The sequence below is a fragment of the Acaryochloris sp. IP29b_bin.148 genome, from assembly GCF_028285565.1.
In the GTDB taxonomy this organism is placed as follows: Bacteria; Cyanobacteriota; Cyanobacteriia; order Thermosynechococcales; family Thermosynechococcaceae; genus Acaryochloris.
Genome location: NZ_JANQOY010000212.1, coordinates 1 through 43920, shown reverse-complemented (window position 1 = coordinate 43920; position 43920 = coordinate 1). Strand labels below are relative to the sequence as shown.

Genomic DNA, 43920 nt, shown 5'->3' with positions numbered 1-43920 from the left:
GCCTTGGTCATACATGGGCAAGCCTGGATCAAACACTTGATTCTCAGACAAGGTATTGATGCCGACCCAAAACATGATGATGGCCATCTGCAAAATATGGGCAGCCAGCCATTTGCCCTGTACAGAGGGATCAATCAGTCGGCTATTGCCTTGATACCAAGGAAACTCAGATTTATTGATATTGAGTTGCATTGTTCTATTCAAAAAAATGATTAATATTGGTTGGGCTTTGCAGTCAGAAAAGTTTGATGGGCAGCAGTTCTGACTACAAAACCTTGAGAATTTGTTGTTCGCGCAGCTTATATGTGCACGGATTGAGAAAAATAATTCACGACAAGGCCAGCAGGAGATATTGTGGGCTTTGCCACCTGCCGATGCTGGCTAATTGAACTATTTATTCTTAAGGGCATGGAGCCTTTCGCCACGAATACTGTGCCATAGACCCCCAAAGACCATCCAGTTCAACCCGAGAATGAGCTGGATGGCAGCGGCCCCAGACCTGTCAACACCGTAGAACTCAGGGGCAAAGGCGATATCGCAATACTGGGTAAAAATGGCAGAGCTGACGGCAATAAAACCCACGGACGCCACACTGTAAGACAGAATCGCTTCGCTATTGCAAATGCCAGCACGCACCACCCCGCCATTGGGGAAAGAAAAGATCAGCCGATTGTTGAAAAAGGCCGTGGGCTTCTTATTAATGATATGAAAGGCTGCCCCGGCAATATCAACAATGGCCACGAGGAAATGTCCCCCGACCAGGTCTTCCATATTGTCGACGGCGGCCATCCCCAAGGGGGTCCATCCGCCATTGGCAAATCCGAATAAGTAACCCAGTAAGGTAATCGGATTCAGGTTAGGGATAATTTGGCGCACTTCACCCACTAAGGGATCGTACAGTCCATTGCCGAAGGCCGCGTTGCATGCAAATAGTAGGCAAGCCACCCCTAAACAAAGGAGATGATGACCTAAAATAGAGGAGGTGGATTCAAAGTCATCCCAGTCATAATCGAATTGAGCAGCCCAGCTACCTTCAGGGTAATCTCCTAGTTTCGCCTCTCCCGCAATGGTATGGAATAGTCCACCCGCACAGCAGAATGCCGCCACAAAGAAGTGGAGGACGCCAATCACAAAATAGGGATACGTACTCAGAATCTCTCCGCCTGAACCCACGGCAATCCCTAAACCTGCCAGGTGAGGCATAAAGACCATCCCTTGCTCAGATAGTGGTATGCCGGGTTGAAAACGAGCGGCTTCTTGAATAATAAAAGCGCCGGGAACACAGCTCATCAAAGCGGCATGGCATAAGTGGGCACCCAGAAGCGTGCCAGAAAAATCGGTGTTGCGGACATTGCCAGCCCACCATTCTGCTTCATAACCACTCAGGCTTGCTGTACCCGCAGTCAGTTCAGACCTGTCCATGGGGTCGCGTCTTGTTAAAGATGCTGTCATAAATTAAATCCTCGATATGGCAATTAGTTACTAAAAATCAGAAAGTTTGTGTGAGTATTGAACACCTCTACCTGAAGTTCTCTACCAAAGTCAGTAGTTGAGCATGGAAGCAGAACAAGGGATAGCTGAGAATTGTCAATCAGCGTTACGGTGATTCATCCAAGCTTTTGCAAGCTGGGTGGATATGTTCGAATTGCAAAAGGTTTCTTCGGGCCAATCGTAAGTCCAGGAGAAAAACTGACTTCTGCACTAGCTACGGTGATATCTGCGATTAGATATCGGGAGACAACTACTCGAAATATTTAAGGACATTGCGGAAGTCAAAGCCCATTCCTCTCAAGGCATGGAAAAGATGACCTTGGAGGCAGAAGAATGCCCAATAAAAATGGAAATTACAAATCCAAAAACGAGAGGTATGCATGCCGTTGACCGTGTCAATGATATCGGCGAAGTAAGGTGAAAAAACAAACCTCAGCTCTAGGACAGGACCAAAGAATTCAGGTGGGAAAGTAATTTCGTTGACGGCGGTAAAGTAACAGGCAATAAAGCCTAAGAAGGCCAGTCCACCTAAGGCATAGGCCAGAATGGCGTCTGCATTTTTGCGATAGAGCCGATCCGTATAGGGCCAGGGTTTAACCAAGATATGGAAAACACCACCCATTGTATAGAGAAAGCCGACAAAGAGATGGCCCATTTGTACATCTTCGAGGTTATCGACAAAGAAAGGATTGAAGCCCGGAACAGCCCATCCATATTTGAATAGTCTGACAATATTAAATTCAGGGACGACTGCTCTCACTTCTCCAATACTGGGATCATAAAAGCCATGAGTGGCTCCCCAGCCCGTAAATAAAAAGGTTCCTAACCCTAAAAAGATCAGATGATGTCCTAGAATTCGGCCCTGGGCTTCAAAATCATCCCACTCGAAATGAAATCGCCTGATACCAGGAAACTCGCTATCAGCGAAATTCTTCGGCCCGGTCACGATATGGTACAAAGCCCCAGCTGCAAATACAGCTGCTGCAAATAGGTGAATCATACCAATCGCGAAGTAGATATAGGTGTCTACGATGACCCCGCCAGACCCTACCCCAAACCCTTCACGCGCTAACTGCGGTAGACAAACAAAGTTTTGGCTGTACAGCGGTAGATCAGGATCGTAGCGAGAGAGTTCATAGATAGTAAACGTTCCTGCAAAGAAGCACATCGACGCGATTTGGCCGATATGTGCAGCCAGGAATTGGGCGCTAAATCCTGTGTAACGAGCGTTTCCTGCATACCAAGGGTAGTTCACCTTTGGCTGTCCATAGGTTTGCATAAGGATTGTTCTCCAGACTAACCTTGCATATTCTATTGAGACTAATTCTCAATTTATCAGGACTTGTGTTTTGTGAAAATGCAAGCTGTAAAAAGTCAAAGAAAAGGCATCACAACTAAATATTTATTTATATATATAAGAATAATAATATTTAGAGCCTATCTATATCTCCCCATTAGAAGAGTGACCAAAAAGGCGATCTGGTGTTATATTTCCTTTAAAATAAGGATTTTCAGTATTTTCACTAACCCTAAATGTGAACTCATCAGTCTTTGTGATTTGACAGGAGCTAGTGAAAAACAATGTAAGACATAAAGAAATATAAAAATACTCTGCTCTCAATTTCCACAAAATTGCTTGTGGGCTGAGGCAAATTATCTTTAAATATTCTCAATATAAAAATCATCAATCGACTATTTATAATTTTATTGAGAAGGATCGCCTCCTGATTGTGATCATCACTTGTCTTAACGCTGCTGCTCTAAAACAGATAGCTGAGTCGCTTTAATTAATAGGTATGGATTGGAAGGGCGATGCCACCCTTTGCTGACAATGCCACTTAAATCTGAAGAGTTGCCCATACTGTGGTGAGATGGCCCAATCTGGAATGGTGATCCTCCTGTTAGATGCGGTTATCCACGGGATGCGGTGCGATCGCACCCTCTACTGACACCTCAGTTCTACAGATAAGAAATATTTTTATTTGGTTTAATGCCTAGGATAGATATCTCGGCACGCGACGTACCGACACCCTTCACCCCTATCTCTCATACATCACAGGCTAATCATTGATCTAGCTCTCAGCTCAGCCTATGGCCAGAAAAGCTGGGCACGACAGGATTGCCTTTGAATGCTTTGGATGGGTTAAGGTTGGGGATTTTCCCTATTATCAGACATGTAGATTGAAAAACTAAATATCATTCTCAACAAAAATGTAGTAATTTAGTTGAGAAATAGTCTCAATATTTTATCAAGGCCAGTAAAATCACCATCTTAGAGATCCGCTAAATCATCACTGACTGTAGCGCTTGGTCAGCAACGAGAGGTGGAACGCCTGCCTGGTCTTGAGATGGCCTATTTTATGCAAGCCTATGGACCACTAAATTGTGAGCACTTCTGATGCACTCTGGTTATGTGTTAACCCTCGTTTAAAACGATTGGATTGGAATCTATGCCAACACCTTAAACAACACGCTAACGTGAAATTTTGGAGCTACCACCAAACAGCAGATGAACCGTGCTCCATTCAAACCGCCTTATCATTACTCCATCATTATATTCAGCTAAAATCAGACCCCATTCACTTATTAGGGCACGGTCTCAGCGGAGCGCTAGGGCTGTTATACGCTCGCCAAAACCCTCAAGCGATTCGGTCGTTAACCCTCCTCTCCGTTGGGGCGAATCCATCGATAGGTTGGCATGCTCATTACTACAAAATGAGGGACCTTTTACCCTGTAGCCGAGAGGCCATTTTATTTCAGATGGCAACGATGCTCTTTGGACCGATGGGTAACGACCAAACCATAGAATTAGCATCACTGTTAGCCACCATACTAGATACTGAATTAGCGCCACATTCCTTAGCCCATCAGAATGGGTTGCCCTCTGGAGGAGTAGAACCTCCCTTACTGGTTTGCCATGGGGAGTACGATGCCGTCATTGATCCCTATACTCATGCTCGGTGGCAGCCGTATCTGAAGCCGGGCGATCGTCTTTGGAGTTGCCCGCAAGGACGGCATTTTTTCCATCATGACCATTCGCATCGAACAAGCCAGATCGTTTTGGCGTTTTGGCAACAGGTCTCATCAATGCCTTCTGTATCCCTATCTTCTGCCCATCAACAACAACTGATGACATTGCTATGTGAGGAAATGAATCATTCTGCCCTACTGTCTGGAGACTAAAGACCTTGGATACCTACGAGTTTGATGTGGTGATTATTGGGGGTGGTCCCGCAGGTTGTACCTGTGCCCTCTATACATCACGAGCCAATTTCAAGACCGCTATTTTAGATAAGAACCCTGCGGTGGGTGCTTTAGCAATTACGCATAAAATTGCCAACTATCCTGGCGTTGCAGGCGATATCAGTGGCGAGGAACTCCTGACGGTGATGAGAGAGCAAGCCATTGAATTTGGGACGCACTATCAGCAAGCCCAAGTCTTTGGTTTGGATATTAGCGGTGCCCAGAAAAAGGTTTACACCCCAGAGGGGACATTTGTGGGTCGGGCAATTGTCTTAGCAACGGGGGCAATGGGACGTAAGGCATCTTTTGAAGGAGAGGCTGAATTTTTAGGTCGGGGGGTGAGCTACTGCGCCACCTGCGATGCAGCCTTTTATCAAGATCGCCCGGTTGCAGTTGTAGGGCTAAACCGGGAAGCCATAGAAGAAGCCCAAGTTCTCACTAAATTTTCGTCTATGGTGCACTGGCTGACCGTAAAGACCCCTCCGGCAGAAGATGCCCATGCTCAAGATTTATTGAGTTCACCCAACGTAAAACATTGGAGTCGATCCAGGCTGCTGTCGATTCAGGGTAGCGACATGGGAGTCACAGGTGTTCAAGTCAAAGTCAGAGATCAAGACGATCCGCTATCACTAGAAGTGGATGGGGTATTTGTCTATCAGAATGGCTCTAAACCCATTACTGATTTTGTGGAGAACCAGGTTCAGTTTAATGCCGATGGCGGGGTTAAGGTTGATGAACTGATGGCAACCAGTGTAGATGGTGTTTGGGCCATCGGAGATATTCGTAATACTCCCTTTAAGCAAGCCGTTGTTGCCGCTGGGGATGGCTGTATTGCCGCGATGGCCATTGATCGCTTTCTCAATAGCCGCAAGCTGTTTAAGCCAGACTGGGATCATTCCTAACTCAACTTGCCAAATAGCATTGATACTTATATCCCTTCTGGATAGCGGCAATAGAACCACTAGGCACAGCCCTTGGCACTTTAGCTGCCCTTGGCCAGCATCACCGCCCCAAAGCTGAGAGCAATTAGAAATACCAGCAGAATCGGAAGAGCAACAAGTATGCCGTCTCGATTAAAGCGGAGGGACTGGTTCTGAGACTTCATCAACAAAACCATACCCCCCATACCCATCATGATCCAGATAAACCCAAATCCCAGAAACAGCACAAAAATGGAATCCGACATGATGCATTGTAAGGAATAGTGGCTAACTATCTAAGAGGATACAGCTATGATCGCCAAACCAGACCGAGTCGTTATTTAATCAATGCCCTTTAACCCAAAAGTTTGAAGTTTCGGGTGACACAAGGCGGATCGAGCGAAGAAGTAGAGTAAACGTTACTCAATAGCAAGAACAGCCGTACTTGAAGCTAGGCTAGGCTCTGATGGCAGAGAATCAGAGGTGGGTAATCCTTCTAACTCTCGGGAGCGTTGTGTTTTAATCATGGCAATTTGACTCGTGAGTAGAAAGCTAACAAAGCTCGAAATTACAATGACTGGCAGCATTGCCGTCCCTGACAACACACTGAGAATAATGCTAGTGCTCACGGGGGTCTTCGTCACCGCCACATTCACAGCAGCCATTAAGCAGACCATGCCTACTGTGGGATGTACCTGAGGCACCATCAGGGAAATCGCCAGACCGACATTGGCACCGATAAAGAAGAGTGGAAAAATAAATCCACCTAAAAAGCCAGAATGGAGAGTGACACTAATCGCAAACATTTTGGCCACTGCGATCATTAGCAAAAAGCTAATCCCTAAAGTTGCACCTGTTTCAATCACCGTATGAATCTGTTCTTCGCTGAAAAATAGCGTTTGAGGAAAGGCCAGAGCAATAAGACCAATGGTTAGCCCACCCAAAGTGGCTAAGGGAATTCGATAATGCTCAAGGGGGGCAAGCACATGGCCCACTAACCGAAATACCCCAATAAATAAGACTGCGACACCTGCCCCGATGATGCCTAAAATTAGCCCTTCCAGCAAATTGGTGGGGGTGAGGGGAGGAACCGTTTCGAAATGATAAAAGCCACCAATCGTCATCCCAGTATTGATGCGGAAGACTGCAAACGAAAAAATGGCAGAAACGACGGCTGGAGCGATGGCTTCGTAATATTCCAGACCTTTGCGATGGGGAATTTCCAGGGCGAATAGGGCTGCGCCAATAGGCGCACCGAAAAAAGCGCCCAAGGCCGCACTCATGCCACAAAAAGTGAGTACGCGAACTGATGTTGTGGTGAGCTGTAATTTTTCTCCTAGCCAGCTGCCAAAGCTGCCGTTGACCTGCACTAACGGTGCTTCAGGACCAGCACTACCTCCTGAGGTAATGGCTACTAAGGAGGCAATAATCATGGCTGGCGTTTTGCGGATATCAATTTTGCCTGGGCTGTGGATTTTATCGACGACTTGAGCCATTTCGCCAGGCAGCCCCATAAAGAACAGCACTAACCCGACGCAAAAACCACCAATGGTGGAGGCAATCCAAACATAATGTTTCTCAGGCAGCCAACTTGGGAAATAAGGCACTACCTGTTCTGGCAAAGTATGCCAGACGTTATGCATCAGCGTTTCTAAAACAAAATAATAAGCTGTGGCGACGAGTCCTCCAAAGACACCAATCAAAGCCGCACACATCACCAATTGTGAATAGGTGAGGTCGCGCTTTTCCGCCTTTACAGAATTTGATAAGGGAACCGACAACGGCTGTTGTTCCTCTGGCCCACTGGCTAACGTCTGCGTCATTAATCCTCAACCTCCATTGATTGGTAGTCTTCAACTACCCAAACAATTGCTTTCAATGCTTTTTGAAGGTTATGGAAGATTTATCTTCACTTTCGTATCTCTAGACACTGATACAGTGATGTTCCCGCAAGAACGACATGTGTTTAATGCAATATCTACATGTTGTCGACTTGCTTGCCATTACCGTCCTCTGCACCCCATCCACAAGAACGAGTGATGGGATAAATTCTCCCCTGGGCATTATGGGGATGGGTCTTCTTGCTGATTGAAAAAATGCTGGCCCCAGAACAACACTCTTACCCTCGCCATTCCCCTTGATATATGACTTATCAAAGCCGTCCATCCTCCCGTAGTGCAATCATCATAACGACTCTTGAAGGTGTACCGGGCCGAACCATCACCCAGCATTTTGGGTTGGTTCAAGGCAGTACGATCCGCGCCAAGCATATCGGCCGAGATATCGCTGCTGGTTTTAAGAATCTCGTGGGTGGCGAATTGCATGGATATACCGAATTGCTGCAAGAGGCGCGCCAAGAAGCCACTGATCGAATGTTGCAGCAGGCAGCTCAAATGGGTGCTAATGCCGTTGTGAATGTTCGTTATTCCACCTCCTCTGTTGCCCAAGGCGCAGCCGAATTGTTTGCCTATGGAACTGCCGTCAGGGTGGACTAACGATGCTTGAACTATTGGTTATTTTCGGCTTGTTGGCCCTGGGGTATGTAGCAGGATCCATTATTGAGCAGAATCATTATGCCAGCATTAAGGTGCGCGAGCGCCGCACCCAAAGCGTGCCGGTTTACAACATTGGGGCAAAGTATCCTTTACCTGAGGCTAAAGGAGCAAAGCTCTTTGTGGGAAGCGTTGTTATTTCCTCCGATTATTACAAAGCATTTTTAGCCCAGTTCAGCAAACTGATCGGCGGGCAAATTTTTGCCTATGAGAGTCTGCTCGATCGAGGACGACGGGAAGCTTTACTACGGATGAAAGAGGATGCGATTCGGTGGGGCGCTAAAAAAGTGGTCAATGTGCGTTTAGAAACAGCGACCATTGGCAATAGCCATGGGGATGCGGGCATTCTCTCCATTGAAGTGATTGCCTACGGTACGGGGCTACGATAAAGCCATAGTCCACCCTGTTAGGCTGCAATTGACGGCAGAGATAGCGGCAATCAACAGCTTTATTTTGCTAAACGAGAGGAATGGCGAAGTCTGACCGTATAATAGTTCTACAGAAATCGACAATAGCACCTCCAACCTCTCCTATATGTTTTCTCTCAGTGGCTACGAATATCTTTTGGGATTCTTACTCCTGTGTAGTTTAGTCCCAGCTTTAGCACTCAGTGCCTCCAAAGTGTTGCGTCCTAGTAATCAAGGAGCGGTTCGGCGTACGACCTATGAATCAGGAATGGAACCTGTAGGGGGCGCTTGGATCCAATTCAATATTCGCTACTACATGTTTGCCCTGGTCTTTGTCATCTTCGATGTAGAAACCGTCTTTCTCTACCCGTGGGCAGTCGCGTTCCACAAATTGGGGATCTTAGCTTTTATCGAAGCCCTAATTTTTATTGCCATCTTGATTGTGGGTTTGGTTTACGCTTGGCGCAAAGGTGCATTGGAATGGTCTTAGCGAAAATTTAATCAGCATTCCATTGACTTCGGTTTTATTATCCCCTCTCTAAAATTCTCTCTATTACACACATAAAGGAGTAAACGGTGGCTGAGTCCTCTCCAGACCCCAAGCAAGACGAACAATCCGTGGCAGAAGAGCAAACGGCCCCCATTGTAGAAGCTGGCCCCGTTGCCAAAAAGCTTTCTCAAGTAGGATTTTCCCTTGAGCCCTTAGGGGTAGATCATTTAGGGGTGGAAATGATTAAAGTTGAGGCCGATCAGCTAGTTGCCGTAGCAACCGCTCTCAATGATGAGGGATACACCTATTTGCAATGCCAAGGCGGGTATGATTCCGGTCCCGGCCAGGATTTAGTGAGTATGTATCATGTTCTCAAACTGAGTGATGATGCGGATCGCCCACCAGAAGTGAGAATCAAGGTTTTTCTGCCCCGCGAGAACCCTCGCGTTCCTTCTCTATATTGGCTGTGGAAAGCATCCGATTGGCAGGAACGGGAAACCTATGACATGTATGGCATTATCTACGAAGGCCATCCTAACCTTACCCGCATCCTGATGCCCGAAGATTGGGTGGGTTGGCCCCTACGCAAAGACTATATCAGTCCAGACTTCTATGAACTTCAAGATGCTTATTAAGCTTAATCGCTAAGCAGCCATGTCACGCAAGGAGCTAGGCTAGCTTATATTGGCTCTGGTTAGTTATCTCGACGACCTGCAATAAAATCCTCAGTCATTTCATAGGCTTCTTGGTCGGTGAATTGCTGAGGAGGGTGCTTCATAAAGAAGGCAGAAGGTGAGTGCAAAATTCCGCCTTTCTTGGCTTGCAGGGCCATTTTGCAGCAGCGGATGGCGTCAATGGACACTCCAGCTGAGTTAGGAGAGTCTTCTACGGACAAGCGCAGTTCCAAGTTCATGGGAACATCACCGAATAGCTTGCCTTCCATCCGAATAAAACAGACTTTGTTATCTTGCTGCCAAGAGACATAATCGCTCGGACCGACATGGATATCGTGGTCCTCTAGGCGATCACCCAACACCGCTTGGACAGCCTCGGTTTTGGATTCTTTCTTAGAAGCCAGACGGCTGCGGTTGAGCATATTGAGAAAATCGGTATTCCCCCCAGTATTCAGTTGGTAGGTCCGCTCCAACTTCACCCCCCGCTTTTTGAAGAGATCAGATAGCGTACGGTGGGTAATCGTGGCACCGAGTTGGGCTTTGATATCATCTCCAACAATCGGCAGCTTATTTTGTTTGAATTTCTCGGCCCACAAGGGATTGCTAGCAATAAAGACAGGAATACAATTGACGAATCCGACCCCAGCATCAATCGCACATTCAGCGTAAAAGCTGGTGGCTTCTTCTGAGCCCACAGGTAAATAGTTCACCAAAATTTCGGCACCTGAATCCTTGAGCGTTTTGACCACATCCGCTTTAGTGGGTTCTGCTTCCTGGCTCAGAACAAAGGTGTACTCAGGCTTATGATGACTCATATGGTCAGAGAAGCCATCCAAGATCTTGCCCATCGAGACTTTAACGCCAGTGGTTGGAATCTCTGAGCAAAAAACGGTCGTACAGTTGGGGGGCGCAAAAATGGCTGCTGACAAATCCTGGCCCACTTTTCGCTGATCAACATCAAACGCTGCAACCACTTCAATATCGTGGGGTTTAAACCCACCGATATCCCAATGCATAATGCCAATTGCTTCTTCGGGACTTTTAGTTTTGTAATACTCAATGCCTTGAATCAGGGAGCTTGCACAGTTGCCAATCCCGATGACTGCTATCTTGATTTTTTCCACTAAAACATATCTCCTTCGCAGAATTGAGGGTTTTGGAGCAACCTAGTGCATTAACCGAATGACAGCGGCGTAATGGAATGGGTTTCTCTGGAAGAATTGGGTTGTGTTTAATCCGATACGTTCTCGTGCAATACCCTGCATAGCCCCGATCACCACAATCCCTAAATCTCAACAACGTTCTGGTGAAACTGTTCAAGATCCTATTGCAAGTCCCCCAGATAAATAAGAATGACAAGAGGCAAAAACAATTGTTCCATCAGAGGTTGACCTTAAACCTAAGGACAATAGCTCCATTGGTGTTGATGCTTGAGTCTCAGTCCAACATGCAAAGGAGGAAGATTTAATCTAGTTCACCTAGCAAGTGTGGGAATAACGGTCTAGCGTAACCCCTGTACTTCACTAGAAGATATTAACTTAGCTTTCACCATCCGTTAACCCGAGTTAACCAAAAACCTATGGTAAACCGAAGAGGTACAAAACAGAAGTAGGTTTTTGAGGAGACGATAGAGCCTCCCGAGCCATTGGTGGAGTTTATGGCCGTGAGGGGTGGCAGGGATGAGATGAAGATCGCACTGTTGTAGCGTTCCTAGTTGGTGGCGCAAGGTGGTGTCAGTCTGAGCTAAGGCAAGCGGTATACATGCTTGCCTTCTCTGACAGGTATCGCATAGCATACAGCGCTTATCCTTACGAGCGAAAGAATATGTGGAGTCAAGGGGAAACCTAACTGGGGTGTTTGACCGACAAACTCGCTGTCAAGTTCTACGTTGGAATAACCTTTATGGCTGGGTTGAGTTTGGTCGCCTTTGCAAATTTAGCAACCTCAACCCTAAAAAGCGGTTGTCTGGGCTACAAAAATCCGACAAATTCAACTTTAAATCTTAGGCAGCTGGTCAATTTGAAAATATTGGTAGAACTGATCCGTGATCTGGACTCGGTAGGAGCGGCCACTGGATTGACGGCGTTTTTGGACAAAGCCTTTTTCTACCAATTCCTGCACATGCTGATAAGCCCCTGAGCCTCTCAACTCAACTAGATCGGTTTGGGCAATGGGGCCTTTAAGCGCAATGGCAGCTAAGGTTCTTTGAGCCCCTACGCCTAAATCGACGGGAACGAGGGTGTTGACCATGCTTTGATAGGTTTGACGCAGTTGGAGGCTAAAGCCATCATCGGTTTCGACAATTTCTAAGGCACTATCACGATGGGCATAGTCCTGCATCAGTTCGATCAGGGCATCTTCGGCCTCGTCGCGATCGCACTGGGCGTATTCCACAATTTTAGTCAGGGACAAGGGTTGGGCCTTGAGGTAGAGAATGGCCTCAATCACCGTTGCCAGACGGGTGGATGTCGCTGGATGAGTTGAATCAACCACAGCAAAAAGCTCCTGAGTCAAAACTGGAGAGGGTAAAGACGATCAGTCTTGCGCCAATGATAGCTTCTCTACTTGCGATCGCAACAGTGAGCAACTATTTCGGGCGATATCATCCAGATTGCCCCCTATACTCCCAGCAAACATTGAACCGATTGAGTCAGGTAGAAAAATTCATCCGTGTGATACCATAAATTGTTCGGCTGATTTCAACGTTGCCGTAAAAATATCATTCAGTATCTGCTGTTAAGGCATTAAAAACCCATTATCTTCGTTGAGGTATTTATGGCTAAGCGCCGCAACCTAAAAAAAGAAAAAGCTCTGCGAAACCAAGCCTATGCCCGGAAATTTCGCAAGCGCTCTGGCTCTGGTCGCTTCGGTAGACGACAATACAACTCCAATCGTCAAGAATCCTCTACAGACAACCAAGAGGGAGAAAATCAAGAATCGAATTCTGATTCATCTTCTGCCACAGATTAAAACCTGAGGACACCTGTTATTTGGGTTTGCCCATCGTTTCTAGTGAGTTCTCCAATCACGCAACATCTTGAATGGAAGACTTAAAACTTATTTGTCTTGAGCATTGGCACTGAATCCCGTTCTGATGCCTTAGGCTACGTCTATCTAAACCAAGACCATACAAGCCCTCAAAGATGTCATGATCCTTGAGGGCTTTGCTGTGAAGGCAAGGAGTAGTCTCGACACAAGTGAGGGCCTTCGCCAAGGCTGAGTCTTTTCAGGCTTTTCTCAGAAATATGGTTTATCATCCCCAGGATTACATCATTTATTTCTCAGGTTTCAAGGTTAGGGTCGAAACATTGGCGATAGGAAACATTGGCGATAGAAGGATACTAACGATGTACCTATGCAGATTCACGCAAGCAGACTGTTCAGAAATCAATAGGTCAGGGATATTATCACTCAGCTTAATTTTTAGGTTGTCATTCTCTCTGCATCTCAGCAGTACCCTCTTAAACAGATCCGGAACCATCGTATTGGTCTAAAGGCAGGCTATGCACACCATTCTGGCCGGAGATATTGGCGGCACTAAAACGATCCTTCGTTTGGTTAATGTTGCTTGCCCCTCCCCTCAGCAGCGAATTCCTCACCTAACAACACTCCATGAACAGACGTATCCGAGTCAGGCTTTTCCTGATCTGAGCCCGATGATTGAGCAGTTTTTGGCCCAATCATCAGTCGAAATTTCTCATCCCATCCAATCCGCCTGTTTTGGCATTGCAGGTCCGGTCATTGACAATACTTCAGAATTAACCAACCTATCCTGGTCACTGACGGCCAGTCGGATTCAGCAAGAGTTTGGATTTGCCCAGGTCGCCTTGATCAATGACTTTGCCTCGGTCGGATATGGTGTCTTGGGATTGGCAGAGCAAGACTTGGCAACCTTGCAAGCCAAACCATCTAACCCCCACGCTCCGATCGCAGTTATTGGAGCAGGAACAGGCTTAGGGGAAGGCTTTCTAATACCCTCTAACACGGGTTATCAGGTGTTTCCTAGTGAGGGCGGACATTCTGACTTTGCCCCTCGTACCCCAGTCGATTTTCAACTGCTCCGTTTTTTATTGGAAGAGAAAAAGATCAATCGGGTTTCCGTTGAACGGGTGGTCTCTGGACAAGGGATTGTCTCGATTTATGAGTGTCTGCGCAGCTTAGGGTCAACCGCGGAATCTCCCCTCATTGCGCAAGTATTTCAGGCTTGGGAACAGGAGAATACTCCGACTGAGCAGCGGCCGGATCCGGCCGCTGCGATCGCCCAAGCCGCTCTGGCCGAAACCGACGCCCTCTGTCAACAGACCATGGCTCTCTTTATTGCAGCCTATGGTGCAGAAGCAGGGAATTTAGCCCTCAAACTCTTGCCCTACGGCGGACTATATATTGCGGGCGGGATTGCCCCTAAAATTCTGCCTTTACTCCAAAGCGGTGAGTTCCTCCAAGCCTTCCATCAAAAAGGACGCGTCAGTGCCTTACTTCAAAATATCCCGATTCATATTGTCCTTAATCCGAAAGTGGGGCTTATTGGCTCTGCCCTTTACGCGGCCCAACGCTCAGCAGGTTCTGAGAATGCATAATGGTGAAGTTTAAGGGGGCTTGTCCGTTTGTTACACAGCATCGCTAATTCTTGAGATCGTCCAATTTATAGGAGTTTAACCCCATGACTCAACCCTCGTTTACCGGTGTAACCCTTGCCCCTATGGATGAGTACAATCGGAAACTCATCGCCAATGTTCATCCTTCAGACTGGGTGAATCCTACCCCTGCTGAGTGTTACGACTTAGTGGTGATTGGTTCAGGGACGGCAGGCTTGGTGACGGCGAAAGGAGCCGCAGGCTTAGGGGTGGGGCTGAAAGTGGCCTTGATTGAAAAACATTTAATGGGGGGAGATTGCTTAAATGTGGGCTGTGTTCCCTCCAAATGTCTGATTCGGTCGGCCCGAACCGCAGCTGATATCCGGGATGCTAAACCCTTTGGTATTCATCCACCCACCCACATCGATGTAGACTTTCCGGCAGTGATGGAACGGATGCGACAAGTTCGAGCGCGCATTAGTCCTGTAGACTCGGCAGACGCAGCGGCGAAATCCGGTGTCGATATGTTCCTGGGGGAGGGACAATTTACAGGTCCGAATACGGTCTCCGTTGACGGTCAAACCCTACGCTTTAAGAAAGCAGTCATCACGACAGGGGCACGAGCAGTCAAACCTCGGATTGAGGGCATTGAAGAAGTGGGCTATTTGACCAATGAAACGGTCTTCTCCTTAACGCAAAGCCCCAAGCGTTTGGCCGTCATTGGGGGAGGACCCATTGGCTGTGAACTGGCTCAATCTTTTCATCGTCTCGGGAGTCAGGTCATCCTCTTCCATCGAGGATCTCATCTCCTCAATAAAGAAGATGCGGATGCGGCAGAAATTGTCCAGCAAGCGTTTCTGCGAGAGGGGATTCAGCTGGTTTTAGCCTGTCAAATGAAGCGTGTAGAGCAAACCCCTGCCGGGAAGGTCATTTATTATGCCTGCAATGGCCGGGAAGAGTCCGTTGTGGTGGATGAAATTTTGGCTGGGGCAGGCCGAGCCCCGAATGTGGAAGGGCTAAATCTAGAAACGGTAGGGGTTGAATACGATAGCCGCCAGGGCGTATTCGTCAACGATTATTTGCAGACCACCAACCCTAAAATTTATGCAGCTGGGGATATCTGCATGAATTGGAAGTTTACCCATGCAGCCGATGCCGCAGCCCGGATTGTGCTTAAAAATACGCTGTTTTCGCCCTTTGGAATTGGCAAATATAAGCGCAGTGATTTGGTTATGCCCTGGGTGACCTTTACCGATCCAGAGATTGCCCATGTGGGTCTATACGAACATGAGGCTCAGGATCAAGGTATGGACCTCCATACGATCAAAATTCTCTTTGATGATGTCGATCGCGCTCTTGCGGATGGCGAAGAAGAGGGGTTTGTCAAAATTCACTTGGAAAAAGGATCGGACAAAATTTTAGGAGCAACCATCGTTGCCCGCCATGCAGGAGAAATGATTAGCGAAATCACCACTGCGATGATTGGCAAAGTGGGCTTGGGCAGTATGGCTAGCGTTATTCACCCCTATCCCACCCAAGCGGAAGCGATTAAGAAGGCAGCAGATACCTACCGTAGGACCTTATTAAAGCCCGGAACGATTAAGTTGCTGAAACTCCTGACAAAGCTCTCTTAACTGATCGGCCCCTCTGGTTCTTTTATCTACAACAGTGGCGGAAATTGCAGTCATAATATCCAGGCTGCCCTATCACTTTATGCCTTTAGTCCTTGCGTATTGACTATTTCAGAGAATTGCATGGATTCCGTGAATCTGTTAATTTTAGTTCATGATAGTTTCGTTTAATGATCGGGCTACTTCAGATTTATTTCATGGTGTGTCCAGCCGTCATTCTCGAAAATTACCCACCCAAATCCAAGAATCTGCTCTCTATAAACTTGACATGCTGAATGCAGCGCAATCACTCAATGATTTGCAATCTCCTCCGGGCAATAGATTAGAGGCTCTGAAAGGAGATTTGTCTGGCTTGTATAGCATTCGTATCAATTCCCAATGGCGTATTGTCTTTCGCTGGATAGATGGCAATGCCTACGAGGTTCAAATTGTTGATTATCACTGAGATAGTAGAGGGGCATTATGATTCCCAGCAATAGAATTGCTACCCATCCTGGCAAGATTTTGCTAAAACAATTCCTTGAGCCTTTAGGCTTAACTCAAAAAGCGTTAGCTCTTCATGTCGATATCCCTGTTCAAAGGGTTAACGAAATTGTTCGAGGAAAAAGAGGGATCTCTCCAGAAACAGCATGGCTATTATCCGAAGCATTCAATACCACGCCCGAATTTTGGTTGAACCTACAGGCAATATATGATCTATCTGCAAACCGGCCTATCCGTCATGTTCAGTCATTGATAGCTTGAGATATTCCCACTCGATTCAAATAGGATTACTGTCGAATCAAACCGCACATCCGTCAAAATTAAACCGTTAATTGCTGACTATCGCTGCTTGACGAAAGACAGAAGGCTCAGAAATCCAGGCTATTAGATCGACTAAGGCGCGATCGCGATAAGCACCATATCGTTCTCGCTTATTTCGAATCCGCTGCGACAGATCAGGAATAATGCCAAAGTTAGGTGGCATCGGCTGAAAATGCTTGGGTGTGGCTGAACTAATAAATTCAAACAGCGAACCACTCATGGTGGTGGTTGGCAGGACCACAGGTTCCAGTCCTTGGGCCAATCGCACTGCGTTCGTTCCTGCTAGCCACCCTCCTGCCGTCGCTGCCGTATAGCCTTCCGTTCCGACCAACTGTCCTGCTGCCAGTAACGTAGGCCGTTGCTTAAACTGCAAGGTGGGATAAAGCAATTCCGGCGCATTGATAAAGGTATTGCGATGCATTACCCCCATACGCACAAATTCTGCCGACTCCAACCCCGGAATCATTTGGAACACCCGCTTTTGTTCACCCCAGCGCAGATTCGTCTGGAAACCGACTAAATTCCATAGCTTGCCCGCCTTATCTTCCTGGCGGAGTTGAGCCACAGCATAGGGACGATATTGCTGGTTTTCCGGTGCTTTAAAATCACCGTAGCGGTCATCGAATAAGCCCACGGGCTTGAGGGGACCGTAGCGCATGGTGTCTTCGCCCCGGCAAGCCATTTCTTCAATGGGTAAGCAACCCTCGAAGAATTTAGCGGTTTCTTTTTCAAAGTCTTTGAGTTCAGCCTGTTCCGCTTCACAGAGGGCCTGCCAAAAGGCTAAATATTGCTCCCGATTCATGGGGCAGTTGAGATAGGCTGCTTCGCCTCGGTCGTAGCGAGAGGCTAGAAATGCTACGTCTCGGTTAATGGATTCGCCGACAATGATCGGACTGGCGGCATCAAAGAAACTGAGATAATCTTGGCCCGTAAATTGGTGCAAACTCTCCGTTAAAGCGGCACTGGTCAACGGTCCAGAGGTCAATACGACAATGCCATCGGCGGGCAAAGTAGGCACTTCACCCCGGCGCAATTCGACACAAGGGTGCTTCGCCAAGGTTTCGGTTAGATCGCGACTAAAGATGCCTCGGTCAACCGCTAATGCGCCGCCAGCTGGAACTTGATGTTCATCGGCCTTGCGAATAATTAGGGAACCGAGCTGGCGCAGTTCTGCATGGAGCAATCCGGCGGCGCGATCGCTAGATTGTGCACCGAAGGAATTACTGCAGACCAACTCAGCCAACTGATCGGTATGATGCGCGGGGGTCAGCCGTTCTTCCGCCACTGAGCGCATCTCATGCAAAACCACGGGCCATCCGGCTTGGGCAATTTGCCAAGCGGCCTCAGTCCCTGCGAGTCCTCCCCCAATCACTTGAATGGGTTGTTTGTCGTCCATACTGTTCGTCTGCAAGCGTCTCCTTTACCAGGGTAGTCAATAAGCTTGCGATTTTTCTATTTCATTCCTCCTTGAATCTAGCCCATCCAAAACATCTCGAAGGGACGAAGTGAAACATATCTTACAACTGAGGAGGTGGTGGTGTGGGCCTTGCAGGAAAAGCGGTAGAACAGAATGTCAGCGCTTTCCCAGGGTGAATGAAACGAAATCTGGATTGCGAACAACCCCCAAATTGCTACAATCAGCTCACAGCGCATTAAGACGCAAACAAGTCAGAGTTCTGAATCCATTCTTTCTGCCTTCCCCTGTCACTTGTTGGTTCTTAGTGTGAAGAGCTTAGGGTATCAGTTAGCACTCGGATGTCCGTTTCTCAAACCCACAAGATACGCAACGATCAGGCAATGGCAGCCAATGCTTTCCAAGCCTTTTTTGAGCTGTCTCCTCATTTATGTTGCATTATCTGTCCCGACTTTTCGTTTGTGCAATTGAATCAGGCTTGGACCCAGTCCTTGGGGTGGTCTCTGTCAGAGCTAATGGCTGGCTCCTTTCTGAATTCTGTAGATCCTCAGACTCAACCAGCCACCATTGCTGCCTATCAAACGGTCCAGGCAGGGCAAACCGTTCAGTTTCAGAATTGCCATTTGCACAAAGACGGTGGGTCTCGTGGTGTGACATGGCAGTTGTGGCAAGACGAACAACAATTAACTTATGGCATCGGTACCCTCTTGGACCAAGACGGTTCGCCAGAAACAGCCTTGGAGCAAGAGCCCCTCGCTGCTGAGACGATCCTTGATCCTCCACTCCCCCAGGCCGACTCCTTTTTAAGTCAGCAACTGTTGGCCCTCCAAGCGCTACAGGCTGATTTAGAAAGCCAGAAGTTGGAGACCACCGTTTCATCCCAAATTCTGTACGATATTTCTCTGCAAGGTCATCTTGCCCATGATGATGAAGCCTTACTCCAATCGATTTTAGAAGATCTCTGCTCGACGATTCCCTATGATATTTCTGGAGGCGTCTTTTTGACCCGAATGGATGACGTGTTGCGGGGCCATTTTGCCAAACGACATCATCAACATCGTCCCCAGTGTAAGTTTTTTATTAAAACCTACCGTCCCCTTCCCCACATCATTGAATACAGTATTCAGAACACCATCCTCAAAAATCTGGCCTATCTGAGTGGGGTGGATTTGCAGGCGGCCCAACTCAACGTGGATATTTTGGATCCGCAGGCGATTGATGACCAAGCACCCCCCTTAGGAGCGATCCAATCCCAACTGTTCGTGCCGCTCATTGTGCCCACCGAGCAGGAACCACAGGTGATTGGGTTGTTGTTTGTTGGTGCTGAGCAAGCAGCACAGTTTAATGAAGAACATGTTCGTCTGCTTTATTTTGCAGCGAGCCATGTGGCCATGCTGATCCAAAGGCTACGATCGCGACTCGCCATCGACCAATTGGCTCAGGTGATCAAAAACCTGACGGATGGCGTATTGCTGCTGGATCAAAGACGTCGCGTGGTGCTGGCCAACGGCAAGGCCCAGAACTATCTCGCCCTCTTGTCGGAAATGGGGACGGATAAATGCTTACGACAATTGGGTAATAAGACCTTAGAAGAGTTGATGAACTGCACACTGGATGATCCAGATTGCCGAGAAGTAACGCTATTGGAGCATCCTGATCGGGTCTTTGAAGCAACCATTAAACCGATTTCCATGGATCCACACCTGGACTACTGGGTGGTGGTCATTCGAGACATTAGCGATCGCAAACGCTTTGAAGCCAAAATTCAAAATGCGCTAGAAAATGCCCGTGAGTTAGTGAATCTGAAGTCCCGAGTCATACGGACAGTCTCCCATGAATACCGTAGCCCTTTGTCGGTGATTCGTATGGCAGCAGAACTCTTGGAAAACCGGCATCAACAGTTGGACGTGGATCAAAGAAATCATTTCTTAGGGCGAATTCAACAAGCGACTCGGTACATGGCTGAGCTGGTGGACGATATGCTCTTAATCGAGCAGACTGAGTCTGGGAGAATGGACTTTACACCTATTAAATTGGATCTGCAGGCGTTTTGTCAGCGGTTGGTGAACGAACATCAATTGCTGAGCAACCATAACCACACATTACTGTTTGCCTGTGAGGGCAATGACACAACGTTAACGGCCGATCCAAAGCTATTGCGCCAGATTTTAACCAACTTACTAACTAATGCCATCAAATATTCTCCCGATGGCGGTGCCATTAACGTGCAGCTCATCTGTAGCCCTGAAACAGCGATGCTGAGTGTTGCCGATCAGGGGATTGGCATCCCGCCAAAGGATCAATCAGACGTCTTTGAAGCCTTCTTTAGAGCTGAGAATGTTGATGTGATCAAAGGGTCAGGTTTGGGATTGAGCATTGCCAAAAAGTTTGTGGAACTCCACGGCGGCCAGATTCAAATTGCGTCCCAAGTCAATCAAGGAACGACGGTGACGATTCAATTTCCGGCTACAACTCAGGGGCCTAAAGACTCCGCTTCGCTTTAGGTAAGGTAACGTAAAACGTACTGCCCTGTTTCAGGACGCTTTCAGCCCAAATTTCGCCTCTATGGAGACGGATAATGCGATCACAAATGGCCAGACCAATTCCCATCCCATCGTAGGTGCGACATCTGGAGCCATCCCCTTGCTGGAAGCGAGCGAAGATACAAGAGAGCTGTTCATCTGAGATGCCCATCCCCTCATCTATAATCCTAATCACAACATCGTGAATCTGATCCACGACTTCAATCGTCACTTGGCTATCTGGATCAGAAAATTTGATCGCATTATCTAGAAGCTGCTTGAGGACTTGCAAAATATAATCTGGGTCCACCCAGCAAAGATAAGGTTGATTCGCGACATAACTGACCGCCTCGGACCGGGAGGCTATCTGCTCGATCCGAATCCCGGTTTGGGCCAAGGTATGGGTCATCAGAGCGACCGCTTTCTCCACTAACACCTTGGCGTTGCAGGGCTCAAACTGTAGGGTAATGAGGCCAGATTCTAGCTGACTCAGCTCCAAAATATTGTCGATCAGACATTTGAGCTGGTTGGCACTTTGAATCGCAATGTCCAGCAATTGCAACCCTTCTTCCGTCAAGCTCCCGATACACCCACTCGCCAGCATTTCTAAAGGCGCATAAATCAGGGTCAAGGGGGTACGGAGTTCATGGCTAATGGTGGCAATCAGCTGATCTTTGAGTTGTTCCAGATTTTCGGTGGCCCGATTCTCTCGAATAATTAGGGTGTAGCAGTCGGCGGTGGAGAGGGGGGTCGATTGCTGCACCATCACTTCTAAGGGCGGCTGAGTCAGATCCGGCCGGGGGACATCCTGCCACCGTCGAGATTCACCCTCTAAAAGCCATTGCTCTAGAGGCTTTTGGGCAAAGTGTCGCAGGCGCTGTTGGTGGTCGATATCAGCCAGTTGTGGCAAGAGTTGTTGAGCAACTTCATTGGTAAAGAGGATATGGCCTTCTCGACTGACAATAACAACACCCTCAGAAAAATAAGTGGTGAATTGCTCCAGTCGGTGTTTTTCAGCGGAGAGATGCGATCGCAACCGCCCTAGAGATACGGCGCCTTGATTGGCGACGGTGAATAGAAAACGAAGATGACTTTGAGTAAACGCGTTTGGGGTCGTAGCCCCTATCAGCAACATACCGACGGTTTCTGGTCGATCTGGTTGCCCCGTTGTTTCCACCAGCATTGGCACCATCACCATCGAAGCCAGTCGATGCAGAGGCGGACAATCTGCATGGGGTTTACTTCTTTGCAAGGAGACATTGGTCTTGGCGGAGGAGACCCCATTCATCAAACTAAACCCAGCCAGCAGTCGCTCTCGAATTTCAGCTTGAGCTAGATCGCTGAGCGGATGGGTTGAATTAAAAACTAACTGCAGATCACCCGGTACAGAAATGAGTCCAGCAGCAACATCAATGGGTAAGACGCGGTCAAGGCTATTGACCAGCAAACTGAGTAAATCTTTATCACCCAGCAGATAGCTGACCTGGTGCGACAACTCGGACAAAATCTCTAGCTCAAAGGTTCGCTGGAGCAATAACAGTTCTAACTCAGCGTTACGCGCCGATAATTGCTCTATCTTCCTTGAACGTTCCATCATACAGACCTTTGCAAGCATCAACCCGATGTCGCTGGCAATAGAGTCAGAGATATTGACTGACGATGCTTGAAAGTCTTTGCTGCTGTTAGAGAGTTCACGAACAAGCTTTCGTGAAATATATCAAGCAGTTTAGAGTTCCAGATTCAACAAAAGATTGAAGTGTTCTTTATTATTGCTTTATATTCTACGAGAACTCACTGGTATCTTGGGGATAAGAAACATTGCTTAACTGAGAAGTGAAAGCATCACAGAGCTTTCACCCCTAAACGTTTGCCAATTGGGTGTCCCACCGTTCAGTAATAGTCGGTCTGCACCACAACGCCTTCACCATCCCGGATCCGATAGGGATAAGGGCGCGTATCTGCTTTGACACCCCGGGCCTTAGTGAGCCGAAGAGACGGGTAGCCTGAATTGCCGAGCTGGTGCATTTCGCCCCAGTCTGGTCGATAGAGTTCGATAGAAATATCGTAGGCATTCACCAGGCTTGATCTCAACTCTGGCTCTAGGATGCCTTTGAGGAAAATATCAAATAAAACGACACCGGGTTGATGTAGAAGTCGATTTTTTCGGTAGATCAGATTGACGAAGTCGCTGTGAGCATGGGCAATCGCTAAAGGCGTGAGGGAATCCGTAATAACGCGACAGGGCTTGGGCATCTCATCCAGATGCTGGGCCAGCTTATAGAGAAACACCTCCGTATCTTCGATATTGAGGGAGTGGGAGGAGTAACCAAAGATATCCAATAGGCGCAGCTGGCCGGATTCTAGATAGGGCTGGGGAAGAAAACGCAGATCTTCAAGGGCCTTCAGGGTCCGAGGGGTAGGGACATCAGCACCAATATACAAAACGGAATCTTGGCTCTTTAAGCCTTCGATTAAAAATTGATAGGCAAGAGTGGTTTTGCCTAAGCCAGATTCACCACGCACCAGCCAAGTGGTTTCAAAGGATAAATCACCCTGAAATAGAGGCTGGACGGGCTGAAAACTGAAGGGATGGTTGGCAAGATTGGGTAAAGACTCTGTCGGTGCACGATCGCTGACGTAAAACACTTGGATGCCCGTATCGGTAATCTCCATCCGATGGCGACCCGCTACATAGTCTGCTGCGCGCATCTTAAAGATTTCTAGATATCGTTGCCGTCGCTTGCCTACCATTTCAGTGGAGAGCACCAGGGTGCCATCGGCGATGGTTTCTTCAACGCCAAACCGAGATAGACGACGGGTATCGTTGGCGGGAATATCTGAAATTAGGATACCAACACCACCAACTCGCTGCATCAGCGTCGCTAACTGAAAGGTTTTTTCCCTTTGAATAGCCGGATCCTGTACCCGATAGAGGAAAACAGACAAGGAGTCCACAACCAAACGCCGGGGTTGGAAGCTTTCGACTTCTTGGATTAGCTGCTCAAGCTGCTCTTCGATCCGAATATCGGTTTGGGGGACGAATAGAACCCGTAATAACCCCTCCTGTTCATAGCGTTCAATGTCCCATCCAAAGCCCATTGCGCTGCGGTAGAGGCGATCTCGGGTTTCTTCAAAGGAGAGTAGTAGCCCTCGTTCTTGCTGACTGGCTCCTGCAATTAGAAACTGAAGGGCAAAGGTCGTTTTCCCAGTGCCCGACACGCCAGAGAGTATCAGCGATCGCCCTAGGGGAATGCCTCCTTTCAACAGATGGTCGAGGCCATCGATACCTGTGGATAAGGTGTCTTCTTCAATTTCCAGATTATGTTCTCGACGACGGAGGGTCAGAGCGGGACTAAGCACTTTAATGCCATCATCAGAAATTAGAAATGGAAAGGGCTCCATGTGGGAGTCTCGCCCCCGCATTTTATAAACCTGGAGAAAACGGCTGGGTGTGCCTGCTCTTTCTGAAATAGAGAGATAGAAGATACCGTCTGCGATCGCAAACTCCGTACTCTTGGTAATCAGGGTTTGATCACATTCATTTACCAAAAACGAGGTACAGCGGCAACTGGCTAGCCGAATCGAGAGATCAAAACAAAAGCGGCGAAAATCCCCTTCGTTTTTGGCTAGGTCATGGATAGCCTTAAAAGAGTCAATCACCAGAACTTCGGCCCGATGCTCATTCACCAGTTCCATAATCTGGTCAGCGACAGCCGTCAGTGGATGCTCGATCAAAAATGACCCCACATCCTGGTAAATCACCCGTTCACCAAAAACCGTTCCATCAAAAAAGCTAAAGTACTGCATATAGCGCACCACTTTCATGGAGGGCTCAGACAGCGTACTTAAATACAGGGCCTTGGCTTCGGACTGATTTTGGATATAGCTAAACAGAATTTGCTGGGCCAGGATCGTTTTGCCACTGCCCGGCGATCCGGCGATCACATTGAGGGAATAGGCAGGAATGCCACCTCCCAATACGGCATCTAGATTGGGAACGCTCGTCGGCAGTAACTTGATCTCTGGCATCGCTCTACAGTGTTGCCTTATAGAGGGACTGATCACCGTTTTGAGCAACCACCACCATACCCTGCTCTCGGAGGGTTTCTAACTCTTGGGAGAGATCATCCAGTGCTAAACCAGTCAGTTGAGATAGGGTATCGGCACTGGATAGCCCTTTCTCCTGCAGCACCTCCACGACATAGCGGGCCTTATTGGGTAAGTAGAGCAAATCTTTATTGCGCTCTTTAAATACCGGGATTCCCGTTAATACGCCTGTGTGGGCCTGGACCATGCGGTCAATCCGGATGCCCTGATTGGTAATTTCAAAGGATCGAATTTCCTTACTATGTTGGGATCCCCGGACCTTCATAATGCTAATGGCTCGCCCCATCCGTCCCGTCAATTCCAGATAGCGCAGCAAAATCACATTATCGACAACAAAAGAGACACCGTACTCACTCAACTGAAACGGCCCAAACATTTCGGGAATTTCATTGGTGAGCAGAGTGGTGACCCCTTGCAACTTGAACTGGTTGACCAGGGAGTAAATATAGTCTTTGAACCGCACCTTATCCGGGGTAGCAATTTCAATATCTTTCAGGGAATCGAGCAGTACCCGCTTCGCCCCCACCTTTTTCACAGCTTCCTTGACCCGGGCGGCATGGATATCGGGCTGCAGTTCCACAGGAGAGCTATAGAGATGCACCAGCAGCCCCTGCTTTTCCATATCTTCTAAATCCCAACCAAAGGAATAGGCAATTTCCCTGAGCTGTTGGGGATTCTCTTGGAAAGTGACAATGACACCGGGTTCTCCGGCTGCGACCCCTGCCGTAATTAAATGCAGCCCCAAGAGCGTCTTACCCGTACCCGCGCCGCCTGCCACCATCGTGGCCGATCCTTGAGGAACGCCGCCTTCGAGCATCGTATCCAGCTCCTCTACCCCCGTGGACACGCGCTGGCGTTGACTGAGGATAATTTCACCGGGTTCTTCTACGGTTTTAATCCGGGGATACACCGTTAGACCTGTGCTGTCGATATCAAAGGGATGCAGCCCGGTAGAATAGCTTTCTCCCCTCAGCTTAAGGACGTTCACGTAGCGCTGATAATGCAATCCTTGATGCATATTATGCAGCTGGATGATCCCGTCTGCGATCGCAAAAATGGGTTCACTCTCAATCTCTTCTGGCGTGTATTCACCAATCAGTAATGCCGTCACGCCCCAGGTGGTCAGCTGGACCGACAGGTCATAGCCAAACTTACGGACCTCAACGGGATCCTTCGCCATATCATGGATGGCCTTAAAACTATCAATCGCCACGATGGATGGCTTGTGCTCCTGCACATGCTTGACAATCACATTCGTGGCATCTTCCAGTCCCTTTTCCCGAATCACTTCACCAATATCGAGATAGTTGACATCACTGCCGACTTTTTCCGCATCAAAAAAACTAAACCGCTGCAAGTAATGGAGCAGTTTAACCGAGGGTTCCGAGAGAGTCACTAAATAGAGCGCTTTACGGTCCGGACTAGCATTACTATAGAGAATTTGCTGGGTGAAAATGGTTTTGCCAGCGCCGGGGGGTCCCGTGACAATATTGATCGATAGTTCGGGAATACCGCCTGAAAGGATAGAGTCTAGACCTGGAATATTGGTGGGTAACTTGCCTAAGGATTTCCGAGAACGTGGCGTTGTCATATGAGCTGTCTTCCCTCAATTTCCTTAAGAAGTTGCTGCACCAGAATATCTCCAGTCAGCATGGCTAAAATATCAATCAAATTGGCAATCAACTCCTTAAGTGCATCCCGCATTGCTAACTTCTCTTCTTCTCCGAGACGTTGACGCAACACATCAAATGAAACGCCTGCTGCCCTCACCTCCAGATGATGGATCACCGGATATTTCTCTGCCGTCAACACTAAAGCCCGTTCCATAATGGCCGTCACGGTGACGCGACCGAGGGTCGGCATAATCCGGTCCCAAATTGTTTTTAAGAGGTCTTCATAGATTTCAATCACCTCTTCTTTGCGGGCGATGGTTTTAGCTTGATCAACACGCTCTTGCACGCTCTCTTCCGAAACGTTTTTGGCTTGATCAGGCGGCTGTCCCGAGTGGCTCATACTTTTCTCTTTCAATCATGATTCAATACCCATCTGAACTAGGTCTAAATGGGATAACCAAGCTAAAAATAGGTAAAAATACTTGAAAATTGTACTTTTATATCGTGTTCCAATAAGAACTGTACACCTTGCATCCATGCATTAGATCTAAAATGCAACATTGGGTAACTTCCCACCCTTCTGCAACAGTTTGAGTCGTTCACTTCAATAATCGCTATCGCTCACGCGGACATCACTGTTTTATGGGCTATGCCTCACCCACAAGTCCTTAAATGAAGCACTGGCAAAGCATACACACATCTCCTGTGGATCTCGTACCATTCTGCATTCGCCCCCTAGCCCCCCAAACCTTGGGGGGAGAAACCCAAAATCCAGCTTATTTCCCCCCAGAATATAGCCTGCGGCATTCAAGAAAGGGGAGGTAGGGGGGCCAGTGCAATATCTTTGACGTTCTCTCTAATTTTTATGTGCATCCTAGCTTTTTTTAAAGCATAGAACCTAATAACTATAAGGCTTACAGGAGTTGTGGGCAAAGCATAGGTTTGATAGGTCAATGTTGGAGCATTCAACCTGAAATCTCTGATCAACGCGTCTCACCCCTTGCATTGATCGCCTACTGGATCAGGAGGATCAACAAACACCCCGTTGAATGCGTTATTCATGTAAAGCTTGAATGCTTGATCATGATGCGTGATTTAGGTTGATTCACTGGACTGGGATGCGTTGTCGTTCTGCCAATTGCTAGGGAACAATAGAAGACTGCAAACTATCCTCTCCCGGCAACAATGTCACCCGACAAGAACGGCGGGCATTGGCAAACTGGGGATCTTGCCAAGAGAAGTCAAAGTGGCTGACCGTCTTAATTTGGGGGGCAATCCGGCGGATGGCCGACATTTGGGCTTCCAAGGAAGGACGGTTGCGATAGGTACGGCCCCATTGACCGGCAATCACAGGCTTTACCTGCGCCCCCGCTGCTTGCTTTAAGACGCGCTGCACTTGCTGAACAATACAACTGGTGTCGCCACAGGTGCCATAGGACATGGCATGCCATTCAATATTTTTAGGGAAGCGGTGCCAGGGCTGCATTCTGGAGTCGTAACCTTGACCCACCCGGCGGTTAGCGTCAGGGAAAAAGGCGGCTCCAGCGGGAATGCCTTGACGCATAGAGGTGGTGGCAAAAATCGAAAGATAATCCACAATCCCTTGATAGGCATGGGCCACGCTTAACAGCCACAAATCCCGATTCAAGCGGGTGGTGCGAATCCCCACAGCGGGGAGTTTACCCTTGGGAATATTCCGTCCTTGCCAGAGCGCTGCTTTTTCTTTGGGGTATTGACTGTCAAAGCTCTTTAACGTGGCTGCTGAGACCGAACCCTGCTTCAGATAATGTTGAATCACGGCCCGCCCTTTTTGATTGGTGGCCCGGTTGATCAGTGCTTGCTGGGCTGCATTACCAAAGATCCACAGATCGCTGAGCTTACTGCTGACTGAAGCGCCCCCCGTTTGGCGAGGGTACCGAATATAGTCAAACAGCATGCCATCCGGCTTGCGCTGTAAGATCGCTTGCACCATGCGCGCGTAGTCTTGACGTGCTTGAGGACTATAGGGATCGACAAAGGCCCGATCAATATCGCCATTATCGAGATTAATATTGGGGTCGGCATAGTCTAGGAGCGTGAGGCTGGTTTTACCTTTGCCATTGCGGGCCAATGTGGCGTTGCGATCGCTCCGTTGCCCATATTGCAGTCCATAGTTAAGACTAAACATCCAGGCATAGACCTTGAGGCCCCGTTTCCGCCCTTTTTGAATTGCTTCCGCCAGTAAATCTCGATTGGCGTATTTGGGATCTCTCACCTCAGGCGACCAAACCGTCGGATTATTAGCAGATGGGAGCAGAACACGCCCGTTATAAAAGACTTCCACATACACTTGGTTGTAGCCACGACTGACAATCCGATCCAGCAGGGTGTCTAACACACCCGGTTCCAAGTCACAGGCATGGAGGCGCAGCCAGATGGCCTGATTCTGAGGCCAATTTTGCGAACGGCATTGTTGCAGTTGGCGAGCATCTTCAGCCACTTTCTGGTCATAGGCCCGTTGAGCTGAGGCATCCCCTGCGATCGCAGCCCGTAGCAGCTTGAGCTTGGCTTTGGCTTCGCCGGGAGGGGCATGGCAAAATCCAGGGGCTTGGGCCTGGGCTGGCAAAGCGCTGACACCAGTGGTAGTTAAGGTCAAAGGGAGCAGAAAAACGGAAAACCAAGAAAAACGCTTTGTCATAGGATAAGCAAAGGAGTGAAGTAAACCAGCAGAATCCAAATTTTGCCTGAACGAACACCAATCTTCAGAACAATCGGATGAGATTGTCATTGGTGTATGGGCAACAACCTCATTTATAAAATGCTTGAGGTTCGTTTGTGAAATGGCGACAGGATAAATCAAGCGGGCAAAGACCGTATAAGCCCTTGGTTAGCTTGAATTCTCCCACCGAGCCAAATCATATTGATATTCTCTCTGACGCGGAGATATTCTACGCGGTTCCAATCTAATCTTTTAATCCAGTCTGTTAGCAGGCAGCGCGATCGAGCCGGATTAGGGAATCGCAATGGTCCCCAATAACTGCTCAACAATTCCTTGGGCACTGTGGCCTGCGGCGGGAATTAGGCGATGGCGCAAGACAAAGGGGGTCAAAAATTTGATGTCATCGGGCAGCACATAATCTCTTCCCTGGATTAAGGCCAAGGCTTGGGCGGTTCGTTGCAGGGTAACAGTGCCGCGTGGACTAACGCCTAAGGTGATATCGTCATGCTCGCGGGTGGCTCGGACCAAGGCTAAGATATAGCGCTGCAGAGAAGATTCAATCTTGATCTGAGTGCAGTCCTGCTGAAGCTGTCTGACTTCTGCCAGGGTAATGCAGGGCTGAAGGGTTTGCAAGGTTTTGCCAGCCTGCAAACGCTCCAACATTTGTAACTCTTCCGCTTCCGAGGGATACCCCAAACTTAAGGCAAGGGCAAAGCGATCGAGCTGAGCCTCCGGCAGCGGAAAGGTCCCTTGATATTCCACCGGATTTTGAGTTGCAATCACAAAAAACGGCTCAAGAACAGGATGAGAGACGCCATCAATGGTGACCTGAGCTTCTTCCATCACCTCTAATAAAGCAGATTGCGTTCGCGGGGTGGCCCGATTAATTTCATCCGTCAGCAACACATTGGCAAAAATCGGTCCCGCTAAAAACTCAAATTTCCCCTCTTTGGGATTCCAAATATTGGTCCCCGTTAAATCACTCGGCAGCAGATCGGGCGTACATTGAATTCGGTGAAATTGACCATCAATGGAGCGAGCCAGAGATTTAGCCAGTAAGGTTTTGCCCACACCTGGCACATCTTCTAAGAGAGCATGACCACCAGAGAGTAAGGCCACCAATACCAACTGGATGGCATCCTGTTTGCCGACAATGGTGGTGCCAAGATTATCTAGCAGCCGCTGTAGTTGCGGTCTGGTACTGGCAAGGGTATTGACCATAGCTACCTAAGGGGATGGGTTAAACAACTGCCGCGAGAGAGGAACGAGCGATGTCACAATCGGCTTGAATTTGAGCTTTGAGTGCGTCCAAAGAGGCAAATTTTTGTTCCGATCGCAGAAATTGCTGCAAATGCACAGTCAAAGTATGCCCATACAGATCCCCTGACCAATCGAGGAGATGAACTTCTAAGCTCGGTTGTTGTCCGTCTACTGTGGGTCGACAGCCCCAATTCATGACGCCCCGTTGCGGTTGCGCCCATTGGGGGCTAGTGACGCTAACGCTATACACGCCCGTGCGGGGACAAAATTTGTCTGTGGGCACTTGCAGATTGGCCGTGGGGAAGCCGATAGTGCGCCCTAGCTGCTGACCATAGACCACGGTTCCCGTGAGGTCATAGGGGCGTCCCAACATTTCTTGGGCAGTTTGCAAGTCGCCCTGGAGTAGGGCCGCTCGAATCGCTGAACTGCTAATCGGTTCTGCCCCATTGGTTTGGGGGGCGGTAATGGATACCGGAATTTGATACTGACCTGCGATCTCCACTAAATCCTTGGCGGTTCCAGCCCGTTGATAGCCAAAGTAAAAATTAAACCCCACACTCACCCATTGGGCCACCAGCTGTTCCACCAAAATCTCCTGCACAAAGGCTTGGGGACTGAGACGGGCTAAAGCTTGATTAAAGGGAATCAGGACGAGCTGATCCACCCCTAAGGCCTCTAGCAGCTTGGCTTTTTCTGCTAACGGGGTCAGCAAGGGTTGATGTTGACCTGAAAAAAATGCCTGCGGGTGAGGATCAAAGGCCACCACCGTCCCCTGAGCCTGGTCTGGGCAGGCCGACAGCAGGGACTGAATCACTTGGCAATGGCCCCGATGAATCCCATCAAAGTTGCCGAGCGCCACTGCCGTTGGCGTTGGCGCTATCTCTAATAGTGAAGTAACCCGCACAACTTAAATCCTGACATAGATTCGGTACAACAGCTTACTCATGCACTGAAGAGACGGCATGAACCGGATCCGCATACTGAAATGAAGATTTGCCGTTAGGCGTCAGGGTAATGGTTAGACCTTCTTGGGCAACGAGCGTGTTCCGATGCCGACAGCTCGCTTGTCGCCCCATCTCATCCAAGAAAACATCATTATGCAGCGGATCGTGATGGAAGAGGATCAGTTGTTCCACCTGAGCAGCTTTGGCAATTTTGATTGCTTCCTGCCAAGTCGAGTGCCCCCAGCCCACCTTACTATTGCCCACTTCATGGTATTCATCGTCCGTATAAGTGGAATCGTAGATCAGAATGTGAGCCTGATCGGCTAAAGCTAACACATTGGGATCTAAGGCATCAGGGAAATGCTCCGTATCCGTCACATAGGTAACCGTGAGCCCTTGCCATTCTAATCGATAGCCCACAGACCCCCCTGGATGATTGAGGATGGTGTTGCGGATGATAATATCTTCGACTTGAATGGTTTGCCCCGCCTCTAAATCATGGAAATTCAGGCTTCCGCCCATAATTTGCAGAGGGACTGGAAAATTTGGGTGCAGCATCTGGTCGGTCAACCGCTTCTCAATGGTTTTGCCATCGGAAGCCCGCATACCGTAGATATGAAAGCGATTGCCCGGCATAAAGGCTGGCGCAAAAAATGGAAACCCCTGAATATGATCCCAATGGGTATGAGAGAACAACAGATGGGCTTCTACCGGCAGCTGCTTTAAAAGTTCCTGGCCTAATACCCTGAGTCCGGTACCGCCATCAAAAATAAATTTATGGTGACCCGCTTGCACCTCAACGCAGGGGGTATTGCCACCGTAACGAACGGTGTGTAGTCCTGGACAAGGAATACTGCCTCTGACGCCCCAAAAGCGAACGGTAAGTTTTTCCTGCATAGGTGGGTAGTTGGTGGCTCGGACTGAATCAGTAGCCGTTAGTCCAATCATATCGAAGCAGCGAAACTTCTGCGGGTTTCTGTGAATTTTAGCCTAATTGGGAAACATTAGTTGAGATCAAAGCACAGATTTACGCTGACTGAAGGGTGCAAGCCAGTCTGTTAAAGGCGTTAACGCCCGGATTGAGGTGAGATTATATTGCAAAGGCGTAATCGCAATTAGATTCTGACGCATGGCCTGAACATCAGTGAAGACAGGGCTATCCGCCATTCCTTCCTCCTCCAGATCTTCCATGACCTCGCCCGCTAACCAATAATACGTTTTTCCTCTCGGATCGATTCGTTTTTCAAATATGTCGTGATAGCGACGAATCCCCTGGCGCGTGATCACTGCCCCCTGAATTTGATCCGCGGGCAGCGCAGGAACATTAACATTCAGCAATATGGGTTGGGGAAGAGGATTCTTAATCAGATGCGCTAGAAACTGGTGGGCAAAGTCAGCCGCCGGTTGAAACTGGGCGTCTGTGAAGCTGGCATAGCTGATGGCAATACTGGCGATCCCTTCAATCATCCCTTCCATGGCTGCTGAAACTGTACCTGAGTAGAGGATATCGGTGCCTAGATTGGGACCCTGATTAATTCCAGACAAGACAAAATCAGGGGGGTGTTCTAGTAAAGCGCCTAAGGCCAATTTGATACAGTCAGACGGTGTGCCAGAACAGGCCCATGCTTCCACCTGATCGACAAAGACAGAGGTGACCCGCTCGGCTCGGATGGGCTGGTGAATGGTGAGGCCATGCCCGGTGGCTGAGCGTTCTCGATCTGGACAGACGACCGTAACCTGATGATCGGCTGCCAGGGTATTGGCTAAAGCTCGCACACCCGGCGCAAAAATACCATCATCATTGCCAACTAATATTTTCATGGGATTACGACCAAGAACAAGGCATGGGTTGCAAAATGGGATACAAGCGACGTTGCTTGCATCATACAGTCGATTCAGACAACCCTTTAAGATGTTAGGCTAGCGTGTCTTAAAAAGATCGAGTACAGATTCCCAGTTATGGCCGCAGAACTCTCTCTGATTGTCGATATGGTCGCCGTTTTAGGAACAGCGGCGGCAGGAGGCTATATCGCCCATCGACTCAGTCAACCGGCCTTGCTGGGTTACTTGCTAGCTGGACTGGCCGTGGGGCCAGCGGGGTTAGGGGTGGTCAAGGCGGATGGCGCCATCAACTTTTTTGCTGAGATGGGCGTGGTTCTCCTGTTGTTTGCGCTGGGAGTAGAGTTTTCGCTCGGTAATTTGTTGAAGGTTCGCAAAATTGCCCTGGGCGGCGGCACCCTACAGGTGTTGCTAACGACCTTACTGGGAGGGGGACTGGCTTATCTCACGGGCTGGGTGGATACGCTGCCAAAGGCTGCTTTTCTGGGAGCAGTCTTATCGCTGTCTTCCACGGCGGTGGTGCTCAAGAGTTTGATTGAGCGCAATGAAATGCAGACCACGCACGGTCAGGTGATGCTGGGGATCTTAATTATCCAGGATCTGAGTTTAGGACTGATGCTGGCCGTGTTACCCATTTTGACTCAGCCGCCTGCCAGTATTGGCCAAGCTTTGTTGATTGCCATCCTCAAAACGGCGTTGTTCTTTGTGCTGGCGATCATTGCTGGTCTGAAAGTGGTGCCGACATTGATGCAGAAGGTGGCTCAAACAGGGTCGCAAGAACTGTTTGTGCTTAGTGTGGTGGCTCTCTGTATGGGGGTTGCGTTGGCAACGGCATCCATGGGGTTGGGAATTGAGATGGGCGCTTTTGTGGCCGGGTTAATGATTTCCCAGGTGGAATATGCTGATCATGCGCTGCAAAGCATTCTGCCTATGCGGGATGTGTTCGCCACCCTGTTCTTTGCCTCGATTGGTATGCTGATCGACCCTCAGTTTTTGATTCAGAATATGGGGACGCTGCTGAGTCTGGTGGCCATGGTGATGGTGGGTAAAGCCCTGATTGTCACAGCGCTGGTGGCGGTCTTCGGGTATGGATTTAAGACGGCCTTGACGGTGGGGCTGGGAATTAATCAAATTGGTGAGTTTTCCTTTGTGTTAGCGGGCGTGGCGGTTGAATTAAAACTCTTCTCGCCCCGTCTATATGGTTTAACCGTGGGGACAACGGCAATTACATTGCTGATTACGCCGTTTGTTTTTAAGCTGTCTTCCTATCTTTTTAGCTATCTTGAACGAATGCCAGTGATTGGTCGCTGGTTTATTTATACCCAGCGTCCCCGAGAGGTGGTGATTCCAGAAGGGTTATCGGAACACTGTGTGGTAGCAGGCTATGGTCGGGTCGGGCAAACCCTGGTGCGGATGTTGAGATCGCAACGTCATCCCGTTCTCGTAATCGAGAATAACGAAGCCACGTTACAAACCCTGCGAGATCAGCAGATTCCCTACCTCTTTGGCGATGCATCCAGTGAACTGGTGCTGCGCAAATCTAAACTGGACCGTGCCCGCGTATTAGCCATTGCCCTCCCGGATCCCTTAGCCACCCGACTGACCTTAAAGCGGGCTTTGAGCATGGTTCCCAGTTTAGACGTCACCGTTAGGGCCCATGCCATCCAGGAAATTGATGTGCTCTATCAGCTGGGAGCCAAGGAGGTGGTACAGCCTGAATTTGAGGCTTCCCTGGAAATGGGAGCCCATGTGCTGTTGAATCTGGATGATCCGATTCAGCAGGTCCAAAAAATTGCCAATACCTATCGGGCGGGGCATTATCGAGAAATCATCCCCAAACAACTCGGCGATCGCGTACCGCCAGAACTTGAGCGCGTGGTGGAAGGACTGGAAGGCCGATGGTATACCCTCAAGCCCGATGCCCCCTTTATCAATTGCACGATTGCTCAATCCGATATTCGCCGTCAGACAGGGGCCACCATTATGGCAGTGCGTCGTGGCCAGCGAACCTTTCGCTATCCCCATGCCCAGACGTTACTAGAAGTGGGCGATCGCCTTCTTTTAGTTGGAACGCCCCAGGAAAGACAAGCCTTTGAACGATTATTATCCCAGCCTATTCGCTAACGAGTGATGCATCTATCCCACCCCCAGAAAGGAAAGGCATAAGCAGAAAGGGAGCATGGCTTGGTAAAATTTACACGCTTAAATTTTTTTCAGGAGTTTATGTCCATTTTCCTGTCTTCTCTCTTGCTTGCCCAAGCATCACCGGTTGCCGCTGCGTCAGAGGTCGTGATTCCTCAGGAAGTAAGAGCATTGCCTGGGAAGCTCGATCAGTTTCCCGTTTTTAACAGTAATAGCCCCGAGGTGGTGAAATCGGAAGGGATTCTCCTTTCAACCTTTCCGGGAACAGGCAAGCAACATCCTCAAGCCCATCTCAACTATGCCTTGTCCGGGCGGTTTGACGTTTTTGCCCATCATGTCACCCGTGTCGACTCTAAACAGGGTAAGCGCCCCTTATATTTGGGGGTATTGTTGCATAACCCCACAAGTAAGCCTGTAAAGGTACTGGTTCTACAAGCCAACAGCTATCTCAGCCAGTCTCAAGCCCCTTTTGTGGACTTACCCGACCATGCCGCGGATCCAGGGGGTAAGTTTTTTTCTGGACCGGGGAGTCGAACGGCGGGTGATGTGCTGCGTCGACAACGGCAAGCGGGTTGGGAGACCAATCTGGTGATTCCCCCAGGACAAAGCAAAATGCTGGTGAACCTGCAGCTTCCCCCTAGCAATAGTCGAACCACCTGGTTGCGGTTGTGGACCAATGGCAAACTCTATGCCGCCAGCATGACCCGCTATGCCCGGTCTCCCTCGAAATGGAAGTTCCAGGCCCCTCTCTTGGAGGACTGGAAGCAGATCCTGACCCAAAGTAATCTCGTCAGTCCCCGGGATAAGCCCCCAACCCCTCCTGACTCCAAAGCCGAAACGTTTCTCTATGGGCGTGTGGCAGGAGTGTCCCAAGGCTCTGAATGGAAAGCAAAGGTCACCAATAAACCGGGTGATGACCAACTAGATATCCCCAAGCCCGGCGAGGCCATTTCCTATGTGATTAATTCCCTCGATCGCGGCACCTTGGGGACAGGGCAAATTCAAAGTGCGCCGATGCTGGTTCGCTATGACGATACGGCCTATAAGTCTCATGGCAACTATGGACTACGATATAAGCTCGATCTGCCCTTAAAAAATGCCACGAATGATCCACAAAAGATCACGCTGTCGTTGCAAACCCCGATCAAAGAGGATGAACTGACGCAGAAGGGATTACGCTTTCTCAAACAGCCCACGGGATCCGCCTTTTTCCGTGGGACGGTCAAGTTAAGCTATACCGATACCTTTGGTAAGGCGCAAAAACGGTTTTTCCATTTAGTCCAACGACGCGGCCAGCGGGGTAAAGCCTTAATCACCTTACCCATTGATCCCAAACAGCAAACGTTGGTCAATGTTGAGTTTCTCTATCCTCCAGACTCCACACCACCTCAAGTCTTGACGATCAAAACAATATCCCCAAAGTAGTAGGGGTTTAACAATGACTTCTGGGCTACTTGGATGTCAGCTGTTCTCTAGTTCTCCTTCCAGGTGGGAGAGTGTGTTATTGGCCGGACTTTTAATGGTGGGCTGTAGTGCCTCAAATACGCCTGTAGGGCCATTGGGAACGCCGCTTGAATTCTCTGAATATGTGCAAAATCGAGATGCGCTGACTCTCGACAAAACACAGCATCAAGCAACCTTTCCCTTGGGTGAGTCTGGGGTAGAAATGTGTTTAGTGTGGACGAGCCTTCAACAGCAGAATCATACCTATCTGGCCTCTGCCGAGGTTGAGGTTGCAAAGGCGGCACCAGGGGTAAGCATCGAAAGGGGCGGTAGCAGTAATCCCATCAATATTGGCACGGCTCAATCTGCCATTGAGCAACGTTCACTGCTATTCACCTGGCATCGTCAATCCTTCCTCCAGACTCAAAGTGGGACGGTAAAAGTTAGCTTCGCAGCTAACGGAACATGGAGGGTTGATTAGACCTCTGGCATCAATCGAGATATTCAACGGATGCAATCGCGTTCTAGATCGCCAACAGGTGCCCGTGCCAGAGGTGTGATCACTATTGTCGAATCAAAACAGGAACCAGCGTTTTGGCCTGAGAAATATGGCCATAGAGCTGGTTAAAATCCGCTAATCGCAGCGGTTACAGCCATGGCTAGTGGGCTTCCCTACGGAGTTCACTTGAGCGGTGGGATGAAGTCCATCTGCACGTTTCCTTCATTGGCCCTGCTGTTGAAGTTTGTAAAGGAGGGGAGTGGAGATCGTAACTGCATTGCAATCATGCTGAGAAAGTTTTGAAAAAGATGATGTCCTAGAGTCGAGCTGAGACCATCGAACTATTATCGTTCTCATTACTGTTCTGGGATCTCTCGCTTCAATGAACGAATTAATACAGCAGTAAATATCGCCATTGATAAGATGATTGCAGTTGGGCTGTCTCCATGCTCTAAAAGCTTCACAACATCAATCTTGATGGGTGTGATTGTTGGCTGAATAGATGTGAATTGAAGTGTCATTTATGTGTGTTGAACTCGATACTTTTATCATGATCGAAACATCCAGAAATATTTTCCCAGTCTATATCTCAGCAATTTTCTCCAGTTTTTTCTACGGAAGAGTTCTGAAACCTTTGTGAGAATATTCTCAGGATCGACCCAGATAATTTTTGATTGTGACTGCGTAATTTCAGCCCATTCCAAACTGAACTCGATAGTCTACAAGAGTGCCGCTATGGTTAACTTAAAGTCAAAATAAGAATGCCTCAGTTTTTGTCTCAGTTGTCTCATAATAGGTAAAACATTCAGATTGAACTCAGATTGAGGTCAAAGTTTATATTAAAGCTAGTCAAAAACCTTACGGGGAGATATATTCAGGGATTGAGGTATGCCAGAAAGTGTCCAAGCATCCCAAGCAGGACTTGCACTCGTTGAACAAGCCCGACGGCGAAAACGGTGGAATAAAACCGCTCAGCAATGGTGCCAAGCCGCTTACACTTCCCGTTCGACCTTAAATCGCTTCTGGGCTGGGCAGGCCATTCGTATGGATACCTTTATGGCTATTTGTACTGCCGTGGGGGTGGACTGGCAGACCGTGGCCATGTCTGAAGCCTTACAGGAAGAGTCATTCTCATTGCCAGCGGCTGCGCCAAGCGTAGCAGCCTGCCAAGACTGGGGTGATGCGCCTACAGTGGATAGTTTTCGAGGGCGTGCAAAGGAACTCACCCAGCTCACAGACTGGATAGTTCAGGATCGCTGTCATCTGGTGCTGTTGCTCGGCATGGGCGGAATTGGTAAAACCCTCTTGGCCTCTAAAATTGCGCGGACCCTGGCCGATCAATTTGACAAGATTATTTGGCGCAGTTTACGCAATGCACCGCCACTGATTCAGGTGGTCTTGGAGTTTATCCAGTTCTTAAGTGATCGCCAGTCTAAAACCCTACCTGCCTATTTAGATGGTCAACTGCTAGAGCTGCTGAAGTACCTACGTCAGTCCCGCTGCTTAATTATCTTGGACAATGTGGAGTCTATCTTGGCCAGTTGCGATCGCACAGGTCGCTACCGAGACGGTTACGAAGACTATGGCCAACTGTTTCAGTGTATTGGTCAAGCCGATCACCAAAGCTGTCTGCTGTTGACCTCCCGCGAACAGCCCCAAGGGGTTCTCCACCTTGATCTGCATGCCAAAAGCCTTGCTCTGAAGGGACTGCCCCTCGAGGTTGCTCAGGATCTCTTAGCCGCCAAGGGCGAATTTTCCGCCTCACGCACGGATTGGAATCCGCTGATTGAGCACTATGCTGGCAATCCGCTTGCCTTGAATATCGTCCGTGCTGCTATCCGCGACTATTTTGATCAGGACATTAACCAGTTTCTGACGGTTGTCCAGACGAGTCCCTTTATCTTTGACGATATTCGCGATCTGCTGTCTCAGCAATTCCAGCGGCTGCCTGCCCTTGAGCAAAGTATTCTGTATTGGCTGGGCATTAACCGAGTGCCCAGCTCGCTGGCCGATCTCCAGGCCGATGGCTTTAGCCCCCAGCGCATCGGAGAACTGATTCAAGCCCTTAATTCCCTCCAGCGCCGCTCCCTCATCGAAAAGCTGGAGGTGGGTTATACCCTGCAGCCCGTGGTGATGGAATATGTCGTCAGCCAATTGATTGACATCATCACCGCTGAAATTGTCCATCAGACCCCTCAACTGCTCCGCTCCCATGCGGTGCTCAAAGTTCAAGCCCGTGACTATATTCGCGAGGCTCAACTCCGCTTCATTGTGCAACCCATTGCCGAACGGGTCGTTGAGCAATTGGTGTCTGTTCAACAGGTTGAAACGCATATTCGGCAAATATTGCAGTCTCTGCAAGGGAAACCTGCCAATATTACGGGCTATGTGGCAGGCAACTGTGTCAACCTGCTCCGACAGCTCAAGGTGGACTTGCGTGGATACGATTTTTCCCGGTTGACCCTCTGGCAAGCCAACTTACAAAACCTCAATTTGCCTGAAGTGAACTTAACGGGGTCTGATCTGTCGCGATCGCAATTTACGGAGATGACGGGGAACGTCCTCTCGGCAGCCTTTAGTCCTGATGGGGAAGCCCTGGCCACCTGTGATAATGCCTATACGGTGCGGCTGTGGGACGTGAAAACGGGCCAGCTTTTAGTCCTATATCAAGGACATACACACTGGATTCGTTCTGTGGCCTTTCCGCCGACTGAAACAGGGCTGTTGGCCAGTGGTGGGGCCGATGGCACTGTCCGGCTATGGGATCGGCTAACGGGTCAGTGCCTGCAGATTCTAACGGGGCATCAAGAGGAAGTGTTTTCCGTCGCCTTTAGTGCCGATGGTCAGCAATTGGCCAGTGGCAGTGGCGATCACACCATTAAAATCTGGGATGTGGCCTGCCAACGATGTCAGTTGACGCTGTCTCAACATCAAGGACGAGTCCGTGCAGTGGCCTTTCGGCCTCAGGGACACCTCTTAGCCAGTGGCAGTGAGGATCACACCATCAAGTTGTGGGATACGGCCACTGGCCAATGTCTACAGACCTTAACAGGGCATACCGATTGGGTGCGATCGCTCGCCTTTAGTGCCGACGGCCAATATCTAGCGAGCGCCAGTAATGACGGTACCGTCCGCTGTTGGGCGATGGCCACTGGTCTCTGCTCACATATTTTTACCGATCATCAAGGAGGGGTTTACACCGTCGCCTTTAATCCCCAGGACCACACCCTGGCCAGCGGGGGGAGCGATCATCAGATCAAACTTTGGGATGCTGAAACGGGTAGCTACGTTGGTAGCGTTTATGGCCACCACAACCAAATTTTCGCCCTAGCCTTCAGCCCTGACGGTCAGGCATTAGCCTGCGTCAGTCTGGATCAAACCGTCAAACTCTGGGACTGGCGGACCCCTCAATGTCTCAATACCTGGCAAAGCCATACCGACTGGGCCTTCCCCATCTCCCTCAGTGACGACGGGGCTGTCGTGGTGAGTGGCAATGGCGATCATCGGATTAAACTGTGGGACTTTAAGACCGGACAACTGCTGAAAACCCTTGATGGTCACGCCACCCCGGTGCGAGCGGTGGCCTTAAATTCGCGACATATTCTTGCAGTGGCTGCGGCTGAAAACGCAGTTCGCCTCTGGCAATGGCAGTCGGGCAACTGTGTGCAGACGCTAGTGGGCCACAAGGATTGGGTGTTGTCGGCCCACTTTAACCCGGCAGGCGATCGCTTAGTCACAGGGAGTGCAGACCATACGGTCCGGATTTGGCAGTGGCAAACGGGGCAATGCCAGCACTGTCTTCAGGGACATACCGATCAGGTGGTTTCCGTTGCCTTTTGTGGCTTTGGCAAATACGTTATCAGCGGCAGTGCCGATCACACGGTTAAAATCTGGGATCCTAACACCGGCGATTGTCTACAGACACTCAAAGGGCATCAAACCCGCATCTATGATGTGGCCTTTGCCCCCTTTGAAGAAGAGCCCCTCAATCCCATTGCGGCTAGTGGCAGTGGAGATGGCACGGTTCGACTCTGGAATGTTAACACTGGCACCTGCCTTCAAACCTTGATAGGACACAAAAGCTGGGTGTTTTCTGTTGCCTTTAGTCCAGACCGTCGCATGCTGGTGACAGGCTCTCATGATCAAACAGTTCGCCTTTGGGATTTAGTAACCGGAACCTGTCTGCATACACTGCTAGGACACCAGCATCAGGTGTTCTCAGTGGCTTTTCATCCCGATGGCGATCGCGTTTTAAGCGGTTCTCAGGATCAAACCATCCGGGTTTGGGATGTCAAGACGGGAACCTGTTTGCAAGTTCTGTCCGATCGCCTTTATGAAGGCATGGATATTACAGAAGTGAGAGGGTTAACGACAGCCCAACGAACCACGCTGATCCGGTTAGGAGCAGTTTCGTCGCATCCATAACATCTGCGGCAACAAAGGCAGTGTCGGTTAAATTCCCTGCTCAAAGTTAGTCGTTCGAAAATACGTTGGAAATTCAAGTCAGATCACGGCATAAATAGAATGAGTAGCCGATCATAAAACGAATATTGACCATTAATCACGAAGTAATTCACCAGGAGAAAACAACAACCCTCGTTCTGACAAACTGGGCTGGCGGGGTGTTTGTTGTTGGTAGCAAGCTTCACCCGCTCGACCTTGAGGATAGGGATTCCCTTCATAACCCCAAAGTTTGGTGTAAGGGTTATACCAGTAACGTCCATTTTGGATCCGCGTGCAATTGACGCGATCCAAAACGGCCAGTTGCTGAGGTGTCATGCGTTGACCATTAACCACAACGTACCGCCCCTCTTGGGCCATAACTGCCATTGGCAGTAGGTTCAGGGACAATGCAGCAGTCAATAATATATGTTTGAGATTTCTATTCATCACATTCACCTAATAGTAGAACAACCTAAAATTGGGAGTAAACTTTGCACCTTTGAGTGCCAGGGTCTTCGATGTCCATTCACAGAAAGTACGGCATCGGATGGCCAAAGGGGTTAGTCGTGGCTGTGCTTGTATAGGGAGGGGGCCGATAAAAAGCCTGATAGGAGGGGGCCCGATGAGCAAGGGCATAATTCGCGAGCACCAAATCAAGGAAGGGAGCCCAATCTCTCATCCCTGATCTGGCGCTTACTTAACTATGACTTGAACGCAATAGATATGAATATGAGTCTCGTGTTGGCATTCTATTGAACTAGAACGGACTTACGACTAGTCAACATCACCTGCTTGAAGACTAAAAGCATTGGTATGAATTTCTTGATTAGCAGCATGAATACCGCCTAAGGCAGCTGACCCATGAGGACCAGACGCAGCAGCACCATAAGAACCAAGCAACTCAGTATTAGATTCAAATGTTGTGGCATTGATGTTTAGAGTCTTGACTGCACCTCCTGCAATAAGCTCTTGTTGTTGATTAGATAATTCAGTAAATAGTTCAGACATAACGTATTACCTCAACTTACACTTACAGGATTCACTTAAGTTCAAAAACAACTTATTTTCTTGAACTTTTCGTATTAGAACAGTTGTCTATAAGTGTCTCTGTGACCCAGGTCACAGCACAAAATAATACTCAAAAATAAAAAATGAAATCCTTACTTGACAAGACTTAAAGGGATAAATATTTTTGCGTTTAAAATATTTAATCATCAAATTATTCCCTTCTTTAATATTATTCCTTGCCAGAGATATTATGATGTTTCATATACCTAAACACGCACAAAACTCCATGATAAACCACGATTTCAATCATAAATTGGGGCATGCGTTGGATATGACAATGGGCATCCTCCTCCAATCGTTGAATGCGCCCCGTTAGATCAATCAGCAACTCAATGTGATGGCATATCCCGTCTGTGCCATACTCAATCGATTACAACGGTTTCCCAAACTCCTACCAGTTAGCCAATTCAGCTGTAATAGCCACTCAGCTTAAAACCGTCTAAAATCGGGCTTCCTCCAATCCATCAGCGATTAGCCTTATCCCAAATTAACCTATTAGGTGACCTGTATATCTAAGGCATCCAAGATATAGGAAAATCTTGTAAGTGAAGCTACAACCTTTTTAGACAGAGTATTGATTTGCTCAAATAACACTGTTTCAAGTGAACCAATAGACTCAAAGCATTTGCCTTTGAACCGCTTTCTCAAATCCTGCCATAAGCACTCAGATGGATTGAGTTCTGGACTATGAGAGGGTTGAACAATCGGTAACACATTCTCTGGCCAGAGAATCCAATCACTCATATGGGCACTGGCTTGATCCATCTGCATCAGATTCAAACGCTGAGGAAAAGCCAAACTGAATTTCTCAAGGAACCGCTCAAAGCACACCCTATCAAGATGCGAAAACCGATAGAAGAAACTCTCTCCTGTCTGAGGTTCAACGACCCTGTACAGCCAACATGCCTCTCAGAGCCACTATATAGACACACTTCTTACTAGGGTCCTACTTCAGAACAACCATATTGACACTCATCCCGCTACCCCTACGGGTATAGCAGGAGATTCTTCTTTCTGCGACGTGACTTGCTGTGTTGAACTCAGGTTCAACACAGTAGCGGCCTCATCTCCAGAAGCGTTTTGACTATCCAGTAGCCCGCTTCCCACATGCCCTGCGGTAGCGATTCCCTTTCTCAAGATGT

The 43920-nt window shown here is 48.7% G+C and carries 34 protein-coding genes and 2 pseudogenes; 16 read left to right on the top strand and 20 right to left on the bottom strand.

Annotated features, from left to right (window positions below; translation table 11 throughout):
- The 3 genes and pseudogenes from Q0986_RS19285 to Q0986_RS19275 form a co-directional block, all read right to left on the bottom strand.
- Window positions 1-192 (bottom strand): annotated as a pseudogene (locus tag Q0986_RS19285) (chlorophyll a/b binding light-harvesting protein); the annotation flags it as partial.
- 198 nt (window positions 193-390) lie between these two features.
- The gene (locus Q0986_RS19280) at window positions 391-1452 is read right to left on the bottom strand and encodes a high light inducible protein (protein ID WP_299414515.1); all 1062 of its coding nucleotides are present in this window, start codon (window positions 1450-1452) and stop codon (window positions 391-393) included.
- A gap of 289 nt (window positions 1453-1741) precedes the next feature.
- Entirely contained in the window at window positions 1742-2770 is a 1029-nt protein-coding gene (locus Q0986_RS19275) for a chlorophyll a/b binding light-harvesting protein (RefSeq protein WP_299414514.1), read from the bottom strand.
- A gap of 1106 nt (window positions 2771-3876) precedes the next feature.
- On the opposite strand from Q0986_RS19275, the gene Q0986_RS19270 reads away from it, so the two are divergent.
- Both Q0986_RS19270 and Q0986_RS19265 read left to right on the top strand, forming a co-directional pair.
- Complete coding sequence (locus Q0986_RS19270; protein ID WP_299414513.1) at window positions 3877-4674, top strand: alpha/beta hydrolase; 798 nt, start codon at window positions 3877-3879, stop codon at window positions 4672-4674.
- A gap of 5 nt (window positions 4675-4679) precedes the next feature.
- On the top strand, window positions 4680-5636 hold the full coding sequence (locus Q0986_RS19265) for an FAD-dependent oxidoreductase (RefSeq protein ID WP_299414512.1): 957 nt from the start codon (window positions 4680-4682) through the stop codon (window positions 5634-5636).
- Window positions 5637-5716: 80 nt separating this feature from the next.
- Here Q0986_RS19265 and Q0986_RS19260 read toward each other — a convergent pair whose 3' ends face one another.
- Together Q0986_RS19260 and Q0986_RS19255 are read right to left on the bottom strand one after the other, a co-directional pair.
- Entirely contained in the window at window positions 5717-5920 is a 204-nt protein-coding gene (locus tag Q0986_RS19260; RefSeq protein WP_299414511.1) for a hypothetical protein, read from the bottom strand.
- A 153-nt stretch (window positions 5921-6073) separates the two neighbouring features.
- Complete coding sequence (locus Q0986_RS19255; protein ID WP_299414510.1) at window positions 6074-7477, bottom strand: chloride channel protein; 1404 nt, start codon at window positions 7475-7477, stop codon at window positions 6074-6076.
- A gap of 321 nt (window positions 7478-7798) precedes the next feature.
- On the opposite strand from Q0986_RS19255, the gene Q0986_RS19250 reads away from it, so the two are divergent.
- The 4 genes from Q0986_RS19250 (at window position 7799) to Q0986_RS19235 (ending at window position 9738) form a co-directional block, all read left to right on the top strand.
- On the top strand, window positions 7799-8149 hold the full coding sequence (locus tag Q0986_RS19250; protein WP_299414509.1) for a YbjQ family protein: 351 nt from the start codon (window positions 7799-7801) through the stop codon (window positions 8147-8149).
- 2 nt (window positions 8150-8151) lie between these two features.
- Window positions 8152-8595 (top strand): heavy metal-binding domain-containing protein, encoded by a 444-nt coding sequence (locus Q0986_RS19245; protein ID WP_299414508.1) that lies wholly within the window; start codon window positions 8152-8154, stop codon window positions 8593-8595.
- Window positions 8596-8740: 145 nt separating this feature from the next.
- Window positions 8741-9103 carry a photosynthetic/respiratory NAD(P)H-quinone oxidoreductase subunit C gene (gene ndhC / locus Q0986_RS19240; RefSeq protein ID WP_299414507.1) on the top strand — a complete coding sequence of 121 codons (363 nt, stop codon included), beginning with the start codon at window positions 8741-8743 and terminating at the stop codon, window positions 9101-9103.
- A gap of 86 nt (window positions 9104-9189) precedes the next feature.
- Window positions 9190-9738 (top strand): NAD(P)H-quinone oxidoreductase subunit J, encoded by a 549-nt coding sequence (locus tag Q0986_RS19235; protein ID WP_299414506.1) that lies wholly within the window; start codon window positions 9190-9192, stop codon window positions 9736-9738.
- 59 nt (window positions 9739-9797) lie between these two features.
- On the opposite strand, the gene Q0986_RS19230 is transcribed toward Q0986_RS19235, so the two are convergent.
- Window positions 9798-10901 carry an inositol-3-phosphate synthase gene (locus tag Q0986_RS19230; protein ID WP_299414505.1) on the bottom strand — a complete coding sequence of 368 codons (1104 nt, stop codon included), beginning with the start codon at window positions 10899-10901 and terminating at the stop codon, window positions 9798-9800.
- An 871-nt stretch (window positions 10902-11772) separates the two neighbouring features.
- Window positions 11773-12270, bottom strand: a complete 498-nt coding sequence (gene scpB, locus Q0986_RS19225) for an SMC-Scp complex subunit ScpB (RefSeq protein ID WP_299414504.1) — start codon at window positions 12268-12270, stop codon at window positions 11773-11775.
- Window positions 12271-12552: 282 nt separating this feature from the next.
- Between scpB and Q0986_RS19220 the strand changes: the two genes are divergently transcribed.
- The 5 genes from Q0986_RS19220 to Q0986_RS19200 all read left to right on the top strand — a co-directional run bounded on the left by Q0986_RS19220 (window position 12553) and on the right by Q0986_RS19200 (window position 16726).
- Window positions 12553-12747 carry a hypothetical protein gene (locus tag Q0986_RS19220; RefSeq protein WP_299414503.1) on the top strand — a complete coding sequence of 65 codons (195 nt, stop codon included), beginning with the start codon at window positions 12553-12555 and terminating at the stop codon, window positions 12745-12747.
- 533 nt (window positions 12748-13280) lie between these two features.
- Entirely contained in the window at window positions 13281-14354 is a 1074-nt protein-coding gene (locus Q0986_RS19215) for a glucokinase (RefSeq protein ID WP_299414502.1), read from the top strand.
- A gap of 83 nt (window positions 14355-14437) precedes the next feature.
- A complete protein-coding gene (locus Q0986_RS19210) occupies window positions 14438-15985 on the top strand; it encodes a mercuric reductase (protein ID WP_299414500.1) in 1548 nt (515 codons plus the stop codon).
- A 151-nt stretch (window positions 15986-16136) separates the two neighbouring features.
- The gene (locus Q0986_RS19205; RefSeq protein WP_299414497.1) at window positions 16137-16427 is read left to right on the top strand and encodes a type II toxin-antitoxin system RelE/ParE family toxin; all 291 of its coding nucleotides are present in this window, start codon (window positions 16137-16139) and stop codon (window positions 16425-16427) included.
- Window positions 16428-16444: 17 nt separating this feature from the next.
- Complete coding sequence (locus Q0986_RS19200) at window positions 16445-16726, top strand: HigA family addiction module antitoxin (RefSeq protein WP_299414495.1); 282 nt, start codon at window positions 16445-16447, stop codon at window positions 16724-16726.
- Window positions 16727-16793: 67 nt separating this feature from the next.
- Here Q0986_RS19200 and trmFO read toward each other — a convergent pair whose 3' ends face one another.
- Window positions 16794-18182 (bottom strand): FADH(2)-oxidizing methylenetetrahydrofolate--tRNA-(uracil(54)-C(5))-methyltransferase TrmFO, encoded by a 1389-nt coding sequence (gene trmFO / locus Q0986_RS19195; protein WP_299414493.1) that lies wholly within the window; start codon window positions 18180-18182, stop codon window positions 16794-16796.
- Between the two features lie 359 nt (window positions 18183-18541).
- Between trmFO and Q0986_RS19190 the strand changes: the two genes are divergently transcribed.
- On the top strand, window positions 18542-20704 hold the full coding sequence (locus Q0986_RS19190; protein ID WP_299414491.1) for an ATP-binding protein: 2163 nt from the start codon (window positions 18542-18544) through the stop codon (window positions 20702-20704).
- Here the strand turns inward: Q0986_RS19190 and Q0986_RS19185 are convergent.
- The 9 genes from Q0986_RS19185 to surE all read right to left on the bottom strand — a co-directional run bounded on the left by Q0986_RS19185 (window position 20682) and on the right by surE (window position 33165).
- Window positions 20682-22319: a GAF domain-containing sensor histidine kinase gene (locus Q0986_RS19185; RefSeq protein WP_299414489.1), complete on the bottom strand. Its 1638-nt coding sequence runs from the start codon at window positions 22317-22319 to the stop codon at window positions 20682-20684. The genes Q0986_RS19190 and Q0986_RS19185 overlap by 23 nt on opposite strands.
- A gap of 293 nt (window positions 22320-22612) precedes the next feature.
- On the bottom strand, window positions 22613-24751 hold the full coding sequence (locus Q0986_RS19180; protein WP_299414487.1) for an ATPase domain-containing protein: 2139 nt from the start codon (window positions 24749-24751) through the stop codon (window positions 22613-22615).
- Window positions 24752-24755: 4 nt separating this feature from the next.
- On the bottom strand, window positions 24756-26420 hold the full coding sequence (locus Q0986_RS19175; RefSeq protein ID WP_299414485.1) for an ATPase domain-containing protein: 1665 nt from the start codon (window positions 26418-26420) through the stop codon (window positions 24756-24758).
- Entirely contained in the window at window positions 26417-26842 is a 426-nt protein-coding gene (locus Q0986_RS19170; RefSeq protein ID WP_299414483.1) for a hypothetical protein, read from the bottom strand. Before Q0986_RS19170 ends, Q0986_RS19175 begins: the two co-directional genes overlap by 4 nt.
- A 741-nt stretch (window positions 26843-27583) precedes the next feature.
- A complete protein-coding gene (locus tag Q0986_RS19165; RefSeq protein ID WP_299414481.1) occupies window positions 27584-29119 on the bottom strand; it encodes a family 10 glycosylhydrolase in 1536 nt (511 codons plus the stop codon).
- A 312-nt stretch (window positions 29120-29431) separates the two neighbouring features.
- Entirely contained in the window at window positions 29432-30361 is a 930-nt protein-coding gene (locus Q0986_RS19160; protein WP_299414479.1) for a MoxR family ATPase, read from the bottom strand.
- Window positions 30362-30380: 19 nt separating this feature from the next.
- Window positions 30381-31304 (bottom strand): bifunctional riboflavin kinase/FAD synthetase, encoded by a 924-nt coding sequence (locus tag Q0986_RS19155; protein ID WP_299414477.1) that lies wholly within the window; start codon window positions 31302-31304, stop codon window positions 30381-30383.
- A 34-nt stretch (window positions 31305-31338) separates the two neighbouring features.
- Window positions 31339-32241, bottom strand: coding sequence for an MBL fold metallo-hydrolase (locus Q0986_RS19150; RefSeq protein WP_299414516.1), 903 nt, complete (start codon window positions 32239-32241; stop codon window positions 31339-31341).
- 117 nt (window positions 32242-32358) lie between these two features.
- Window positions 32359-33165 carry a 5'/3'-nucleotidase SurE gene (gene surE / locus Q0986_RS19145; protein WP_299414474.1) on the bottom strand — a complete coding sequence of 269 codons (807 nt, stop codon included), beginning with the start codon at window positions 33163-33165 and terminating at the stop codon, window positions 32359-32361.
- 138 nt (window positions 33166-33303) lie between these two features.
- Here surE and Q0986_RS19140 point away from each other — a divergent pair, with 138 nt between their 5' ends.
- The 4 genes from Q0986_RS19140 (at window position 33304) to Q0986_RS19125 (ending at window position 41692) form a co-directional block, all read left to right on the top strand.
- Entirely contained in the window at window positions 33304-35307 is a 2004-nt protein-coding gene (locus tag Q0986_RS19140; RefSeq protein WP_299414471.1) for a cation:proton antiporter, read from the top strand.
- Window positions 35308-35406: 99 nt separating this feature from the next.
- Window positions 35407-36750, top strand: a complete 1344-nt coding sequence (locus Q0986_RS19135; protein WP_299414468.1) for a DUF3370 domain-containing protein — start codon at window positions 35407-35409, stop codon at window positions 36748-36750.
- A gap of 13 nt (window positions 36751-36763) precedes the next feature.
- The gene (locus Q0986_RS19130; RefSeq protein WP_299414465.1) at window positions 36764-37249 is read left to right on the top strand and encodes a hypothetical protein; all 486 of its coding nucleotides are present in this window, start codon (window positions 36764-36766) and stop codon (window positions 37247-37249) included.
- Between the two features lie 906 nt (window positions 37250-38155).
- Window positions 38156-41692, top strand: a complete 3537-nt coding sequence (locus tag Q0986_RS19125) for an NB-ARC domain-containing protein (RefSeq protein ID WP_299414461.1) — start codon at window positions 38156-38158, stop codon at window positions 41690-41692.
- A 132-nt stretch (window positions 41693-41824) separates the two neighbouring features.
- On the opposite strand, the gene Q0986_RS19120 is transcribed toward Q0986_RS19125, so the two are convergent.
- The 3 genes and pseudogenes from Q0986_RS19120 to Q0986_RS19110 form a co-directional block, all read right to left on the bottom strand.
- Complete coding sequence (locus Q0986_RS19120; RefSeq protein WP_299414458.1) at window positions 41825-42157, bottom strand: hypothetical protein; 333 nt, start codon at window positions 42155-42157, stop codon at window positions 41825-41827.
- Window positions 42158-42484: 327 nt separating this feature from the next.
- Window positions 42485-42718 (bottom strand): CTB family bacteriocin, encoded by a 234-nt coding sequence (locus tag Q0986_RS19115; RefSeq protein ID WP_299414455.1) that lies wholly within the window; start codon window positions 42716-42718, stop codon window positions 42485-42487.
- 555 nt (window positions 42719-43273) lie between these two features.
- Window positions 43274-43708: pseudogene (locus tag Q0986_RS19110) on the bottom strand (transposase); the annotation flags it as partial.
- Between the last annotated feature and the right edge of the window lie 212 nt (window positions 43709-43920).

What these genes read in the sequence shown, in the direction of transcription:
- Q0986_RS19280 (WP_299414515.1), bottom strand. Translation starts at nt 1,452, where the DNA reads ATGACAGCATCTTTAACAAGACGCGACCCCATGGACAGGTCTGAACTG.
- Q0986_RS19275 (WP_299414514.1), bottom strand. Translation starts at nt 2,770, where the DNA reads ATGCAAACCTATGGACAGCCAAAGGTGAACTACCCTTGGTATGCAGGA.
- Q0986_RS19260 (WP_299414511.1), bottom strand. Translation starts at nt 5,920, where the DNA reads ATGTCGGATTCCATTTTTGTGCTGTTTCTGGGATTTGGGTTTATCTGG.
- Q0986_RS19255 (WP_299414510.1), bottom strand. Translation starts at nt 7,477, where the DNA reads ATGACGCAGACGTTAGCCAGTGGGCCAGAGGAACAACAGCCGTTGTCG.
- Q0986_RS19250 (WP_299414509.1), top strand. Translation starts at nt 7,799, where the DNA reads ATGACTTATCAAAGCCGTCCATCCTCCCGTAGTGCAATCATCATAACG.
- Q0986_RS19245 (WP_299414508.1), top strand. Translation starts at nt 8,152, where the DNA reads ATGCTTGAACTATTGGTTATTTTCGGCTTGTTGGCCCTGGGGTATGTA.
- ndhC (WP_299414507.1), top strand. Translation starts at nt 8,741, where the DNA reads ATGTTTTCTCTCAGTGGCTACGAATATCTTTTGGGATTCTTACTCCTG.
- Q0986_RS19220 (WP_299414503.1), top strand. Translation starts at nt 12,553, where the DNA reads ATGGCTAAGCGCCGCAACCTAAAAAAAGAAAAAGCTCTGCGAAACCAA.
- Q0986_RS19215 (WP_299414502.1), top strand. Translation starts at nt 13,281, where the DNA reads ATGCACACCATTCTGGCCGGAGATATTGGCGGCACTAAAACGATCCTT.
- Q0986_RS19210 (WP_299414500.1), top strand. Translation starts at nt 14,438, where the DNA reads ATGACTCAACCCTCGTTTACCGGTGTAACCCTTGCCCCTATGGATGAG.
- Q0986_RS19205 (WP_299414497.1), top strand. Translation starts at nt 16,137, where the DNA reads ATGATAGTTTCGTTTAATGATCGGGCTACTTCAGATTTATTTCATGGT.
- Q0986_RS19200 (WP_299414495.1), top strand. Translation starts at nt 16,445, where the DNA reads ATGATTCCCAGCAATAGAATTGCTACCCATCCTGGCAAGATTTTGCTA.
- trmFO (WP_299414493.1), bottom strand. Translation starts at nt 18,182, where the DNA reads ATGGACGACAAACAACCCATTCAAGTGATTGGGGGAGGACTCGCAGGG.
- Q0986_RS19190 (WP_299414491.1), top strand. Translation starts at nt 18,542, where the DNA reads ATGTCCGTTTCTCAAACCCACAAGATACGCAACGATCAGGCAATGGCA.
- Q0986_RS19185 (WP_299414489.1), bottom strand. Translation starts at nt 22,319, where the DNA reads ATGATGGAACGTTCAAGGAAGATAGAGCAATTATCGGCGCGTAACGCT.
- Q0986_RS19180 (WP_299414487.1), bottom strand. Translation starts at nt 24,751, where the DNA reads ATGCCAGAGATCAAGTTACTGCCGACGAGCGTTCCCAATCTAGATGCC.
- Q0986_RS19175 (WP_299414485.1), bottom strand. Translation starts at nt 26,420, where the DNA reads ATGACAACGCCACGTTCTCGGAAATCCTTAGGCAAGTTACCCACCAAT.
- Q0986_RS19170 (WP_299414483.1), bottom strand. Translation starts at nt 26,842, where the DNA reads ATGAGCCACTCGGGACAGCCGCCTGATCAAGCCAAAAACGTTTCGGAA.
- Q0986_RS19165 (WP_299414481.1), bottom strand. Translation starts at nt 29,119, where the DNA reads ATGACAAAGCGTTTTTCTTGGTTTTCCGTTTTTCTGCTCCCTTTGACC.
- Q0986_RS19160 (WP_299414479.1), bottom strand. Translation starts at nt 30,361, where the DNA reads ATGGTCAATACCCTTGCCAGTACCAGACCGCAACTACAGCGGCTGCTA.
- Q0986_RS19150 (WP_299414516.1), bottom strand. Translation starts at nt 32,241, where the DNA reads ATGCAGGAAAAACTTACCGTTCGCTTTTGGGGCGTCAGAGGCAGTATT.
- surE (WP_299414474.1), bottom strand. Translation starts at nt 33,165, where the DNA reads ATGAAAATATTAGTTGGCAATGATGATGGTATTTTTGCGCCGGGTGTG.
- Q0986_RS19140 (WP_299414471.1), top strand. Translation starts at nt 33,304, where the DNA reads ATGGCCGCAGAACTCTCTCTGATTGTCGATATGGTCGCCGTTTTAGGA.
- Q0986_RS19135 (WP_299414468.1), top strand. Translation starts at nt 35,407, where the DNA reads ATGTCCATTTTCCTGTCTTCTCTCTTGCTTGCCCAAGCATCACCGGTT.
- Q0986_RS19130 (WP_299414465.1), top strand. Translation starts at nt 36,764, where the DNA reads ATGACTTCTGGGCTACTTGGATGTCAGCTGTTCTCTAGTTCTCCTTCC.
- Q0986_RS19125 (WP_299414461.1), top strand. Translation starts at nt 38,156, where the DNA reads ATGCCAGAAAGTGTCCAAGCATCCCAAGCAGGACTTGCACTCGTTGAA.
- Q0986_RS19120 (WP_299414458.1), bottom strand. Translation starts at nt 42,157, where the DNA reads ATGAATAGAAATCTCAAACATATATTATTGACTGCTGCATTGTCCCTG.
- Q0986_RS19115 (WP_299414455.1), bottom strand. Translation starts at nt 42,718, where the DNA reads ATGTCTGAACTATTTACTGAATTATCTAATCAACAACAAGAGCTTATT.